The sequence below is a fragment of the Streptomyces sp. NPDC050287 genome (assembly GCF_044459385.1).
Taxonomy (GTDB): Bacteria; Actinomycetota; Actinomycetes; order Streptomycetales; family Streptomycetaceae; genus Streptomyces.
The window spans coordinates 112,532-169,332 of sequence record NZ_JBITIY010000005.1 but is presented as its reverse complement, the minus strand read 5'-3'; the positions used below and the strand labels follow the sequence as shown (position 1 = coordinate 169,332).

The window sequence follows — 56,801 nt, the reverse complement described above, 5'->3', positions numbered from 1 at the left end:
GCCGATCACGAAACCGAGCCCGCCGACCCGGACCCCGACTCGATCGCCGTGCTGCTGATGACGAGCGGGACGACCGCCGCCCCGAAGAGCGCGGTACTGCGGCACCGGCACCTGACGTCCTACATCTTCGGCTCCGTCGAGTTCGCGTCGGCCGAGCAGAGCGACGCGACCATCGTCAGCGTGCCGCCCTACCACATCGCCGCCGTCGCGAACCTGCTCTCCAACCTGTACGCCGGTCGCCGGATCGTGTATCTCGACCACTTCAGCGCCGCCGACTGGCTGCATCGCGTCCGGACCCAGGCCGTCACGCACGCGATGGTGGTGCCGACGATGCTCGTGCGCATCGTCAGCGAACTCGTCCACTCCGGCGTGCGGGGCCCTTCGACGCTGCGGTCGATGTCGTACGGCGGCGCGAAGATCGCCGTACCCGTGCTCGTGGAGGCGCTGCGGCTCTTTCCCGGCACCGGTTTCGTCAACGCCTACGGCCTCACCGAGACCGCCTCCTCCATCGCGGTGCTGGGACCGGACGACCACCGTACGGCCGCCGCGAGCGACGATCCCGCCGTGCGCGCGAGACTGGGGTCGGTGGGCCGTGCGCTGCCCAGCGTGGAGATCGAGGTCCATGCCCCGGACGGGCTGCCGTGCCCTCCCGGCGTGGTGGGAGACATCGTCGTACGCGGCCCGCAGGTCGCCGGTGAATACCTGGAGGCCGGCAGTCGGCTGGACAGCGCCGGCTGGTTCCCCACCCGTGACCGCGGCCATATCGACGAGGACGGCTTCATCTTCGTCGAGGGCCGGTCCGACGACACCATCATCCGCGGCGGCGAGAACATCGCCCCATCGGAGATCGAGAGCGTGCTCACCGAGCACGAATGGGTGGCGGACGTGGCCGTGGCCGGCATCCCGGACGACGAATGGGGGCAGCGCATCGGCGCGTTCGTCGTCGTCCAGCCCGGCGTGCGGCCGGACGCCGACGTCCTGCGCGAGTTCGTCCGCGGCCGACTGCGCAGCTCGAAGACCCCCGACGACATCGTCTTCCTGCCGGAACTCCCGACCACGCCGACGGGCAAGGTACTGCGCCGCAAGCTGGTCGCGGACATCGACAAGGACACCGGGGCCTCCGAGTCCACCAGGACACCCGTGCTCTAGCAGCACCCGAAGACAAGGAGTGCGCGTGGAGTTCAAGACACTCGCGATAGTCGGCCTCGGCACCATGGGGGCCGGTATCGCGCAGACGGCCGTTTCCCTCGGCTTCGACGTGGTCGGCGTCGAGCGGGACGAGCAGGCCGTAGTGGCAGGTCGGGCACGGGTCGCCGCCGGGCTGGCGAAGTTCGTCGAGAAGGGGAAGTTCACCGGGGAACAGGCAGCCCAGGCACTGGCCCGCCTGCGCACCTCCACGGACCGGGCGGACATCGCCGGAGCCGACATCGTGATCGACGCGGCGTTCGAGGACGTCGACCTCAAGCGTGAGCTCTTCCGCGACTTCGAGCGCCACGCCTCTGCCACCGCGGTCCTCGCCTCGAACACCTCGACGATCCCGCTCGTGATCATGGCGGCCGAGACGTCCGCCCCCGAGCGGGTCGTCGGCCTGCACTTCTTCAACCCGGTCCCCCTCATGGACCTGGTGGAGGTCATCCGCACCCCGGCGACGAGCGAGGAGACCGTCCGGGCCGCCGTCGATCTGTCGAAGGCCCTCGGAAAGTCCCCGGTCATCATCAAGGACGTGCCCGGCTTCATCGGCAACCTGCTCGTCGTGCCGTTCCTCCTGGACGCCATCCGCGCCTTCGAGCGCGGCGTGGCCTCGATGGAGGACATCGACTCGGTCCTCAGGCTCGGCTTCAACCACCCGATGGGACCCTTCAGGCTCAGCGACCTGATCGGCCTGGACATCGTCCAGGACATGGCCGAGCGCATGTACGAGGAGTACCGCGATCCCAAATACTGGCCCCCGCCGCTGCTCAAGCAGTACGTACGGATGGGTTGGCTGGGCCGGAAGACCAAGCGCGGTTTCTACACGTACGACTGACGGCTGACGAGGGCCGTCCGGCCGGTCTTCCCCGGCCCGCGGGGTGGCTCGGTGAGCACGGGTTCCTGCCCGGCCGGCCTGGTCAGGCACGGATCGGTGCCGGCAGCACGGGCGGCCCACTCGACGAGCGCGGACGGTGGGGTCTCGTCACGCACGAGGTAGTCGGTGAGAGGGCCTGTGCCCAAGCCGGTGCGTTCGGCCCCGTTGAGCAGCCCGGCAAGGTGGAAGGCCGTCCCCTCCGCCGACGTCACCCCGTGGCGGTGCACCAGGTGCAGCGCGGCCTGCGCCTACAGGCGCCCCATGAAGACCCTGGGTCTTCCGCGAACCATCGCCCGCAGCAGTCCGGCGGGAGCCGCCGCGCAGCCGGGCGGCAACGTGTTCTGCTCGCGGACGGCCGGCTGAACGAATTCTGGCTGTTCGTGCGAAGCACGCCCGCACCGGTGAACCGGGAACCGCGCGCGGAGTTCGTTTCTGCGCTGGGGCCGCGAGCTCTACCACGCCGACTTCAGACCCAGCGTCGCTTGGGAGCTGAACTACACAAGTGCCGACTGGGGCCGGATTCTCGGCAAACGGCAACGGCTCCTCTATGCGGCCGTCCGGCATGCCGTCGACCATCCCGACCTCGATGTCGAAGACCGCCCGCGCCTGCTGCGCCTGCTGCGGCGGTGTGCGGGATTCGACGAGTACACCATCGCCCGACACGCCCGTGTTCGACTCAACGTGACGGCTGCGGACCGTCCGTGACCCGTTCCCATGTTCGGGGGCGTGGTGGGTGTCGCGGCGTTGGCGAAGGCGGCCGGGCTGACGCATGTGAACCTCGACGGAACTGTCATCCGCACCGACCACGCCGCCGCTCCGGGCCCCAACGGCGCAGACCTCTGGGGGTCCGGAAAACGCAGCACCATGGTGGAAACGCACAGGTCATCTCCACCCTGGACGGCCGGCCGAGCTGGACATGCCGACCCTGGTCGACCTCGGCTACGAAAACACCGGCGGCAGTTTCCCTCACCCCGTCAAGAAACCCGCCAGAGCGCGCTGACCGCAGAGCAACAGGCGTACAACACGGTCATCTGCGGCATCCACGGCGTCTGTGAGCGTGCCAACTCCCTGCTCAAGACGACCTTCAAGGCCCTGCGCATGGTCAGCCTCGACCCCAGCCGCATCACACAGATCGCCGCCGCAGCTCTCGTCCTGCTCCAACTCGAGCACAACCTCACCACCTGATCGCACAACGTCATGATCTGTTACTGGGAAAGGCTCAATGAGGTCTTCTCGGCAACGTGACGGTTGCGGTGTGTGACGGGGTGCGGGTGTCCGCTCGCGGCCTAGTTCTGCGGTGCCAGGGTGCGTACGACGTCGAACTAGTTGCCCTCGGGATCGGCCATGACCACCCAGTTTCGGTCTGACCCCTGGCCCACATCCGTCTTGGTGGCGCCGAGGCCGAGCAATCTGGTCACCTCATCCTCGGTGCTGCCGTCGATCGGGCTGACGTCGAGGTGAAGCCGGTTCTTCACGGTCTTGCCCTCAGGTACCTGGATGAACAGCAGGGTGGGCGGCATCTGGCGGGCCCGAACATCCTCGATGGTCGGCATCCAGGAGCCGATCTCGACCTTGCCCTCGCTCCGGTCGATCACCTTGAAGTCCAGGACCTCGCACCAGAAGGCCGCGAGCCTCTCCGGATCGTGGCAGTCAACGGCCAACTCGGTGAACCTACTTGTCATGACTCTCCCCAGGTAGTGCGGATGGGGCTCAGAGTATTGGCCACGCCGCCCGTCCGACAGATCCGCGATCTTCCTGGCTGACCAGGGCCATCAGACGGGCCTGACCCGGCATCAGATACGCGAGAAGCCCCTGGTAGGAACAGGTCTGCGAAGATCACGTTCCGGAACCCAGAGGCTTCACGCGTTGACCAGTATCACCTACACCGCAACACTCGACGTCGGCAGGGAGACCGCCGAGACTCTCGCCCAGCTCTTGCGCAAGCACCGGGAACGGCTCGGCACCCGCAGGGGGACCCGCGCTCTGGGCGTCTAGCAGGGTGTCCTGGTGCTGCGGTGGTTCGTCGATGGGACCCGGCTGGCCCAACTCGCCCGGGACAACGGGGTCTCGGTGCCCACCGCGTACCGCTACGTGCACGAAGGGCTGACCGTGCTCGCCGACCACGCCCCGGATCTGTGCACCGCGCTGGAACGGGCGGCGGCCGCCGGCTACACCCATCTCAACCTGGACGGCACCGTCACCCGTACTGACCGCGTCGCCGCCCCCGGCCCCAAAGGCGCCGACCTCTGGTGGTCCGGGAAGCACAAGCACCACGGCGGCAACGTCCAGGTTGTCTCCGCCCCCGACGGCTGGCCGATCTGGGTCTCCCCGGTCCGCCCCGGCCGCGAGCATGACACCACCTGCGCCCGCACCCACGGCCTGGTCGACGCCCTCAACCGGCTCGCCTCCACCCTGGACATTCCCACCCTGACAGACCTCGGCTACGAGAACGCCGGCGACGGCTTCCGCCACCCGGTCAAGAGGCCCAACGGCAGCGAACTCGACGACGAGCAGCAGGCATTCAACTCGGTCATCCGAGGCGTCCATGCGGTCGCCGAGCGGGCCAACGCCCTGCTCAAGGTCACCTTCAAGGCCCTGCGCCGGGCCAGCCTCGACCCCAGCGGCATCACCCGGATCGCCCGAGCCGCCCTCGTCCTGCTCCAGCTGGAACACGGCCGCACCGCCTGACGAAGATCACGAACCGTCACGAGACGTTACCGAGAAGGGTTCAATGAGCCGACGGGAATCAAAGTGCACCGACAACCCACTGCCGCCGACACCAACACCGTTCCACAACAACACCGTTCCACGTCAACTCATCAGCAAGAAGAGATTCGCGCAGTGAGCGGATGTTGCGTTGAAGGCTCGTCAGCTCTGATCGCCCCGATCCTCGGCCTTCGAGTCTGCTTCGCGGATGAAGAACGCTCTAAGCTTGTGCTCTTGGCGGCGGTGGCGGGCCCGCGAACCGGACGACTTCGCTATCCAGGGTGCATTGGAATCGGTAAGTCGCGCCTGAAGGAATCATGACGCCGCCCCCCGGTCCGAGGTCGGCGACTAGCCTGGACTTTTCGGCGTAGAACTGCACAGAGCCCGCCAGTACCAGCCAGATTGAGTCGCCGGGGTGAGAGTGCAACCCGTTCTCGCCGCCTCCCGCCCGGTAGCGCGCCCGGTACAGACCCACTTCCGGCGTTCGGACAAGGGCCTCGACCCTCCTAGCCTCGGGTGCGCGCCCACCTGTGAACACCTGAAAGTCGAGATCGGTGCTGACGTCGCCGCCCAGAGCGATATCCCAGGCCTTCCGATCGGGAATGTGCCCATAGTGCTTTTCAGTGTCATCGCTCGGTTCCGGAGCAGGGGTATCTCCGGCTGTGGTGTCCATCATTACTCATAGACCCTCTCGTGGTTTGGGGCTCGGGCGGCAGCGGGCGGGGACTTCTGCAGCGGAGGCGACCTGGCCGAGTCCGACACCGGGCCCGACCCGGTCCGCTCGCATGCGATGAGTACCGCCGGGAGCACCGCCGCACTCCTGGCCCGGTTGTCCGGACGTTCATCGGCGCGGGGATCGCAGTGCCGTCCTTCGCCTCCCTGGTCCCGGCCGATCCCGACATCCGCGTCCGGCTGCCCGAGATCGCGATGGGGCTGATCCCCGGCGCGGGCGGCACGGTCCGGCTCGTCGCCGGGCCGGGCGGTGGCGCACCGCGTTCCTGGCCCGTGCTCGACGCGCCCTGGAGTGGGGCCCGGTGGACGAGATCAGGCTCCACACGGGTAGCGCGCTCATCCGGCCGGCAGGGCCCGCCGGTCGATCCACTCCAGCGGCAGGCCGAGCGTGCTCGCGGGATCCGTCCACGCCTGAGGCCCCGCACGCTCGACGACCGTCACGCCCTCGTCCTCCAACTGTCCCAGTGCGGTGTCGAGTTCGTCCACCACGAGGCACACGCCGTGCAGCCGCTCGCCGTGCCGCTCCAGGGCCTCGGCGTACCGACTGCGGCCGCTGAGGGGTGACACGAGGCGTACCGTCACGCCGCCGATGCGTAGATCGACGGAGTCCTCGTGTTGCCCGACCGGGTGTCCCGGAGCCGGTGCCATCTCCATGAGCGAGGCGAGCAGCTCCGCGCTCTTTCGGGCGTCGCGCACGGTCACCGTCAGCCAGGCGACACCCCGTACGTCGACGAGTCCCGGCCGGCCGTCGACCGTCGGCTCGCCGCCGCGTGAGTCGTCGACGAACTCGCTGTCCGTCCACTCGACCAACAGCCCCGATGTGTCCGCCGGATGCATGAAGAAATGCCGCCCCGGCACATCAGCCCCGGTGATCCGTACATTCCTGCGCCGCAGCAGCGTCTCCGCCGCCCACAGGTCGTCGATCGTCCAGGCGACCGAGTGCAGCCCGGGACCGTAGCGCGCTACGTAGCGCCCCAGCGGCCCCGAGGCGGCCGTCGCCGTGAACAGCGCGACGGGGTCCTGGCCGAGCCGCAGGAGCTGGATGTCGACACCCGACTCCTGCCAGTGGTTGCCGTCCTGGGTGTCTATCGGGAGGCCGTGCACCTGACGCGTCCGTACCTGGAGCGGCCGGGCCCCGAGCACGCGGCGCAGCCACGCGTCCATGTGCTGGCGGGGCTCGCATGCGATGCCCAGTCGATGGAAGTGCCCGGGTCGTACCACCGGAGTTCCCACGATCGGTGCAGCGTTCATCGGCCTCTCCTTGAAGCGCTGGGATCGGTTGCTGACATAGGGCGTTGATGTGACGCACGGTGGCTGTCATCACCAATCAAATACCATACCGTATTGCTTACGGTATGTTGTCCTGCAAGGATGCGGACAGTCAGCGCGAGCTCGAATGAAGGGTGGCGACAGGACAGCGATGGAGGCGACGCCACCCAGGCTGCTCTGGGGAAGCTTCATCAGGCTTTCTTGCGGTGCTGTGCTTCTTCTTCGCTCGCGGAATGGACCGACCGCACGGCACGGATCTCGCCGTCGGGATTGTCGGAGGCGTCATGGCCATGGCATCAATCGCCATCCGCCCGTTCGTGCCCCGGCGCACCCTGTTCGTCGACGACCTGCGCGCGTCGGGCACGCAGCGACTCTTCCTGTTTCTACGCGGTGGTCGTCCTCCTGGTGTGCATCGGCGGCAACGTCCCGCACCGTATGGGACCGGCCAGGACCGGATGGACGGCGACGGTGCTGATCTGCCTCGGCGTCACCGGTTCCGCCGCCACTGCGGCGGTCTGGGGCATCTGCGTGAGCCTCGTGCCGCTGGGCATCGGTATCGCGCTCCAGTGCCCGGGGCTGCCGGCCCTGACGCTCAACCGTGTCTCCGACGACGAACGTCCGCGCGCCCCTTCACGTTCACGGCGTTCTTCGACATCGCGACCGGATCCGGCGGGCAGTTCGTCGGAGGCATCGCCGCCACTGTCGGCGGCTACCGGTCCGCTTTCGCGGCGGCTGCCATGTGCTCTCTGGTGACCCTGCTGATCCTGCGGTTCCTCGTGCTCGTCAGTCCGGTGGAGGAGACCCTGCCGGACCCGGAGGTCGTCGTCCTCAGAGAGGGGTTGTCGGAGAAATGAGCCGCACCATGGACCTGTCGGTGACCCTGGACTACACACAGGACGTCCTAGCCCTGCTGCCCGAGATCCGCGCGCTGGAGTCAGCGGGCGTCGACGGCATGTGGATCCAGGAGGGTTACAGTTTCGACGCCGTGTCCGCGATCGGATTCCTCGCCGCGCACACTGCGGGTATCCGGCTCGGTACGGCGATTCTCAACGTGTTCAGCCGCAGCCCCGCCCTGCTCGCGATGACGGCCGCGGGCTGCGACCACCTCAGCGGCGGCCGGTTCTCGCTCGGCCTCGGCTCGTCCGGACCCCAGGTCGTCGAGGGCTTCCACGGGGTCGGCTACGACCGGCCGCTCACCCGGATCCGCGAGACCATCGACGTCTGCCGCATGGTGTGGCGGCGCGAGCCTCTGCGCTATGAGGGCCGCACCGTCACCGTCCCGCTGACCGAGCGCGGCAGACCGCTGAAGCTCGTCAACCAGCCGGTCCGTCCCGCGATCCCGGTGTACTGGGCGGCGCTCGGCGACCGGTCGGTCACCGCGGCCGCCGAGACGGCCGACGGCTGGCTGCCCTTCTTCTTCGTGCCCGAGCGCGCCGACCGGGCCTTCGGCGACGCGCTGAGGGACGGTGCCAAACGCAGGGATCCCGTACTCGGTGCACTAGACGTGGTGGCACACGTCGACGTGGCCGTCGGCGAGGGCCTCGACGCCGACCGGCTCCTGGCCCCCGCCCGCTCCCGGATCGCGCTGTACGTGGGAGGAATGGGCTCACGGCAGTCGAACTACTACAACGCGCTGGCCCGCCGCATGGGCTGGGAGCGCGAGGCCGCCGAGATCCAGGACCACTTCCTGGCCGGGCGACGCGCCGAGGCCGCTGCCGCCGTGCCCGCTGAGTGGCTGTCCCTCGGCAACCTCGTCGGCCCCGAGTCCTGGATCGCCGAGCGGCTGGCGGCCTTCGCCGAGTCGGGAGTCAGCACGCTCGACATCACGGTGATCGGCGGCGCCGGACCGGCCGAAACGGTCGAGATCCTGCGCCGTCTGATGTGAACGGCCGCAGCCGTACTGGAAGTTCCATACAGAAGGTGATGAATCCATGGTGCAGCTGACCGCGGGCGGTACGCCGCCCGCCCTGTTCGGGGTCGCCGCGCGGCTGCCCGCACGTCGGCCGTCGTCGGCGCGGCGCACGTCCGACCTCCAGGTGACCCCACATCCGACCTGGGACCAAGACCTCCTCGTGCGGGCTGCCGCGCGCGACGCCGTCGTGGATGGACACGGCCGCCTCACGGAAACGGCGTCCGCGCGCCTGAGCGCCGTACTCGACAACGGGTCCGTGCTCTCCCGGCTGACGGCGCCGCTTCCGCGATCCGTCGTCGAAGCCGTGACCGGCCACCCCACCGTCAGCGGTTTTCGCGCCGGGCTCCGGGCGCTCGCGGACGCGGGGCTGCCGCCCGACTCGCTCGACGCCGCCCTCCTCGACGACCTGCCGACGGTGCGACTGGTCTCGGGCTACGGCAGGATCGCGGAGCTGGGCGAACCACCCCGGCCGCGGCCCACGCCCCTGGTCGGCGTCTGCACGGGCTGGGCCGCGGACGGCACCGCGCACCGCCTGTCACAGACCGGCGGCCACCTCCTGAGCCGGACGCCCGAGGCCCCCGACTTCCCCGCGATGCTCGACCACCCCGCCGACTTCCATCTCGAACACCCCTCACGGTCCAGCTCCATGCACAGGCGCCGCATCCTCGAAGTCGCCGCGCAAGGACAGGAGTTGGCCATCTACGAGTACTTCAGGGACAGCCACGTGGATCGTGACGGGCGCGAGGGCTCCCTGCACGAGTACGAGCTGCACGCCGTGGCCGACCGGGACTCGCTCGTGCTCTCGGCGATCACCGTGACCCCGCGGGCCCTGCCGTTCCCGGAGTGCCCGCTTGCGTCGGGCAACGTCCATGCCCTGCTGGGCACGTCCCTGCGTGCCGCGGACAGCGAGGTCAAGGCACGCCTGCCCGGCACCCTCGGCTGCACCCACCTGTCGGACGTCCTGCGCTTCCTCAGGTTCGTGGAACCGCTCGGCGCCCGTATCGCGGGAGGAGGAGACTGATGGAGCAACTGCTTCAAGAACTCAGGTCGTTCCTGGACGCGGAGGTGCCGCGGTTCCGCGAGAAGTGGGGCGACGATGCCGGCTCCTGGGAGGCACGCTGCGCCTGGCAGCGCACCACGGCGGGCGGCAAGTGGCCCGCCCCCGCGTGGAGCGAGGAGCACGGCGGCCGCGGCACCTGCGTCGCCACGCTCGCGTCGGACGACGTGCACGGCGCTCGGACGACCGTCTCGGACGACGCCGCCGGAGGGCGGCTGAGCGGGGCGAAGACGCATGTGCTGGACGCGCACATCGCTGATGTCCTGCTCGTGACGGCCGTGCGGGGCGAGCGGGTCCAGCTGTTCGCCGTGGACCCCCGCGCGGAGGGCGCCGAGCTGCGTCCGCTCACCGTGCTGGACCATACGCGCAAGCAGTTCCGGGTCGAACTGACCGATGTGAAAGGTCAGTTGCTGGACGAGGACTTCGGAGCCGGGCTCTCGCTCACGCTGTACGTTGCCGCGGTCCGGTTTCCGGGAGACCTCGGCCACGGTCCTGAGCGAGGCGGAGCTGACCGCCGACGACGTCGACCACTCATGGTCTACGACGCCTACGCGCGCATCCCCCTCTACGGGGTGGAGGACCTCGGATGCGTCGGACGGGGCGAGGCCGTCGTCTTCATCGAGAGCGGGGCCACCCGCCCCGGCGACTCCCTGCCGATGAACACCAACGGCGGCGGACTGCTGTACACGCACGCCGGCTTGTCGGCATGTTCGCCATCCAGGGCAGTGCGTCAGTTGCGCGGGGATGCCGCCGTACCCGTCGAGGGCGTGCGCACCAATCTCGTCCAGGGCATCGGGGGCCTGTTCAGCGCCGCCGGCACCCTCGTCCCGTCCCAGTTCTCAACCATCGCACCCACTACCGGATTGGCGGTACACCATGCTCGACGAATTCTCCGAGGCCGGACTGGAGTTCAAGGTCGCGGACGGCATCGCCTGGATCACGCTGAACCGCCCGCACCTGCGCAATGCCGTGCACAAATCGCTGCGTAACGCGCTGATCGCCGCGATCGCGGAGGTGCGCGACGACCCCTCCATCCGCGCGGCGGTGGTCACCGGCACGGGCCGGGCCTTCTGCTCGGGCGCCGACCTCGGAGAGGCGGACCACATCGAGATCAGGCCCGAGCGGCGGCGTGGCGCACAGGCCAACATCGCCCGCGAGGACGGCCGTCGGTACGGCTGGTGGCGGCTGATCCGCGACGTCTGGGAGAACGAGAAGCCCTTCGTCGCCGCCGTGAACGGCGCGGCCTACGGCTTCGGCTGCAACTTCGCACTCGCCTGCGACCTGGTCATAGCCGCCGAGTCGGCGAGCTTCTGCGAGGTGTTCGTGACGCGCGGGCTGCCCGTCGAAGCCGGTGGCGCGTATCTGCTCGCGCGTTCATTGAGCCCGGTCCGCGCGAAGGAGATCGCGCTGCTCGGCGAGCCGGTGAGCGGGCGGCAGGCGGAGCAGTGGGGCCTCGCCAACCGGTGCGTCCCGGACGACCAACTGCTCAGCGCCGCGGCGGACTTCGCCCACCGACTGGCCGCAGGACCGACGATCGGCCTGGGACACGTCAAGGGCCAGATCAACGACGCCTATGACTCGTCGTTCGACCAGGCCTGCAAGAACGAGGTGACCCTCCTGGGCCTGGGCATCGGGGAGGACGCCCAGGAGGCCCGGCGGGCCTTCGAGGAGCGCAGGGCACCCATGTTCCGGGGCCGATGAAAATACAGAAAACCGTACGGTAATTAGTACTGCATAGAAAGGGCCGGTGCCACGCTCCGCGACTGCGCAACAGAGGAAGCGTCGCGATGGCAGGACTCGCAGTGGGAACGCATCCGCACCGCTGGGGCGGCGCGGTCGAGATCGCGAGGCTCTCAGCAGCCCCGACGTCGAGGTCCGGGCCCGGCCGACCTCCGCCGGACGCCCGTTGCCGTCGGTCAGCGTCGAGATCCGGGACGGGGACGGCTGGCCCTGCCCGCCCTGCACCGTCGGAATGAATCACGTCAGGGGTCCCCGATCGCGGGGGAGTTCCGCGGGAGCGGACCGGTCACCGACGCCGACGACTGGCTCGCCACCCGCAAAGAGGGCATCTCGACACAGACGCCTATCTGTTCGCCCGGGGCCGTGCCGACGACACCATCATCCGGGGTGGCGAGAACATCGCCCCGGCCGAGATCGAAGCCGCGCTCCAGCGTCTCCCGGACGTCCATGACGCTGCCGTCCTCGGCATACCCGACGACGAATGGGGTTAGCGGATCAGCTGCAGCTCGGCGGTGATCACGCGGTGCCCGGCGCCCAGAGCGCCGGCGATCAGTGCCGGGCCGATGACGTCGGTGGCGTACCCGCTGCGTGGCGCGCAGACGGCTGGGAGCAGCACGTGCGTGACCTGGCAGCCGCGGCAGCGTACGCGGGTGGGCCGGACCACCAGCCCCGCACCGTCGGCCTGGTGGATGGTGCGGGGCCGGGCGAAGCCCCACAGGGCGTACGGTCATCCGCACGCACAGGCCAGCCGGCCCGCGGCCACATCCGCGCGGGCCTGTGCCACGTCCGGCACCATGATCACGGCACGGTCCTCGGCTCATCCAGGCGGCATCCCCGGCCACGCCGGCACCGGGCAGGGGGAGTTGGTGTTGCAGTCTGCCGCCTGCACAGACCACCAGGGCCGGAACTCTCAATCCGGGGCAGCGGCGACACCGTGAACACCAAGCGGGCCATCCACGGTGCGGTGGCCGGCGGCGTGGTGTGGGCGTTCACCTGTCGTCGCACACCAGCGACTCCCCCTCGCCGCACCCGATCCCCCTGGCTCCCGCCGGGAATGACGCCAAGACCGGCTCTCAGCTCCATCCAGAATGGCGCTCAACAGTCTGACCCGCCACCAGCACGACCCCGACGTGCGGGATGCCCCCCTACGGTTTGCCGGCGTCCTCCGTGTCCGCGAACAAGGCGTCCGCGGCCACGGCGAGCTCTTCGACATCGGCCGACACGGGGCTCACCAGCACAGGAGGCGAGTGCCTTGTCGGCTTGCGGGATTGACTCACAGTGGTACGGTAGTGCCGTAATGCTTACGGTAATACTTACTGAAAAACTTACTGCAAACGCTCGGGGCGGGTAGCCACACAAGGTCTTGGTCGTGGAGCGGACTGCCGAGCTACCCGCCTCCGCGGGGCGAATCCCGTGGGCAGTCGCACTCGCCGGCACTCGGGGGCTCCCACGTCGCGTCACAAGTCGGTGTTACTGAGAGGAAGAACTAATGGCCACACCCACATCGGGCCGGCTCGATGTTCATCATCACGTGATTCCCCCCGCTTTCGAACGTTTCGCGGGCCCGTCTACGCAGTGGTCGGCCGCGTCCACGCTGTCGTGGATGGACGATCACCGTGTCGCCGCAGCGGTGATGTCAGTGTCGGCGCCAGGTCTCCCGTCCGCTGCCGACGAAGGCGGTCCCCGACTGACCCGGGAAATCAACGAGTTCACCGCAGAACTGGTCAAGAACCGCCCGGACCGGTTCGGACATTTCGCCAGCCTGCCCATGGCTGATCACGATCCCGCCAGCGTGCTCGATGAGGTCGGCTACGCCTTCGACACCCTGCAGGCAGACGGGGTGGTGCTGATGTCCAACGCCGTCGGCATATACCTCGGCGACCGGCTGTGGGAACCGGTTTGGGAAGAACTCGATCGTCGCCAGGCCGTGGTCTTCATCCACCCCACGGCCACCGGACTCCGACCCCTCCACGGCCTTAGCCCAGCGGTGGTCGATTTCCCGTTCGACACTGCTCGTACCGCCGTCGACCTTGTGGTTTCCGGAGTGATGCACCGCCATCGGCACGTCAAGGTCATCCTGTCCCATGCGGGCGGATTCCTGCCCTACGCGGCACAGCGCTTCGCCGGAATCATCCCGGTTCTCAGCTCGCCGAAGTCCACTCCGACGACCCCCGACGCCATCCTGGCCGGCCTCAAACGCTTTTACTTCGACACCGCCTTGTCGACCGGCCACGACGCCCTGAAATTGCTGGCCTCGTTCGCTGAACCCGGCCACGTGCTCTACGGCAGCGACTGGCCCTACGCCGGCACTGCAGGAACCGCATACTTCAATCATCTCCTGGACACCGCCGACCTCACCCAATCCGACCGCGAGGCGATCGAACACCGCAACGCCGAACTCCTCTTCCCTCGATTCGCCACCTGACCGGAGCAGCCCAGCCCGCGGGGCTGCTCCGGTAATGGCCGGGAGCCTGGCACGCGGCGGACAACTGACTCAGGTCGGCCGTGAACGGCGGGACCGGTGTTTGAGCACGGCCGAGACATACGGCGGCATCATGGTGCCCCCAGTTGTCACAGCGCGCTCGGCCCAGTCCTGGCTAACCTTCGCCGTGATTGCGTTCGGAACGGGGCACGAGTGGCCCGTCCCCGGGCGCGAGCCCTCATTCGCGAGGCCCGGGCGAGTGCCTGGCTTCATCGGTGAACCCGAGGATCGCCCGGTCCAGCAGGTCAGCGATAAGGGTCTCCAGATATTCGGGCGACGGGTCGGTGTAATGGAGCACCAATGTGTCGGGAAATTGATCGAAGACACCGCCGACAAAGATTCGGCTGGCGCTCAGGTGCATGGGATGGCCTCGCCGTGATCGGCTGAGTGCCAGAAAGAGCGCTCGCCGAATGGACGTGGCCACATGCGCGCGCATGCCTTCCATGGCAGTGGTTGCCGGCCTCCGCTCCCGCCAGGCGCGAATCACCCCACGATATTCGCTGCTCGCCTTCAGTGTGGTGCGCACCCACTCCTTGAAGTCGTTCGTATAGTCATTCTCGTTGACACGTTCGAGGCGAAGCGCACCAGCGATCAGGTCGCGGGCACACATCTCGGCCAAGGCTTCCAGTAGCTCAACCTTGGTGTCGAAGTACTTGTAGAAGGTCCCTCGCGCGAACCCGGCCGTACGAACGATGTCGTCGATGTTGGTCTTCTGGTATCCAAACTCGGCGAAGCATTCCCCACCTGCGCGCATCAGGATGTTCACCGTTTGGACGGCTCGAGCGGTCAGGCCGGCGACCCGGTCTGAGTATGGGGTGGGCATCGGCCCCAGATCACGGGAGGCAAGTTTGCCGGTGATACGGTGGTTCTTCCATGCCCGTGGCACGGTACGATCCCCGCGTGTCACGTCCACTGGAGTCTCCGGAAAAAGCATGAGCTGCAGTGATACGGAGAAGTAGTAACGCAGCTCCTCACTCGGCAGCCGGGTACCGCTGCCGGATTCCTTGCTCGCATGGTCCGCATAGTTGAGATAAATGATCAGACTCGTCAACATGTTGGCGGCATCACGGGGATCGACTCCCTTGACGCCGCTACTCGAAAGCCAATCCGCTATCCGCGTGTTGTACGTTTCATTGAATTTTGCTACCAGGGGCCGTACCGGCGCTCCCGGAGTGTCGATATTCGACCATTCGCGGAACAAAATCTCGTACCGCTCGTATACCTCAGCCCATCGGTCGAGCCACCATCGAAGGTTGCTGAAGCCTCGCTCCGTGGCGCTGAGCGGTTCTAGGTGGCGAGCAAGGTCCAGCAGTGACGCCCCGCATTCTTCCAGAAGTTCGATGAAGATTCTTTCTTTGCTCTCGAAGTATTGGTAGAGCGTAGCGCGAGACATCCCGGCTTGGTCGGCGATATCCTGGATCGTCGTATTGTGGAATCCCTTTTCACCAAAGAGCGCCAGTGCGGTCTGCAGGACGTTTCCGACCGTGGTTGCACCGCGGTCCCCGATAGTGATGCTGTTCGGACCGTAACTAGGACGCCGTTCCATTGTCTGATTCCTTTCCGCTGAGCGACTGTCGAGCGGACCGAGAGCCTTCGCCCTGAAGTGTATAGGGTGTCAGACCGTGGAAGTGGTAAGCGGCAAGCCAGGGCACCGCTAGGCCGGACAGACTCGACGCCACTCATGCTCGAACAGGAACGGAGTCCATCTACACAAACAGGTGTCGCTTTCATCCGGCTGGCAGTTCCGTCATGGCGTCCTCGTCAGTCGGCTCCCAGGATCATGGTGCCGCTCGAGCAGAACCATCCTCCTGTACCGCTTACGCAGGCCAATCGGGCATCCGCTACCTGGCGAGCACCGGCTTGCCCCCTGAGTTGGCGCACCGCTTCAACCATCAGGAAGAGCCCACGCTGACCCGGATGCATTGCGGAGAGGCCACCTCCATCGGTGTTCGTCGGCAGCGCCCCGCCGACGCGCAGCCGGCCGTCCTGGACGAAGTCCCCGCCCTCGCCCTTCTTGCAGAAGCCCAGGTCTTCGAGATTCACCAGGAGCATGGAGGTGAAGGCGTCGTAGATCTCGCACACATCGATTTCCTGCGGCGTGACGCCGGCTCGTTCGAATGCAAGAGTGCCCGAGATCTTCGCGGGTCCGACCGTCACGTCCTCCCATTGGCTCGTCGACATATGGGAGATGGCCTCCCCCGTCCCGAGTATCCACACCGGCAGACCAGGTAGATCCTGCATGCGGTCCTCAGCCACCAGGACCAACGCGGCGCCTCCGTCGGAACGGATGCAGCACTGCAGTTTTGTGAACGGGTCCGCGATGACTCTGCCGGCGAGCACCTCCTCCACCGTCAAGGGAACGCGGAACGTCGCGTCCGGATTGAGCGAGGCGTTGTAACGGGCCGAGACCGCGATCTCGGCCAGCTGCTCCGCAGTGGTGCCGTACTCGTACATATGTCGTCGCGCGGCCATGGCGTACTTACTGATGACGGTGTGGCCATACGGCGCTTCCCACTGCAACGGGCCTCGCGACCCCCAGTCCAAGGTGGCCGTGCGCAGACCGTTCTTGATGTCCGAACGGGAGGAGGAGCCGTAGGCGAGCAGGACCACGTCGGCCCTGCCCAGGGAAATCGCGTCCGCAGCGTGCGCGGCCATCACCTCCCAGGCCGCACCACCCACCGCGGTCGAGTCGATCCACGTCGGCCGGATACCGAGATGCTCCGCAACATCGACCGGAGGAAGGGCGCCCAGACCCGTCGATGCGAACCCGTCGATCTCGTTCGGAGCCAGTCCGGCCTCCTCGACAGCTCGTCGTGCGGCCTCGCTGATGAGCGCGTACGGGTTGGTCAGCTGGTCGTCTCCCACGCCCGAAAGACCTACTCCCGCGATCGCTACCCGTCGAGTCACGCGTCCTCCATTTCCAGCACTCGGGACAAGTGCAGGTCTCTGCTGCCCAGCTGGAGCGCCAGGACAGTTGCTCGTTTCGCGGCAAGGTGGAGGTCGTGCTCCCAGGTGTAGCCGTTTCCTCCATGCAGCTGGATCGCCATTCGCGCGTTGTCACTCGCCGCCCGTGCAGCTATCACGCGGGCGACGGAGGCCTGATAGGCGACGCCCCCGTGTCCGGCTCGGAACTCGGCGGCGGCATACAGGAGCTGGGACCTGCTCACCTCGCCGTGCATCGCCGTATCGGCGCACGCGTGCTTCGGCCTGGTAGGCACCGGTCGGCAAGACGAAGCACATTGCGCCGTTCCGGACGGTTCAGCATCAGACGACGACCTGACGCCTTGGCCGACGGCGTAGGTCGTGTGCAGCAGGTTCGTTGGCACGCTCATGGTCTGCGGCCCGCCGCGTGAAGACCGGTCGACGGTGCCCAGGCACAGTTGACTCCCCGGCCACTTCCCTTCGATTTGATATACATACTGTCAGATCCGCGTTTGCGTCACAACCATACGGCTGGCGACTCATCTCGCCATCGAGACGCCCAGCTCCCCCACGGCCGCCGCCCTGGGCGCCCATTCGTCGCACGCCACAAGTAGAAGACAAATCTGACAACAGTGTCTACGATATTCCAAGTGGGCGAGCGATGCCCCGTCTGTTCACACCGGGCGGACCGCCTATCTGGTTCGGCGGCAACGGCCGCAGCACGGAGACGTGCGTCGGAACTCGGCGAGGGCTGGATGCCCTTGCCGCAAAGCCCGGAACCGGCCGCAGTCACCAGCTCGCCGACTCTCGACCCCCTCTCGGTCCTCGCGGAGCAAGTGGCAGAGATCAACGTGGTCTGTGCCGCCGCTGGTTAGCGCCCGGCCGAGGTGATGACTCGACTCGCCGAGTACGGCGGCGCAGGGTTCACACGTGGTTGCTGATCGAGCCGGTGAGCCGCTCGGTCGCCGGCTTCGAACGTGACCTGACCACCATCGCCTCCCAAGGAGCCGGACGTCCCGGGAGGCCACCACATCGGTTCCAAGATCTGACATCCTATCTACTGCACTGGAGTTACTTCCCCACGACACTGCCGGATGACATTCGAAAGGCCGACGCAGACATGAGGGCAGGGCGTTCAGCAGGAACTCAGACGCAGGGAACATCCGAAGCTCTGCCGGCGACGGACGGACAATGGTCGCCGACGCTGTGGGAGTCACTCGTCCACCGTGCGGATCTTGATCCAGGCTCAACACTCGTGTCGGATGAGCACGGCAGGACCCTCAGCGCCGGGGCTTTCGCCGACGAGGCCGAACGCGTCGCAGCCTGGCTGTACGCACGAGGTGTTCGCGAGGGCAGCGTCGTCTCGTGGCAACTACCGACCACGATCAACGCACTCCTGGTCTCGGTAGCACTCTCGCGCCTCGGTGCCGTCCAAAACCCGCTGGTCACAACGCTGCGCGAACCGGACGTCGAGTTCATGGTTCGGCAGGCGGGTTCTGCCCTCCTTCTGGTGCCAGAGAGCCAGCCACGGTACGACCATGCGTCGATGGCACGTCGGCTCGAGGGCAGGGTGCCGGGTCTCCAAGCGCTGGTACTCGAATCAGCGCTTCCCCATGGCTCCTCCGCCCCGCTTCCCCGCGCCCGCGGGGCGGCTCCTGACGACGTGCGCTGGCTCTACTACACGTCAGGCACCACGGCGGTCCCGAAGGGAGCCCGCCACCGCGACAGCGACCTCGTCGCCGCCGCGCGAACGTTCTGCGCAGCCGTGTCGCCTGGTCCGAACGACGTCATCTCCTCCATCGCACCGGTCGCCCACATCGGGGGATTGGTGTTCTTCCTCGGCGCGGTACGGTCGGGGGCTCACCTGGTGGTCACCGAGAGCTTCGCGCCCCTCGAGACCGCTCGGCATCTTACGGCCGCCGGTACCACTCTGTGCTGTTCCGGTCTTCCATTCGTCCAGGGCTTCCTGGAGGTCCAGCGGCAGAATTCAGAGACCCGCTTCTTCCCCGACCTGAGGGCTTTCCTGATCGGAGGCGCCCCCCGCGCCAAGGCCCTGCACGAGCAGGTGATGGAGACGTTCGGAGCCAAGATCGTCTCTGGCTATGGCATGACCGAGATGCCCTTGATCAGCATGGCAACCCTCGACGACAGCCTCGCGCACCTTACGGTCGCTGACGGCCGACCCAGTGGCGTCTGTCTCAAGATCACCACGCCAGACGGCGCCCCCGTGCCACCAGGAGAGTCGGGCGAGGTCCGCGTTCGCGGAAACTCGCTGATGGCTGGCTACGTCGACGCGAACCTCGATTCGGAGGCCTTCGACGAGGATGGCTACTTCCGCACCGGCGACCTGGCACGCATCGACGACGAAGGCTTCCTCATCGTCACCGGACGTCTCAAGGACATCATCATCAGGAACATGGAGAACATCTCGGCGCGCGAACTCGAGCTGGCCCTCACCGAGCACCCTGCCGTCCGGGAGGTCGCCGTCATCGGCCTCCCGGACGACAAGACCGGCGAACGCGTCTGCGCGGTCATCGTACCGACCGGCGAGCCGCCCTCCCTCCAGTCGCTGTGCGACTTCCTGGACGGGCGCGGCGTGAACCGGCGGAAGTTCCCGGTCCAGCTCGAGACGGCCGCCGAACTACCGGTGAACTCCCTTGGAAAGCTGATGAAGAAGGAGATCAAAGACGCAGTGCTCCACCGCACCGAGGCAATCCCGCAAGCAGGAACTGTCTGATGCGATACGAGACCATGCTGTTCGAAGTTGCCGCGAGCGTCGCCACGATCACGCCAGGGCGGTTGCAAGTTCCGGGGTCGTGCGGCTGATCGGGTTGTGACCGGTTGGGGCGCATAGCAGAGCAGGCACGGGCTTCGTGATCATTGTGGTGTCTAAGCCCGATGATCATGAGGTGGCCCGTGCCTGCTGCTGCATCCTCTCCCATCCCTGCCGTGCTGGTGAAACTGGGGCCGCTGGACACCGGCCGGATTGCCGACCTGCGCCCGTACTTCGATTCCGTGCCCGACCCGCGCGCCCGCCGGGGCCGGTGGTACTCATTCACAGCGATCCTGCTGGTGTGTGCGTGCGCGGCCGTCTCGGGAGCGAGGAGCATCGATGAACTCGCCGAGTGGGGCCAGCGTGCTTCGAACGCAGTCCTGACAGTGATCGGGATCCGCCGCCACCTGCTCAGATGGCGGCGCGCTCCGGCGTCGGCCACGATCGGCCGTGTGCTGGGGGCTGTTGACGGTGACGCCCTGGACCGGGCGGTCGGCGCCTGCCTGGCCGACCGGCACCGGGCCGCCACCCAACCCGCCCAGGCGGCGTCGCCCTCCGCGTCCGGGCGCTCGCGCGCGATCGCCGTCGACGCAAAGCACTCAAGGGATCAGCCCGTCTCACCGCGACGCGCCGGCATCTGCTCTCCGCGGTCACCCACGGCACCCTCGTGCCCCTCGCCCAGGTGGAGGTCGGCGCGAAGACGAACGAAACCACGCACTTCCGGCCGCTGCTGGCACCGCTGGACCTGACCGGCACCGTCGTCACCTTCGACGCCCTGCACTCGGTCAAGGCGAACATCTCCTGGCTGGTGGAAACCAAGAAGGCCCGCTACATCACCGTGATCAAGACCAACCAGCCCACCGCCTACACCCAACTCGCCGCTCTGCCCTGGCAGTCCATCGCAGTCCAGCACACCGCCTCCGGGACCGGACACGGACGCCGCGAGTCCCGCTCGGTCAAGACCTGCGGTATCGCCGACGAACTCGGCGGAATCGCCTTTCCCCACGCCCGCCTGGCCATCCGCGACCACCGCCGCCGCAAGCCCACCGGCAAGCGCGAGACCCGTGAGAGTGTCTACGCCGTCACCAGCGAACTCCTCGCACCACATCAGGGACGTCACCTTCGCCGAGGAGGCCTCCACCGTCCACGCCGGGACCGCACCACGGGCCCTGGCGACCCTCCGCAACCTCTCCATCGGCGTGCTGAAAACCCTCGGCGCCGACAACATCGCCAAGACCACCCGGGCGATACGCGACGAGCCCCACCAAGCACTCCCCATCCTGGGCATCACCAACGATCCGGACAGCTACGGAGCTTGATCAAGCCCTGCGATCACGCTCAACCGGCTCGAACGGCTTAACCGGCAGATGACCTTGGACATGACCGCTGCCTGGGCGGAGGTCCGAGGAGACAAAGACATCCACGCGGTCGTGCCGGGCGGCTGGCGGCCGAGCGTTCTGCACCGGTCTCGACCCCGATGAAGGACCGAGGTGGTTGGAGGAGCCGATCTTCAACCAGATGGACCCGGGTCAGTGGCTCGGGCCACGCGCCCAACGTCTGGAAGCGTGTTGTTGTCGCCTTTCAGGGCATGGCCGCAGGCGGCCGGATGTACTTCATCAATGAGTCCGACATCGTCATCGCCTCGGAGGGGCGACCTTCTTCGACCCGCATGCCGGCGTCGGCATCGTCTCGGCACCGGAGCCGATCGGCAGGCTGCATCGCGCCCGCCGGGCGACGTGCTGCGCTGCGCCCCCGTCGGCAACGACGAACGGATCAGGGCCAGAACGGCCATGGGTCTGGGACTGGTCAGCGAGGTGGCCGCCCGTGAGGGACCTCTGGTCCATGCCGAGACGCTGGCAGGGACAATCGCCACACGCCGGTCGGACGCGGTGCAGGGAACCATCAAGGCGATCTGGGAAGCGCTCGACGTGCCTGCCGGCGTGGCCAAGCAGCACGGCATGACGTATGTCCAGCTTGGCAATGGGACCGAGCCGCCTGGTACGGCTGCAGGCCGGGCACCGTCACAGACGCTGCGCTTGGGCGAGCGAGGCGGGGGACGCGGCGCCGCCCGGTCCGGATGGCGCCGCGTCCGCCGTAGGTCAGCTTGTGGACGCCGCGGACTCCGGCACGAACAGGTCCGCGGAGCCTTCGAGAGCTGTCTCGCCCGACTGACGACGAAGCCGAAGCTCAACGGTAACGGCGCTACCTCCCTCGACCGCGGCGACCGCGACGACCTCCCCCGAGCATTCCAGGAGATCACCAGGCCAGACCAACTCTCGGAACCGGACCCCGAATCGCCGAATCCAGGCCGGCTCGAACCAATCAGAGAGGAAGGAGCCCAGGAGCGCGGCGGAGTTCATGCCCTGCGAGAACACGGTCGGGTAGCCGGCCTGCTGGGCGAAATCCTTGTCGTAGTGCATCGGATTGAGGTCTCCTGATGCTGCCGAGTAGCGCACGATCGTCTCTGACGTGATGGGGCCGTAGGTACGTGGCTCGGCACGCTGACCGACTTCCGGTGTGGCGACGTTCATGCGTGCTCCCCCTTCGGCGCTGTACCGATGTAGGTCGCGCTCATCTCCGCGACAAGCCTTCCCGACTGGTCGTGGAACTCGGTCGTCACGGTGACGAACTCCATCGTGCCGCCGCGGCGGCCCTGCTTCTGGTAACGCTCGGTGAGCTGCTCCCGGGCGGTGAGGGTGTGGCCGACCCGGGGAGGTTCCCCGTGGAAACGGAACTCCTGCCCGCCGTGCAGGAGCCGGGCCCTCGGGATGCCATGGTCGATCCGGTTCTCCTTCGTGGACCAACGGTGCGACGTCACCAGGAAGGTCGGCGGAACGACCGGGGCAGCTCCCGCGAAAGCGGGGTTTCCCGACTCCATGGCCTGGACGAACGCTCGCACCGCCCCGAGCTCTATAGGGAACTCAAATGACGGTGGCGTCAGATGTGGGGCCTCAGTCACGCGGTTTCTCCCTCATTGGTTGCCTAGTAAGTGACGATGATGCCAGAATAGCTGACATGAACGACGACCAGGCAGTGGACACCCAGGCCGATGTGGTTGACGAAGAGGCAGCGCACGCTTCGATCCGTTCGGAGCTGTCGGATGGGATCCTGACCATCACCCTCGACCGGGCCGCCAAGGGCAACGCGTTGCGACCGTCGGACCGGCAGCAGGTCATCGCGCTACTCCAGAGCGCACACGAGACCGCCGCCGTGCGGTGCGTCGTCCTGCGTGCCGCGGGGCGGCACTTCTGCACCGGTGCGGACGTCACCGGCCTCCGCCGAACAGACGCCGAGACGGTTGTCGGGGAGGTCAGCAGGCGAATCATGGGCGGCGCCCAGCAGCTGATCGCTGCCGTCTTGGACTGCGACAAGCCAGTGATCGCTGTCGTCCAGGGTGCGGCGGCGGGGATGGGAGCTCACCTGGCCCTCGCGGCGGATTTCGTGATCGCCACGGAGGAAGCGGTCTTCATCGAGTCGTTCGTTCTGCGCGGCATCACGGTCGACGCGGCCGGCGCCTACCTGCTCACTCGTCACCTCGGCATGCGCAAGGCCAAGGAACTGGCCCTGCTCGGCGACCGTCTTCCGGCCGAGGACGCGTTGCGGCTCGGACTAGTCAATTGGGTCGTGTCCGGTGACGATTTGGCATCCACGGTCTCCGCACTGGCCACCAGGTTGGCCGCGGCCCCCACCACCGCACTCGCGCTGACCAAACGCCTCTTCAACGTCGCCCTCGATCAGGATCGAGCGTCCTCCTTCGCCTTCGAGGGTCTGATGCAGGAGGCACAGAGCCACTCCATCGACTCCACGGAGGGCGTGGCCGCATTTCTGGAGAATCGCGCGCCCGTTTTCCGTGGCGTGTGAGAAAGGATCTCTCGTGACTCGTGCCGACCGCCGGGACCTGCCCACCGTAGAGCCGGACACACAGCCATACTGGGACGCGATCCGCGATCGTGGCGTCCTACTCATCGCCCACTGCACGGACTGCGACCGGGTGCACCACTACCCGCGTCCCTTCTGCCCGTTTTGCTGGAGCTGCGCCGTCGAGCCCCGTCCTGCCAGTGGCCGCGCCTCGCTTTACACGTTCTCCACGGTCTATGTCAACGACTTGCCGCCGTTCGCCGATCGCGTCCCGTACGTAGCCGCCCTCGTCGAGCTCGAGGAGGGGCCCCGGTTGATGACCACCATCGTGGACTGCGTTCCAGAGGACCTCCACATCGGGATGGCTCTGACCGTCCGGGCCGAGCCGCTCGACGAAACATTGTCGGCTCCGGTCTTCGTACCTGCCTGAGTCCGCGCTGTCCTCACCGCATCACCGGCACGCTGGCGACCACACCGGCCGTGTCACCACAAGGTGACAAGACAAGAAGGAGAATCACCACCTCATGCCTGGACTGTTGGATGGCAAGGTCGCCATCGTCACGGGAGCCGCGCACGGTATCGGCCGGGGTCATGCCCTGGAACTGGCCAAGCAAGGAGCGGCCGTCGTCGTCAACGACCTCGGGACGACGATCTCCGGCGACGGATCCGGCCGCGACGCCGACGTTGTCGTCGACATCATCCGGTCACGCGGTGGACGAGCCATCGCGGACTACGGCGATGTCGGCGACGAGGACCAGGTCGAGGCATTGGTCGATCGGGCTTGGACGGAGTACGGGCGCGTGGACATCCTCGTGAACAACGCCGGCATCGTGCGGGATCGAGCCATCTGGAACATGCCGGTCGCCGATTTCGACCTGGTGATGCGCGTGCACGTCCGCGGAACGTGGCTGGCGTGCCGTTCGGTCGCCCGCCGATGGCGCACGAACGCCAAAGCCTCCACGGGTACGACGTACGGCCGCATCATCAACACGGTCTCCGGTGCCGGGCTCCTGGGTCACTTCGGCCAGTCGAACTACGCGACCGCCAAGTCGGCGATCGCAGGCCTGACGCTGACCCTCAGTCTGGAACTGGCAAGCATCGGAGTGACCGTCAATGCGATCGGGCCCGGTGGCCTTACCCGTCTCTCCGCGTCCGGCAAGGATGACGTCGTCCCCGAGCCGGACGAACGTCCCGAGGACTCCTTCGATCCCCTGGACGCCTCCCTTTGCTCCCCTGTCGTCGCGTGGCTCGCGAGCGAACAGGCCAGCCAGATCTCCGGACAGGTCATCCGAGCAATCGGCGACAAGATCTATCTCATGGGCGGATGGACCGAGGACGCGGTCGCCTGCAGCAACGAGCAGCGCTGGGATGCCACCAGACTCGGTGAGGTATTCGGCACCGAGATCTTCGGGACACGAGCGCGTGGACTCCGGCTGGGCGGCTGACCGCGCGGTGGGAGAAGGTCCGTGACCGGAGGTGGCGCAGCCTGCTGACCACCGGTCGGTAAGACACGGCTCGTTCTCCCCCGACGGAGGTCCGGTCGACGAATTCGCTCAACCGTGGGCTTCCATGGAACAGGGCGGACAAACTGCCTACGCAGCATCAACTTCACCGATTGGAAGGCCGCTTGCTGCGACCTCGCACCCGATCCCGGCTGCGGTCAGGTGCCGGTACAGGTACGAAGCCGGTCGGCCGGTCTCGTAGGCCACCACCACCGCGCCTGGCAGGTCGCTGACCCAGTAACTCAGCTGCGAGAACGCCACGCCGGAGCGGATGTGGTCGCCGCCGGCCGCATGATGCAGGCGTCGCTGGAGCAGGTCGCCAACTGTGCCTGGTGCAGGAGGTCTTCGCTGGCGCAAGCTCGCGATCTGGGTCGCCGCCGCGGAACAGGCCCTGAGCATGGACGACGTGTGGGAAGGGCTGTGCCTGTTCCTGGAAACCATGTGCGAACTCCAGGCCCGCGACCGGGGCCTCAACGACTTCGCCTCGATCCGGCTGCCTGAGAACGTCTGCCTGGCCAGCCAGCAGACCCGGATCCATGACCCGGCGTGCGCATCGTCGAACGCGCGCGAGAGCAGGGCCGCCTACGACCCGACCTGGTACCCGAGGACCTCGCCTTCGTCATCTGGTCCCACAGCCGGATCATCGAGGCGCCCGACGGGATCGCCCGCACGCATGGCGCCGCCACCTGTACCTGATGCTCGACGGCTTCCGCGCCGAGCGCGCCCACCGACGCCGCACCCGAGACGTGGCGTCGGCTCGTCGCCTGCCTCATCCATCGCCTGGTAGGTGAATTGGTCGAAGAGCGCGTCGTAGGCCATCGTGTCGACCACCATTGTGTAGCAGTACTTGAAGCGGGTCCCGGACTTCGACAGCAGGTGCGGGGCCTGGCTCATCGACTGCATGCCGCCGACAGCGACGACATCATGCTCCCGGACACGGATCATCTGGTCGGCGGTGGCGATCGCCTTCACCCTGGCCACGCAACCTTGATGAGTGTCACCGCCGGCATCATCATCGCGTTACCGCCCTTGACGGCGACCGTCGAGCGGTGTTCTGCCCGCATCCGGCCTGGATGACGTGCCGACGACGCCGTAGTCGACCTGGTCCCCGCCTATCCTGGCCTTCTCCCGCCGGTTCGCGATTCCACCCAGATCGGTGGCGGGCTCTAGCCGGACAGACCGCGGAGCAGCCGGCCCGTCGCGTGCGGGCATCCGCGACGATGACCGCTGTGGGTGCTTCGACTCTTACTACTTGCTCCTCCTGTCGATCAGCGGCCCACGCCGGCGGCAGATGCCGGGGCGGTCTCGGTGGTCACGGAGGCCTTCGCCAACTCGCGCAGCGCGCTCCGATTGATCTTGTGCATCGCGTTCGCCGGCAGCTCCTGGATAACATGCAGAACGTCCGGCGCCTTGTAGTCGGCCAGGTTTCGTCGTACGAACTCCCGCAACTCATCCAAGGTGACCGTCTCACCGGGTACCGGCACCACGAAGGCAACACCAATCTCACCGATAGTCGGCGCCGGAGCAGCGACGATGCTGACATCGGCGACTTTCGGGTGGGTGACCAACAGGCTCTCCACCTCGGCGGGATAGACGTTGTAGCCGCCGCGGATGTACATGTCGCTGGAGCGGCCGGTGAGCACGAGGTTGCCGTCGGCATCGAGATAGCCGAGATCGCCCGTCAGCAGCCAGCCCTCGGAGTCGAATGCCTTCGCCGTCCGTGCCGGGTCGTTCCAGTAGCCGCGCATCACGCAGGCCCCACGGATGCGGACCATGCCGACTTCCCCCTCGTCGGCCAGCACGGAAACCTCCATGCCGACTTGGGGGCGGCCCACGGTGCGGAATTGCACCTCCGGCGGGTCCTCAGGTCGGGTGCCGGCGATGCTCGGGCTCTCCGTCATCGCATAGCGGACCACGAGCGGGCAGCCGAGGACCTCCTTGACCCGCTCCACCAACTCGGGTCGTGCGGGAGCGGTCGCGCTGAGCCCCACGCGGACGGAGCCGAGGTCGAGCTCGTCGATGCCGGGAAACTGAACAAGCTTCTCCCACTGGGTCGGTACGGCGCCGATCACCGTGACTCTCTCCTCGACGATCTGCCGCAGCATGGAGTCCACCGACCATGGCATCACGCCAATGATCACGGTCGTCAGGTGGTGGATCTGGTCCCACAGGCGCGCCATGTAGCCGGCGTGCGGGAATGGTGTGGGAACCAGTCTGCGGTCACCGGGTGTGCTCATCGGTCCGGCAGCGTCGGAGACGGCCTTGAGGTTGCGGTGGTCAAGGTAGGGGCCCTTGGGGTTCCCGGTCGTACCACTGGTCCACATGATCACGACCGGGTCGGCGGGGTTGCACTGGCCACGCGGCGGGTCGACCGCCACGCGAGCGTAGATCCCCGCCAGCTCGGAGCGAAGGAGGGACCGCGGCTCGCCGGGCAGCGGCGGGGTGGCCAGCGTGCCATCACGCACCACCAGCCGTGGCAAGCATGTCTGGGCGATCGCCTCCATCTCCTGGGGCCCGAGCCGAGTGTTGAGTGCGGTGGTGACAGCACCGAGCTTCGCGATCGCCGCGAACACGACGGCGAAGTCACACGAGTTGGGCATCACGAGCGCCACGACGTCGCCCCGGCCGACACCGCGTCGGCGGAGCTCCTCCGCCACCAGGTCGGAGCGGAGATGCCACTCTGCAAAGCTCATCCGATCGTCGGGACCGACGTACGCGTCGCGCTCCCCCTGTTGGGCGGCCGCCGCCGCCAACAGATGGTCGACGGTGTCGAACTCGCCGCTCACCACGAGGGTTTCATGCTGCATGAACTTCCTCTCCGAACGAAGTTATCGAGCCGCGCTCCTCCCCTCGGCACTGTAGGACGGGCGCCCGGGCGCGAGAAGCCTCGCCAGCAGTTCGGCATCCCCCCTACATGTACGAAGAATGCCGGTCGGTGCTCAACCCACATACCGAGACCCCGGTTGCTCAGACCACCGGCTCAGCCGGTCGTCTCCGACCTGCAGATCCTTGTACACGCTGTCAGATATGGCCATACTGGCTATGGCGCACGCCACTCACCGTCGAGTTCGCGGAGGCTTCAGTGCACAACGACCGGCGTACCAATCCGCGCCCTGCGCCCCCGCTAGGCCCGACCGTGCCCACTAGATCGTCCGCGCCAAATGGCGGCCACCGCGGAACGGCCCTCGTGGTCGCGGACACAGAGCTCGGCGCCGCGGCCACATCCAGCGCCTTGGCTGCCATCGGCTGGAAGTGCGTGTGCACCACCGACCTGGACCGGGCATCGTGGCTGGTCTTGGTGCGCAACTTCGGACTCCTCTTCGTCGCCGGCACCTCGGATCCGTGGGCGATCGGCACCGTGTCGCTTCTGAGGCCGCTCTCCCGGGCTCCCATGGTCGCGCTGTCGTCGCCTGGCACGCAGTCCGAGCCCACTTTGCTCAACGCCGGAGCAGACCTGGTGTTGGAGCAGGGCTACTCCGGCGATCTGTTGCGAGCCGGCACCGACGCGCTCCTGCGCCGAGCCATCCCGAACCAGGCCGAGCTGCGGTTCCTGGAGAGCCCGGGCCTCCGGGTCGACCTGCTGGCTCGCAGAGTCACGGTTGACGGCCAGCAGGTCAGCCTTACCCCCACCGAGTTCGACCTGCTTCGCGTGCTGATGGGCCAGCCCTTCGTCGCGATCCGGCACCACGAGATCCTCAAGGAGGTCTGGGACTGGAAGCACACAGACGACCGCAACGCCCTGCGCCTGCAGATCAACCGACTGCGCAAGAAGCTGGAGGCCTCCGGTGAGCGTCGCTACATCCGCGCGGCGCGCGGCATCGGGTACAGCTTCGACCAGCCCGTCACGGAACTGGCCGCCCATCAGAAGAAGGGCACCGGTGTGGAGGACAGCAACTACGTGGCGACCTGGGAAGATCGTCTGAGCACGCTCATCCAGTCGCTCTTCGCCACCCACAGCCGGCTTGAGGCATGCCGGGCCCTCGTTGACCTCGCGGCCGACGACAGCCTGTGTGACGGTGCGGCCGTGTTCGCCCGGCGCCCGGGCTCGAACTTGCTGGATCTGGTCGCGCAGGCCGGGATGCCGGAGGAGTGGCAGACCTCGGTAGCGGCAGGCGTGCCGCTAGACGGCGGATACCTCTCGGCCGACACCTTCAACACCCGGGCGATCCGGCGAGTCGTCGACATCACAAAGTTCAAGCGCCGTTATCCGGCGACGGTAAAGCTGACGCGCTTGGCCGAAACCGAAGTACCCTCGATCCTCTCGATTCCCCTGGCCGATGCCCATGGCACCTGGGGCCAGGTCGGCTTCGTCAGACGCTCCGACAGCCCCTTCACGCCTTTGCAGTGCATAGTGCTGGAGGCAGCCGGAGCCGTTCTCAGCGGCCTGTTTCCACGCCACCTGGGCGAGCCGGACGGCACGCTCGCCGCCATCTGACGCTGTCACCGGGATCATTGGACCCAGTGATCCACGGGTCACGCCAGGAAGAAGTCGGCAGTCCCGGTGATCACGACTCGCCGGTGTGCTGCCTCGCTGCAGTTCTACGGTGGCCAGGCCGCCCTCGGCCCCTCCTCGACGGCAACGACGGTTCCCGAGCAGTTGAGGGTGTCGCCGTAGAAGACCTGAGAGCGGAACCGAACGCCGAAGCGGTGCACGGTCGCGGCACCGAGTAGGCCGGTTGCGTAAGTCGCCGGCAAGGCGCCTGGAGCATCCCGTGGGCGATCACCGTCGGATACCCGGCGCTGCGGGCGAAGTCCTTGTGGTGTAGAGATCCAGACCTGAGCGGACGAGGGCGTCCACAGCAGCGCGACGATGCCTTGGACATGATCGACGCCTTCGTCCACTGGGGCGTACTGATCCTCAGGCATGGCCGGTGACCGTCAGCAGCAGGTCGCGGGGGTCGGGCAACTCGTCGCCGCGCCAGGTCACCATGCCGTCGGGGCGCACCAGCACCCACGGTCGATCGTAGGCTGCGGCGACGGCCGGCTCACTGACTCGGACGACCGTGAGCGGAACGCCGAGACCCGCTGCGGCTGCCTCCGCGCGACCGATGTCGGCCGACGCGGGCTCGTCGCCGAGAACGAGCAACGTGAAGGCGTCACGGTCGAGCAGGTCGATGGTGGCGGTGCCATCGGCGAACCGCACGAACGGGGCACGGTGCCCCGGGCGAGCGGTCTGCACGTAGACGCTGGCATCGTCCGGAGTCGGAGGCGTCCCGTCACCGACGACGATCGGCGACTCGTCGTACCGATAGCCCATCGCCACCCCGAAGGAGTGCCACTCGGGCTGCAGGCGGGCGTTCATCTGGTCCCCCAGCGCCCGGCGCTGCTTCTCCCCCTCGGGCGAGTCCTCGAAGAGCCGGTCCCACTTGGCTTCCTCGACCCACGCGCCGTAGTTGCGACTGGAGAAGTTGCCGTTGCGGATCGCCACCGGCCGACGCTCGGCGTTGTAGGCGTCGATCAGCGATCTGCCACCCCAGCCCTCGATGAGCGCCTGGAGCATCCACGCCAGGTCGCTGACGTCGCCGAGACCGGTATTGAGGCCGTGTCCGCCGGTGGGCGAAGTGGTATGGGCGGCGTCACCGGCAAGGAACAGCCGTCCTTGCGCGAAGCGCTCGGCCGTGTAGTGGCTGCGGCGCCACGGCATCACGCGGTGCAGAATCCAGTCGCCCTCGTCGGTGCCAAGGGCACGGCGCATGGCTGCGTCGTAGTCGTTGCTGTCGGGCTGCTGGCGCTCGGTGAAGCCGACGAGCGTCATCCGCCATAGCTTCCGGCCGTCGACCGATGTGATGTTGGCCCAGGTCTTCCCGTCCTCGCCGACAAACATGAAGCGCTCGGCCCGGCCGTGAGGGTGCAGGTCCTCGAGCGCCTCGAACTCGATCATCGCGCTCACCGAGTAGTCGAGATCGTTGCCCTCGAAGGCGATGCCCGCTGCGCGGCGGACGGTGCTGCCGGCGCCGTCGCATCCGACGATGTACTTCGAGCGGACCGTTAGGTGCTCGCCGTCGGGGCCCTCGACGACCGACGTGACGCCCTCGGCGTCCTCGGACATCGAGCGCCAGACAGCGCCGTAGAGGACCTGCGTCATGCCGAGTTCGAGGACCTTGCCGGCCATCAGCGGGTCGAAAACGTACTGCGGGCAGCGCGCGGGGATCTCCCTCGTCTCGGGAAACGGTATGCGATCCTTCGCCGAGGGCAGCGGGTCGCGGCCGAGCACGAAGCCGTTGAGCGAGGTGACGTAGAGCGTGTCCCGAGGGTAGTCGAGCGGGAACCCGGCGTTGATGATGTCGTCGGCGACGCCCATCTTCCGGAAGTACTCGACGGTCCGCTCGTTGAAGGTCCCTGCCTTGGCGAGTAGCTCGAGTCCGGTCCCGGCGTCGGCCTCGACGAGGACGCACGGGACGCCCCGGAGCCCGAGGTCGTAGGCGAGGGTGAGGCCGACGGGCCCCCCGCCGACGATTATCACGGCGGTGTCGATGCGCTTGCTCATGACGGCTCCTCGCTAGATGATCGCGTCGGTCCGCAGCGCCTCGACCTCGTCGTCGCTGAGGCCCAGCAGGTCGCGGTAGACGGCGGTGTTGTGTTCGCCGAGCTCCGGACCGAGGGCCCGGACGCATCGGGAATTCGCCGAGCACTTCGTGTTTGAGCCGGACGATCGACTCACGTGCCTTGAAGTGCGGGTCCTCCAGCATGTCCTTGGCGCGGTAGATGAGTCCGGCGGGGACACCAGCCTCGTGGAGCGCGTCGAGGAGGTGACCGGATTCCTGCGGACTGCTCCAAGCGGAGATGATCCGGTCCAGCTCCTCGGAGTTGGCACCGCGCGCGTCATGGGTGGCGAACCTCGGGTCCGCGGCAAGCTCGGGCTGGCCCATCACCTCGGTAAGCCGCTGAAAGACCGTGTCGCGGTTGCCGGCCAGCACCGACCCTTCGAGCGCCGGGTAGACGTTGCTCGGCGCGACGCCCGGGAGGATCGAGCCAGTCCGCTCGCGCTGGTAGCCGCCGACCTCCCAGTCGGGAACGAGCGCCTCCATCATCGCAAACACGGACTCGTAGAGGGATGCGTCGACGACCTGCCCGCGGCCGGTGTTCTGCCGGTGGTGGAGCGCGACGAGCGTGCCAAGGGCCGCGAAGGTGCCAGCGAGTTCGTCCCCGATCGAGACGCTCACTCGGGCCGGTGGCGTCACCGGGTCGCCGGTCACGTACCGGAATCCGCCCATTGCCTCGCCAACGACGCCGAAGCCGGCGCGGGGTGCGTAGGGGCCCGTTTGGCCGTATCCCGTCACGCGGGTGACGACGAGGCCACGGTTGACCTTCCAGAGCTCCTCGGGGCTCAGGCCCCACCGCTCCAGGGTGCCGGGCCGGAAGTTCTCGACGAGCACATCCGCCTGCGCGACGAGTTTGCGCACGATCTCCTGGCCTTGGGCGCTGCGCAGGTTGAGCGTGATGGACTTCTTGTTGCGCCCGATGATCGGCCAGTGCAGCGACAAGCCCTGAGGCTTGACCCGACCCCAGCCGCGCATCGCGTCGCCCTCGCCAGGTGCCTCGACTTTGATCACCTCGGCACCGAAGTCGCCAAGGAGCGCGGACCTGGGCCGGTACGCCGACTCCGATCGATTCGGCCAGGGAGATCTCCACCGCGCCGCCGTCGTACGCCTCTCCCGCGAGGCGGGCGACCAGCTCGGGGTCGGCCTCGCCCTCGAAAGGGCAGCCGAACGCGGCTGCGATCGCGACGGAAAGCGGAACGGCGCCGTTGGCCTCGGCGACGATCTGGCGCCAGCGCCCGACCATCTGCCCGATGGTGGCGCCCTGGTTGCGCTGGCTGAGGGTCTCGCTCGCGACAAGAACGACGTTCACCTCGTCCATTCCGGTCTCGATGGCGCGCGTGAGTCCACGGGGGTTGAGGACCAGGCCGCTGTAACTAACACCGGGCACCCGCTCAGTTCGCGCCATGGCCTCCTCGGCGGCCGCCATCTGCGGAACTGCCTTGGAGCTGACGAAGCTCACCGACTCGACCCGGCGAAGACCCGCCGCGGTGCTGCGGCGAATCAACTCGGCCTTGTCCTCCGGTGACAGCGGCGCCTTCTCGTTCTGGAGCCCATCGCGAGGTCCGACCTCGACGATCTCGACGCGCATCCCCCGCCCCTCTCGCTGTGTCACCGACGGTTCGCGTGCGGCCATGTCTCGAACCTGTAATCGTCAAGCCGTGACGTCGATGACGACGCGACCCTGGACCTGGCCCTGCAGGATCTGCGGCGCCAGTGACGGAAGCGCCGACATCGGCTCAACCCGGGACAACGATGCGAGCACATCGGGCTTGAGGTCGCGCGCCAAACGGCTCCAAGCAGCCTTACGCTTCGCCTGGGGGGCCATCACGGAGTCGACGCCGAGCAGCGCAACCCCGCGCAAGATGTGGGGCAGCACGGTCGCGCCGACTAGGTCACTGCCACCGGCCAGCCCGCAGGCGGCAGCGGCGCCGCCGTAAACGGTCTGCGACAGCGCGTTGACGAGGGTGACACCGCCGACGGTGTCGACTACCCCGGACCAGCACTCCTTCTGCAGCGGGCGCCCGGGCTCGAGGAGCTTGTTGCGGTCCACGATCGTCCCGGCTCCCAGCTCCGTGAGGAACTCGTGCGCGGAGGGGCGCCCGGTCGAGGCCGCCACGGGCACTCCGACCGCGGTAAGGAGTGCGACCGCGACCGACCCTACGCCTCCGGCCGCGCCGGTGACGAGCACATCGCCACCGGCCAGTGCGCCCCAGGCATCCAGTGCGTCGACGCACAGGGCTGAGGTGTAGCCGGCTGTGCCGATCGCCATCGCATCAAGGGTGCTGAACGGCTCGGGGATCTCGACGAGCCACTCGCTCTTGACCCGCTGATAGCGGGTGTAGCCACCGGACTCGGTCTCCGACATGCCCCAGCCGTTGACGACGACCTTGGCGCCGACCCTCCACTGGGCATTTGTGGTCTCCACGATGGTGCCGGCCAGGTCGGCGCCGGCGATCAGGGGCGTGCGCCGCGCAATCTTCTGGGCGCCGGAGACGTTGAGGCCGTCCTTGAAGTTGAGCGAGGAGTACTCGACCTCGATCAGGGTGTCGTATTCGGGCAGGTCGGCGAGGCTGAGCCGGCGGAAGTCGCACACCCGCTTCCCGTCGGTCTCGTCGACGACCAGTGCGGTGAAGGGTTCGTTCATTGCGGCGCCTTTCAGCGAAGTCGGGTGGGGGAGGGAGGACTGAGGTCGAGCAGGCCGCGCTTGGCGACGAACTCGAGGGTCAGCTCGGTTGTCTGCTTGAGCAGTTCGGGGGTGCCCGCGTAGTAGTGGTCGGCTCCCTTGACGACCTTGTACTCCTTGTCGGTGCTGGCGACCGCCTCGAAGACCTCATGGACATGGGCCGCCGGGGCGCAGTCGTCGGCGCTGTTCTCGATGGTGAGGAACGGCACCGTGACGTCCTCGGCACACACCTCGGCCCTGGCGCGGGTGTCGTCGATGGACCACTGCGACAGCCACGAGCGCAGCGTGCAGAACCGCGCGACGCCGACCGGTCCGGTGTTGACCGTCTCGGGGTCACCGGAGTAACACCACTCCGGCCGACGGTCGTTGGGCTCCAGGGTCGGGTCGAGCCAGCGCGGGTCGGCCTCGGTCCGGTGGACGACGAAGGCACCCTCGATCTCCTTGCCACCGCGGTTCTCGAGCATCTCGAGGCGCTCACGCACGGTCGCCGTGATACGGCGCATCCGGGACAGCTGGGCGGCACGGTACTCCGCGACGAAGTCTGCGCTGTAGGGCCGACTGGCCAGGTTCTCGGGCCGGTAGAGGTCCAGATGCGGGTCGCGGTCCTCGGGGTTGAGCTCATCGCGCACCGAGGCGTCGAGGGACTCCAGCAGCACCCGCGCCCGGGAGGCGTGCGCGGCCTGGAAGACCACAGCATCGGCGGGTATGAGCCCGGCACCGACGACATCGACCGGGTCGCCGTACGGCGTATCCACGATCGTGGGATTCTCGGCCTGCGACTGGTAGAGCATCGACAAGGAGCCACCACCGCTCCACCCGACGAGCACCACCTTCTCGTAGCCGAGCTGTTCCTTGGCGTAGCGGATCCAGGCGCCGAAGTCGAGCAGCGTCTTCTCGAAGATCAGGGCCGCGTCGTTCTTGAAATATCGGGTGCGTCCGCACAGCACGTGCACACCGGACTCGGCCAGGCTCCGCGGCACGGGCAGCGCGTCCATCGGGGTGACCGGATGCATGAAGAAGAAGACGGTCTTCGAGGTGCCGGTGCGCGGCTTGAGCAACACGCCCTCGACATGGACCATGCCCTGGCTGCCGGCGTAGCCGTACACCTCGTTGAAGGAGCGATGCTCGGGGTAGTCGAGAGCGATGTACTGGTACTGCAAGTCCCCTTGGAGAACGTCGAGGATCACTGGTCTTCCTTCATGCTCGTCGGAGTCGGCAGCCAGCTCCCGGTGAACTGGGAGTCGCGGGCCGCCTTGAGTCCGGTCACGCCCTCCGTGGCCAGAATGTCGGCGAAGCGCCGGCCATCAGGAGCTTCGGCGTAGCGGGCGTTCGAGACGGTCACCACGTCGCGGGTACGCCCGGCCGCGCGGCCGTCGGTACGCCCCATGGCATCCGCGGTGGCGTTGACCGCGGCCTTGTTGAGGATCGCCGCTTCCCGGGGCGTCGCCGCGATCCGTGCGGCGAGGTCACCCGCCCGGACCGACAGCGCGTCGGGTGCGACCACGGCCAGGACGAGCCCGATCCGTTCGGCCACGGAGGCGTCGATCAGCTCTCCGGTGAGGATCAGGAACTTCGCCCACGCCGGCCCGATCAGCGGCACCAGCTCAGTGGCGCCCGGGTGGCCGATACGGCCCTCCACGAGACCGAAGCGGGCGTCCTCGGCCGCGACGACGAGGTCGAACTGGGCAAGCAAGCCCAGGCCCGCCCCCAGGCACAGGCCGTGCACGGCCGCGACGATCGGCCTGCGGACGGCTCGGATGCCGGCGTGGAACCGGTCGACCTCCGCAACCATCTCCGTGACGTCGTACGGTCTGTCGGTCGGCGGCGCCCCGGTCAGGTCACCGCCGGCACAGAACGCCCGGCCCTCCGCGCTCACGAGGATCGCCCCGACGGACGCGTCGGCGTCGGCACGCTGCAGGGCGGCAAGGATCTCGGCCCGGCTGCCGTCCGGGCCGAAGCCCAGGACGTTGAGCTTGTCGGGCCGGTTGAGGCGGACGTGCGCGACCCCGTCCTCGACGTGATACGCGACATGGGCGTAGCCGGAGTCGCTCTCAGAGCTGGCCAGGGCGCTCACCGCCCGCCTTCCCTCTTGATCTTCGCGGCGTCGTCCTTGCCATAGCCCAGCTCGACGAGGACGTCCACGGTGTGCTCGCCCAGCTGCGGCGCGTGCCGGCGGAGGCCCGGAGGCGTCTTGGACCAGCCGACCGGACCGCGCACCGTGCGCAGCGGGCCCTCCGTGGGGTGCTCCGTGGTCTGGAAGAAGCCGACCGCGTTCAGGTGCGGGTCGTCGAAAATCGATTCCAGGGTGTGCAGCGGCGTGGCCGGGATATCGGCCTTCTCGAACACCCCCAGCCACTCAGCGGTGGTCCTCGCGGCCAGCTGTTCGCGCACGAAGGCGTACGTGTGATCGGCGTGGGTGGTGCGAACGCCGAAGTCGGCGAAGTACGGGTCATCTAGAAGGTCCGGCCGCCCGACGAGCTCTCCGAAGGACCGCCAGTGGTTGTCGGTGTAGATGATCGCGCATACGTAGCCGTCAGCCGTCTGGTAGGGGCGCCGTTCGGCGGTGAGTGTGCGCGGGTATCCGGGCGGACCCATGGGCGGCTCGAAGGCCATGCCGCCCATGTGGTCGCCGAGCACGAACTGGGCCATCGACTCGAACATCGGCACTTCGATGTGCTGGGCCTCCCCGCTCCGCTCGCGGTGGAACAGGGCGGTCACGATGGCGTGCGCAGCGTACAGACCCGTACCGCGGTCGTTGAACGAAGTGGGCACATAGCCGGGCTCCGGCGAGCCCGTGCGGGCCAGCAGGGAGGGCACGGCGGTGAGGCCCTGGATGAGGTCCTCGTACGCTGGTCGGCCGGCATAGGGGCCGCCCTCGCCGAAACCGACGAGACTGACCGAGATGAGTTTGGGGTTGAGCTCGGCGAGGTCCTCGGGCCCCAGGCCGAGCCGGGCCATCGCCTGCGGGCGCACCGAATACATGAACACGTCGGCGCCGGCGAGGAGGTCGCGCATCGCCTCCATGTGCCGCTCGATCTTGAGGTCGAGCACGACACTGCGCTTGTTCCGGTTGAGCTGCAGGAATGTGCAGCCCATCTCGGGGTTCTGCATCGGCGGAATACTCCGTGTCGTGTCACCAGCCGGTGACTCGACCTTGATGACGTCAGCACCGTGGTCGCCGAGTAGCTGGCTCGCCATCGGCCCCATCACCGTGGCGCTCATGTCGACGACGCGGATACCTGCCAGTGCAGACTCCACCTGCTCCTCCAAATTCATGCCGCTCCCAGGCGGGACGTCCTCAGCCTAGGTGCGAATAGATGTCGATTGGGTGTCCGAGAGAGCGGTCCCGAAGTGGCATCCATTCGACAGGCACATCGGCCTACGGTTCCCCTTATGACAATGGCTCACGGTCACCGGACACTCGGCTCGGTGCTCAAGGAATTCGCCCACCTGCAGCCCAACGCGCCCTTCCTCGCTTACGAGCGAGGTCCCGGGCTGGTCGAGACCACCACGTGGGGGCAGATGGCCGCGCGGGCGCTTTCCTCCGCCGAGCTGCTGTCCTCGCACGGCGTGCGGGCCGGCGACAAGGTAGGCGTCCACCTGACGAATTGTCCCGAATTCTACGACGTGTGGTTCGGCGCCGCGCTCCTTGGCGCAGCCATCGTGCCCACCAATCCACTGCTCACCGCCGACGAACTGCGCTACGTGGTCGACCACGCGGGATGCGAAGTCGTCGTGACCCAGGCCGACTTGGCCGACACAACCCGCGCCGCCGGCGCCCGGACGATCATCGACGTCGAGCACGCGTGGCACGTCAGCGACACCTTCGCCGACTGGGACTCAGTCGACCTCCGTCGCACCGACGGCGGCACGCTCGCGGCCATCATGTACACCTCCGGCACTACCAGCCGCCCAAAGGGTGTCATGGTGACCCACGCGGCGTACCTGAACGCCGGAGACGTCGTCGCCGGTCACTTGCGGCTGCGTCGTTACGACCGCAACCTCATCGTCCTGCCCCTCTTCCACGGCAACGCGCAGTACTACTCGACCATGTCGGCCTTCGTCTCCGGAGCCTCTGTGGCGCTCACCCCCCGGTTCAGTGCCAGCCGATGGTCGGAGCAGGCGCTGGCCACCGGAGCGACGGTCGCCAGCCTTTTCGCCGCTCCGATCCGGATGCTGCTCGCTCAGTCGGTCTCCAATGCCGACCACATGCACCAGCTGCGCGTCGTGATCTTCGCGCAGAACGTCTCCGCGGCCCAGGTCACGGAGTTCCAGAAGCGGTTCGGGGTCGATCTGCTTCAGCTCTACGGCATGACCGAGACGGTCTTCCCGCCCTTGATGAACCCGCTGCTCGGCACGCGGAACTCCCAGGCGATGGGCAGGCCAGTCGCCGGCGCACGCATTCGTCTCGTGGACGACCAGGGCAACGACGTCCCGCTCGGCACTCCCGGGCAGTTGCTCGTCGGCGCCAATCCCGGATTCGACGTGATGACCGGCTACCTCGCCAACCCGGAGGCCACCGCGTCGACGCTCGTCGACGGATGGCTGCACACCGGAGACGTGGCCGCCACGGACTCCGACGGGTTCGTCATCTTCGTGGACCGGGCGAAGGACATGATCAAGCGGGCCGGCGAGAACGTCGCCTGCAGCGAGGTCGAGGCGGTGATCGGTCAGCACCCCGCCGTCTTCGAGTCCGCCGCTGTCGGCGTTCCCGACGAGATGCGCGACGAGGCGCTGGTCGCGTTCGTCGTGCTCTGCAAGGGCGCAGAGGCGACCCCGGACGAGATCCTCGACTTCTGCCGCGAGCGGCTCGCGAAGTTCAAGGTCCCCGACAGCGTCAAACTGGTCCGCGAACTGCCGCGCACGCCCGTCGGCAAGATCCAGAAGCACCGGCTGAAGGGGAGCCTGCCGGCCTGACGGGCCGCACGGCTGAGGCAAGCAGAAGAGGGGCCCGCGGTGGCCCCTCTTCATTGGGCTTCTTCAGCGTTGCCGCTCCAGAGTGAGGATGGCCTTGGCGATTGACGTCATCCGGTTGGGGCTGCATCGGGATCTTCGGAAGATCCGCCAGGACTTCAATCGTGCGATGCCGCGTTCGACCGGTGCCCGTGCTGCGGACAGCGCGCGGTTGAGGGTCTTCTCGGTGAGGGTGAGTTCCTGCAGGGTTTGCGCTTGATGCCTGTGGTCAGCCAGGGCCGGCACCCTGGTAGGCGAGGTCGGCCAGGATGGGGACGCCTTGGCGCTCGCAGATGCGGATGATGCGGTGGGTACGGGCAGCGGTCAGGTCGTGAGCCCGGCCCGGCAACGCGGGCGAGAGCCACAACAATTGGCCGTCCGGATCGGTGACCACCTGCACGTTCACCCCGTGCTGGCGGTGCTTGATGCCCCCTATGTTCGTCAAGCTGCGGCCATCAGAGTCGCTGAAGGATCAGACCGCTGGTGGCGCGTGATCATGTCGGCACGGATCAGTTGTATACCTAGCGGGCTACGTAGCGTTTGAGGCAGCGCATGACCTCACGTTTTCCCTTGCCTTCGGCGGTGCGTCGCTCAAGGTAGAGGCGGGTACGCTCGTCTTGTCTCATGCGCGTGACCACGATGCGGTGCAGTGCGGCGTTGGCCTGCCTGTCTCCGCCGCGATTGAGCCGACGGCGTTGTGCTTTTCCCTGAGGACTTCTCGACGGGACTGACACCGCACAGGGCGGCGAAGGATGCCTCGCTGCCCAGCCGTTCCGGATTGTCGCCTGCAGTGATCAGCAGGGCCGCCGCGCTGTCGGGTCCCATCCCGAGCTGCTCCAACAGGCTGGGCGCGGTAGCCCTGATCGCTATGGTCATCCGCCTTTCGAGCTCGGTGGCTTCGTGTCGAAGCTGCACGACGCACTGTGCCAGCAGCCGCAGCGTGAAGACCGCCGTGTCGGCTGCCGGGTTGCCCTCGCGGGTGTCGGCCAGTTCTGCGCACCGGCGGAGCAGCCGCGAATTCGAGAGCGGCTCCAGCTCCTCGCGCAGGGCGGACAGAGCGTTGACCAGCACGGACTTGAGCTGGTTGAGCGCTTGAGTGCGGGCTTTGACCGCGGAGTTCTTCGCCAGCCGGAGCATCCGCAAGGCTTCCACTTGCCCGTCGCCGCTCTTCGGTAGCGCCCGTGCGATGCCGGACAGCGCGGCCCGGGCGGCAGCCTCGGCATCGACGGCGTCGGTCTTGCCGCGGCGGCGCCGGGTGGATCGGTCGGGCTGGTTCACCTCCACCACCGCAACCTGCTGGGCCGCGAGGTAGCGGGCCAGGCCCGCACCGTGGGAGCCAGTGCACTCCACCCCGGCCCGCAGCACCGTCCCGCACTGGCGTGCCCAGTCGAGGAGCTGGCGGTAGCCGGCCCGGTGGCCGGGAACTCCCCGCTGCTCAGCAGCCTGCGAAGGTGGTCAAGGCCGGCCGCGACGTGTACGTCTTTGTGGGTGTCGACGCCGAGCACCACCACGCGCGGCTCGGCCGCGGCCTCGACAGCATGAACAGCAGGAAAGGCAGCAGACTTGCCGAGGGTGGCCACCGTGCTCCTGTTCGACGACTTACCGAAAGTCAGCGCCGGTCGGTGGAGCGGTCAGAACTGTGACGGTGCCTTCGAGGCCATGGCCCCTATCGGGACACGCTCCGCCCGGCCCGGTGCCGGTGCGTGTCACTCCGGCCGGGCTGACAGATCAAACACAAGGCACAAGCGGCCAGTGAGAGTACGAGTCAAGCCGTGGCCGGAACGACACACCGCCATCCTCACAGTGGGAGTAGTCGGCCCGTCCGTCGCCGGCTCGGTCGCACTCGGCGAGCGTGCCGTCCAGCAGGACGAAGTCCGCATCGGCCTCGCGCATGACCTTCAGCAGACCCGGCGCGCGTTCGGCGAGCAGGTGGACGATCGTGCTGGTGTAGGCGTGGGCGGTGGACTCGCTGATCCCGAACCCGGCAGGGATCTTCGCCAGGGTGGTGTGCGCGCAGGTACACCAGTGCCACCATCGCGCGCTGGGACGGGCGGAGCTTGCAGCGCCGGTCACCCTCACGGGTGACGATGAGCATCGTCACCCACTCCACAAGGGCATGGGGCAGGTCGAGTGCGGCAGGATTGACCAACGAGGCCCCCGAGCAGCGTGGTTGAGACGTCAGACATCTCGATCAACAGCCCGGGGGCCTCGCTCGTTGCGCTTCGTGGACCGTCACCTGATCGGAGGCCAAGCCGAAGAAGCTCATTCGGCGGATCTCAGGCCGGGGTGTTGCCGTGCGATTCGTTCCGGTAGACCTGAATGAACTTCATCACCGCCTCGGCGACGTCCTCGTTCCGCTCCGCCGCCTTGTGCTTGACCTCGATCCAGGCCTTCAGCTCCCGCTGGGCCACGGCAGCGTTGTCGTTCCACTTGGGGTCGAGGGGCGTGGTGATCTCCAGGCGCAGGTCGTTGACCGGGTCACGGAAGTAGACGCTGTAGACGATCCCGTGGTCGATCGGTCCGACCGTGGAGATGCCGTTGGCGTTCAGCCACTCCTTCCAGGCTTCGACGCGCTCCTTGCTGTCGACCTGCAGCGCCAGATGGTCGAAGATGTCGTACGCGGGGTGGCCCTTGGGGTTGGCCTTGGGCAAGCCCGGCGCCTCGAAGAAGGCGATCGTCGAGCCGTCGCCTTGGCGGAAGAAGATGTGGAAGTAGGGGAAGTCATCGCCGGTGCTGGGCACCTTGTCGCCGATCACGCTGTCGACCAACGGCATTCCCATGATCTTCTCGTAGAACTCCACCGTCGCCTCGACGTCGTGGGTCACGTACGCCTGGTGGCTGAGCATGTCGGGCTGGCCCGGGTGTTGAAGGCTAGTGTCGGGCATCACATGGCCCTTTCTCCGGAGAATGTCCTTGCGACTCCACACTCACACCCTGGACGTGTCACAAGGATGTCACTTGCCCGAGGCTTGAGCGATCCGGTTGCCACCTGCAGCAGGTCGTGAGCCAGCTGCCGGTCTGGGGCGGCCTGACCACCAGCAGCGAAAGCGGCGAGAACCAAGGAATCCCGAGTGAGCATCCGGACAGCGAGGTCCGGCGGACCATCGCGCCCTCCACGCCTCACCCGGCGACGACCCGGATCACGCGACCAAGGTGCGTCTGAGAAAAAGCACCAGTTGGGGTTCTCAATACCCAACCACTGGTCGTTCGGGGTGCCGGGGCGTCCGAAGTGCTGGGCGATGCGGGCGCCGGCCATGAACAGGGCGGTGGCTGTGGAGGCGATCTGCGGGCCGTTGTCCGAGACCGCGAGTATCACCGGTACCCGTTCGTCGTTGTCCGACACGACGCCGTGCGCGAGTTCGTCAAGCAGCGCCTCGTCGAGCAGGTGCTCCTTGCCCTCGGCGACGAGGGCGCGGGGTGAACGACCTCGGCCTGTGTGGAGGACTCCTGCGCGGAGACCACGGTCGCGAGCCACTTGCTGGACACCACGCTGATAACTGCGACCGCGCAGCGTTTGCTCGCCCCGAAGTGCATGAAGTCGTAGATCCATATCATGCCGGGAACGAGGTTGGCCCACTCCGGGAACGGCCGCTCCTCGCGGCGCCCCCGCGTGGCCTCGAAGGGTGCCTACGGTGTTCCGCGCGTGCACGCCGAGCTGCGGCGACTGGGCCGGACGGTCAACCGCAAGCGGGTGGAGCGGGTCGTGCGCGAACGCGGCATCGTCGGCGTCACGCGTAGAAGACGCCGTTCGCTGACCCGTCCCGACAAGCAGGCACGGCCGGATCTGATCGGCCGTGACTTCACCGCCGCCCGGCCCGGCACCCTCCTGGGCGGGGACATCACGTACCTGCCCACCCAGGAGGGCTGGCTGGACCTGGCCACCCGCGAGGTCATCGGCTACGCGATAGCCGACCACCACCGCGCCGAGTCGAGGGCCGCCCCGGCGACTTCATCGGCGACCGACCCGTCAGCTCCGTCATCCAACCCGCTGGTCGTCCCACAACACACCTCTCTAATCAGGAGTGTTGCTACGACTGGTTGAACCTGGTGAGTACACCTCGGCTCAATTCCGCATGGAAATACGCGCGTTGGGGCTTCGCCAGAGCACCGGACAAACAGGTTCCTGTTTCGATAACGCCGCAGCGGAGAGCTTCTGGGCCGTACTCAAGGAAGAGATCGCACGCAGATCTGGCCCGACCGAGCGACCGCCCGTGCCGAGGTGTTCGCGTTCATCGAGCCCTTCTACAACCGGCGCCGCCTACGCATACACGCTGTCTTCGGGTACCTCACACCCCACGAGACACGTCAGCGGTTCCGGAACGACCAGACGCTCGCAGCGTAGAAGAAGGGTGTCCAGGGTCGCGGGGAAACTTCACGGCCGCAAGGACTCGGACTGGATCAGCATCGTCTGCGCGAGACGATCGATGTCCCGGGCCGTTCGCCGATCCACCTCGGACGCCGCGTCGATCGCAAGCTTGGCCAGACCGAGCGCCTCGGCCGGCAACGCAGCCAGCTTGCGTGCGAACTCGTCAACATCGCGGTCGAAGGTCTCGGACGGGTACACGGCATGCACCAGTCCGATGTCCGTCGCAGCGGAGGCATCCACCAAGGCGTCCGTCATGACCAGCCACTTGGCCCAGTGGGTTCCGAGCAACCGCGTCAGCCGGCTTATCCCGCCGGAGCCTGGAATCATCGCCAGCTTTGCTACTTCCGGCAGACGGAAACTGGCTGCCTCCGACGCCAGCCGGAAGTCACACGACACCGCCATTTCGACGCCGATGCCCATGCAGGGCCCGTTGGCAGCCAGGATCACCGGCTTCTCGACCATCTCCAGCCGGTCGAACAGGTCGTGCCGAGCGTCTGCCCGGTACCTGCGCCGAAAGTCGTATCCGCTCCGCGAGGCGTCGCCGCCTGGATCCACCGTCGCGCCGACCGTCAAGATGTCGATACCGGCGGTGAAGTACCGGCCGCGGCCGCGGATGACCAGGACTCTGAGGTCTGCGCGCTGTTCGAGCTGAATGACGGCAGCGTCGAGCGCATCGAACATCGCCGGCGTGATGGCGTTCAGCTTGGCGTCACGACAGAACGTCACATTAATGATTCTTTCGGACTCCGAAACCTCGACGTCCGACAATGAGCTGTCATCCACCACTGCCTGTGCTCCTTCGTACGGGTGCCCTGCACCACTGGGGTCTCAGGTACTTCACACGTGCACGGACGGGGAGGATCGAGCTCGATCGTCCCTGGCCGGCGCTGCGACGAGCGCCGGACGCATCGCAGTTTGGCGTCCTCAGGAATCGTCTGCTCCTCCTCCAGGTCTCCCAACGAGTATGCCGTAAGTCTTACGGTACAACTATCGGGAAGGGCTGTCGCCACCCCAGAACTCCCTCGTGGGCGCACAGTTTTCTCCCGGCCTGACCGAACGGGCCCTCGTCATCAGCGAGGCCGCAGCGGCTGAGCACACGCTCGCTGCTGCTCGCATCAGGCGATACACCGAGCGCGCGTCCTTCGCGGGCTCAACGCAGGAGAGTCGACCCACGAGATTTTTCGGGATTGGGCGCGCCCGCATACCGACGCGACGAACTGGTTCGGCACTCGCGCCGTAGCCGTGGCTGACCTTATGGTCGGCGGGCCTCCTGAGCAGCGATCCACGACTGGAGAAGTGTCGGTGCCGATCGGGGGTCGAGTCCCGTCAGGTCCCGCCACCGGCCCAAGCGGTAAGTGAGCGTGTTCGCGTGCATGTTGAGCGCCTTCGCCGTGGCCGCCAAAGAGAGCGAGTTCTCCCAGTGAGCGATGACGGCATCGGCGAGGTGGGGGTGCTCGCGAGCGACCGCGACGAGGTCGGCCACGAGGGGCACGAGGCGGTCGCGGTGCGCCGCGACACACGCGAGAACCCAGTTGTCCGAGAAGTCACTGACCCGCCGCGGCGCGGTGGCAGCGTCCAACGCCAGCCGTGCGTCTTCAAGACTCGCGGCGGCGCCGTCCAGTCCCTGGCGGAGCATCCCGATGCCCCACCGGCCCTCCCGATGACTTTCCGCGTAGGCGCGAACAGCGGTCGACGATGATTCGTCGGCGAGTACGACGAGGTGAGCTCCTCGCGCGGCACAGATGATCTGGGCACCGAGTCCGGTGATGCTGCGTTGCAGCTCGAAGGACACCTCGGCGTTAGATCGTGGCGGCGCCCACACGAGCACCTGCCAGCTCGCGGTGGCCGGCATGCGCAGCGTCTCCGCGATGGCGCGGACTTCGTCGTCGACCACACCATTGGTGAGCCTCTCGACGAGGCGGTGGATCAGGGTGATTCTGTGCCCTTGGAGGCTCTGCGTCACCTCGGAGTGGGCCGCTGTGAGTGCTGACGAGAGCACGTGCAGCGAATCCATCATCCGGCTGGCGAGCCGTGGCAGCTCGGGGGCGCTCGCTTCGTCGGAAGCGCGCACGAGAGCATTCCAGACCTCGCTGTCACCGATGTGATAGGCGTCGATCAGGCTTGAGATCTGTACGTGCTGCCGCGCGCGAGCCCTCGCTAGCCGTGCGGCGGACTCAAGGTCCGCAGTTTCAGGTGGTCGGTCGTACCGCACCGCCTCGAGGCGACGGCGGAGCTGCTCGTGAACAGCCTCCCAGTGCTCGTTTTCCGCGACAACAAGGTATTCGGGCAGCTCGTGTCGGATCCGTCTAACCGCCTTGGAGACCACCGCGTCCAGGTCGTCCCGCACTCGGGAGCACAGCGCCTGCACCTCCGCCCGGGAACCGGAGTCAAAATGGGGAATCTCACCAACCTGCATGCCGAAACAATACGGGCTTCGTGGGTTCTGCCGTAGCTTCCGCCGAGTGGCGTTCTCGACAATATGGGTGAGATCCCGAAGTGCGGCAGGTTTGCCGCTGTCTCCCGCGCTGCTTGTCGGGCAGCGCCGGAGCCTGAGCAGTCAGGAACTGACATGACGGTCGCCATGCACGATCGCGCCGCGCCGGACCCGGCGGCGTACCGACTCGAAGACCGCTACGAGGTCGGGGGCGGACGCTCACTACTGACCGGCGTGCAGGCGATCGCGCGAGCCCTGATCGAGCTCCGCGCGCGCGACGCGGCTCGCGGTCGAGATGTCGCAGTCTTCGTCTCCGGGTACCAGGGCTCCCCGCTAGGCGGCCTCGACAGTCTGCTCGAGTCCATCCCGCGCCTGCGTGAGAACCACCGCATCCACCTCACCCCCGGGGTCAACGAGGAACTGGCGGCGACGTCGGTCTGGGGTACGCAGCTGCCGCTCCCCGACGACAAGAGGACGGTCGATGGGGTCGTGGGTGTCTGGTACGGGAAGGGGCCAGGCCTTGACCGCGCCTCTGACGCCATCCGTCACGCCAATATGTACGGAACTGACCCCGGCGGCGGGGTGGTGGCCTTCGTGGGTGACGACCCGTCGTCGAAGTCTTCCACGCTCCCGTACGCCAGCGACGCGACCCTGGCGGCGTTGAACATGCCGTTCTTCACCCCCCGCAACGCCGAGGAGGTCATCCTGCACACGCTCGCGGCTGTCGAGCTGTCACGGTTCTCAGGATGCTGGGTCGGAGTCAAGGTGTTGAGCGACGTCGCAGATGGCATGTGGACCGTTGCACGGGACTTCCAGTCACTGGAGTTCGAGCGACCGCTTGTCGAATGGGAGGGACGTCCTTGGACTTACGCCCAGCGACCGGTGCGCACCCCATCCGAGAGTCTTCGGGTTGAATCGGACCTCGTCGGGCCACGTTGGGCTGCGGCCGAGTCGTTCCTGGCGGCCAACGACCTGGACACCGTGCGGCCCGCAACCGCCCCCGCAGTCCTCGGCATCATGGGCAGTGGGACGGCAATCGACGCCGCCGTGCAGGCCTTCCGTGACCTTGGTGTCGACCATGAGGCGCTGTCCCGCGGGGGAATCCGCCTGATGGACGTTGCCGCACCGTACCCACTCGCCCGAGAGCGGGTCGCGGCATTCGCCGACGGCCTCGAGAAGATCCTGGTGGTCGAGGAAAAGAGTCCGGTGATCGAGCGGCAGATCAAGGATCTCCTGTACGCGCACCCTGACCGCCCGGCGATTGTCGGGAAGCGGGACGAGTCGGGAGCTGTGCTGGTTCCTGCCGACGGAGAGCTCGTCGCCGAGCGGCTGTACGGACCTGTGCGTCGCTTCGTCGGCGACAGGGTCCAGTTCACCTCGAGGCCGGCGCGTCGTGTCACCCTCGACCTTCTCAGCGTGCAGCGCACTCCCTATTTCTGCTCGGGCTGTCCGCACAACACCTCGACCGTGGTCCCTGACGGCTCCGTGGCAGGAGGCGGAATCGGCTGCCACACCCTCGCGTCGGTGTCCTCACGACAGGACTCGGCAATCACGGGATGGACCCAGATGGGTGGCGAGGGCGCCCAGTGGATCGGTCAAGCGGCATGGAGCTCGCACCGTCACATCTTCCAGAATGTCGGGGACGGTACCTTCTTCCACTCGGGCCAGCTCGCTGTACAGGCGGCCATCGCCGCCGGCGTCAACATCACGTACAAGGTTCTGTACAACTCAGCCGTCGCCATGACCGGCGCCCAGGACCCGCAGGCAGCACTACCAGTGCCGGCGCTCTCCCGGAAACTCCTCGCCGAAGGGGTAACCCGAATTGTCGTGTGTGCCGACGAGCCGGAGCGCTACCGGAGGATCCGCATGCCTCGCGGCTCGGTCGTGTGGCCGCGTGAGCGACTCGACGAGGCGCAGCGCCTCCTCCGGGACGTCGAGGGCGTAACGGTCCTGGTCTACGACCAGCAGTGCGCCGCAAACGCCCGCCGGATGCGAAAGCGAGGCAAACTCGAGCCGCGTCCGACCCGCGTCGTGATCAACCCTGAGGTCTGTGAGGGGTGCGGGGACTGCGGGGTCAAGAGCAACTGTCTCTCCGTGCAGCCCGTCGAGACCGAGCTCGGCCGCAAGACCAGCATTGAACAGACCAGCTGCAACTCCGACTACAGCTGCCTGCGCGGAGACTGTCCGAGCTTCGTCACCGTGACGGATGCGCCGACCCCCACCAAGAGGCGATCGAAGCGGACAGTTCCTACGGCGCCGAAGGTGCCGGACCTGGACGTCGAGTTGACTGACTCGAACGTTTTCATGGCTGGGATCGGTGGGACCGGGATCGTTACCGTCAGCCAGGTGATCGCCACAGCGGCGATGAGCGCGGGCTACGAGGTCAGGGGCTTGGACCAGACCGGCTTGAGCCAGAAGGCCGGACCGGTCGTGTCGCACCTCCGTCTGGTGGTGGACGCCGACGCCCCCGCGAACCGCGTCAGCGAGCAGGCGGCCGACCTCTATCTGGCCTTCGACCTGCTCGTGGCGGCCGACGCGAAGAACGCAGCGCGCACCGGAACCGAGAAGACCATGGTGATCGCCTCCACCAGTGCGACGCCTACAGGTGACATGGTCGCCGACGCGTCCATCACCTACCCAGACACCGATCTGCTGCTCGAACGCCTCCGCGGCGGCTCGAAGCGGGTCGTCGACTTCGACGCGCTGGCCCTGGCCGAGGGGCTCTTCGGTTCGATCCAGACAGCGAACCTGTTGCTGGTCGGGGCCGCGTACCAGGCAGGCAGCCTGCCGATCCCGGCCCAGGCCATCGAGGCCGCCATCACCCTCAATGGCGTGGCTGTGGACACCAACATCGCCGCGTTCCGGTGGGGACGTGCGATCGTCGCTGATCCTGGGTCGCTGCCGACTCGTGCGGAGACCGCGAAGAAAGACCCCTCGTCCCGGACCCAGGAAGCTCTCGAGGCGTCGGGGATCGAGGGCGAGACCCTTCGGATCACCACAGACCGGGCGACCCGGCTCGAGTCCTACCAGGGCACTGCCCTAGCCCGCTCGTACGTCGGCGTCGTCGCGCGGGCGTGGAGCGCCGAACGGGCGGTGGGAGTCGCCACGGCCTTCAGCGAGCAGGTCGCGCGCAACTTCTACAAGCTCGCCGCCTACAAGGACGAGTACGAAGTCGCGCGGCTCCTGACGGCGCCGGACGCGCTGGCCGCCGTTCATGCCGAGGCTGGGCCTGGGAAACTCCGGTTCAACCTGCACCCTCCGACCCTGCGCGCCCTCGGCTTGGGCAAGAAGATCCAGCTCGGTCCCTGGTTCCACCCAGTGATGCGGCTGCTCGCGACACTCAAGTTCGTCCGGGGCCACTGGTTCGACCCTTTCGGTCACACCGCTGTACGACGACTTGAGAGGAGGCTGGTGAGCGAATACGCGGCAGTGGTGCAGGAGTTGACCACGTCGCTCTCGCCGACCACCTACGAGATCTCGACCCGGATCGCGGCCCTGCCGGACACGGTGCGGGGTTATGAGGACGTCAAGGTCAAGAACGCCGAGGCCTACGAGTTCGAGCTCCGCGCACTCCGAGCCGAGCGGCAGGGGCTGGCCTCGTGACCGCGCGAGATCTCACCAGCCACGATGCGAACTCGTCCGTGCTCGAGGCCATGAGCGATGCCGACAGCCCTCACGAGCAGGTCATCTACTGCAACGACCCGGAGTCGGGGCTGAGGGCGATCATCGCCATCCACTCGCTCGCGTTGGGGCCTGCGGTCGGGGGCTGTCGCTTCCTGCCGTACGACGACGAAGCGAGTGCGCTGGCCGACGTCCTCCGGCTATCGCGTGGGATGACCTACAAGGCGGCCGCTGCCGGGCTCGACACGGGCGGGGCCAAGGCCGTCATAATCGGCGACCCCAGTCGCGACAAGACCCCGAAGTTGCTCGAGGCGTTCGGCAGGTTCGTCGACCGCCTCGGAGGCAGCTACTCCACCGCGGGCGACGTCGGCACCGACTCCGACGACATGGACATCATCGGCCGCGCCACCCGCCACGTCGCCTTCCGCAACACCGGCCGCGGTGGATCCGGTGACAGCGGCAGCAACACAGCGCTCGGGGTCTTCCAGGGCATTCTCGCCGCGGCTGAGCACCGGTGGGGTTCGCCCGAGCTCCGTGGCCGACACGTCGGCGTCGAGGGGCTGGGAAAGGTCGGCTTCCAGCTGGCCGTGATGCTGCACGAGGCGGGCGCCAAGGTGACGGCAGCGGACCCGTCCGAGTTGGCCCGCGCCAAGGCGACATCGGCTGTTCCCGATCTGCCGATCGTCGAGTCCGTCCGTGAGCTGCGGACGGACGTGTACGCACCCTGCGGACTGGGCGGCACCCTCGACCACGACCTCGCCAGGCGAATCGAGGCCGAGATCGTCTGCGGAGGCGCGAACAGCCAGTTGGCCTCGTCTGACGTGGCGGAGGTCCTTCTCCGGGCCGGAGTGACCTGGGTCCCTGACTTCGTCGCGAACGTGGGTGGACTGATCCAGGCGGTGGCTGAGCTGCGTGGGGAGATTCCTGCTTCGGCGCGGGAGCGCGTGCTCGGAGTCCGAGCAACGGTGCTCGACATCCTGGAGGACGCCGGCGCAGCCGGGTCCACCACGCTCCATGCCGCCGAGGTCAGGGTTGAGCGACGTCTCGCTGCTGCCCGCTCTCGCCGGAGCGCCGTCTAATGCGCCGGATCGGCGTCGTCGGAGGGGGCCTGATGGGCGCGGGCATCGCCGAGGTGGGCGCTCGCGCCGGACTCGACGTGATTCTCGTCGAGTCCACCACGCAAGCGGCGACGTCCGCGCGGTCTCGCATCGATACCTCGCTTCAACGTGCCGAGGCGAAGGGCAAGCTGGGCCAGGGCGAGACGGCGCACCAGGTGCTGGATCGGATCTGCCGTGGCCACGGATCTCGGCGCCCTGGAGGATCGTGATCTCGTTGTCGAGGCCATCACAGAGGACGAACGGGCCGAGACCGTCCTTTTCGGTAAGCCGGACAGGATCGTCTCGACGCCTGACGCAATCCTCGCGTCGAACACATCGTCGATACCGATCATGAAACTGGGCGTCGCGACTCAGCGGCCTGAGCACGTAGTCGGCATCCACTTCTTCAATCCGGTCCCAGTGCTGCCGCTCGTCGAACTCGTCCCCTCACTGCTCACCGCGCCCGACACCGTGCGGCGATCCCGAGCCTTCGTCGAGGACCAGCTCGGCAAGCAAGCGATCGACTGTCAGGACCGCGCAGGCTTCGTCGTGAACGCGCTGTTGACCCCCTTCATCCTCTCCGCCATCCGGATGTGCGAGTCGGGCTTCGCGCCGCCCCGAGGACATCGACCGAGGACTCGTCCTCGGGGCGGCGCACCCACAGGGCCCGCTGGCGCTCGCGGACCTCATTGGGTTGGACACGACGAAGGCCGTGGCCGACTCGCTCTACGACGAGTTCAAGGAGCCGCTTTACGCGGCGCCGCCGCTGCTTCAGCGGATGGTGGACGCCGGCCTCCTCGGACGTAAGGCGGGACGAGGCTTCTACAGCTACGAAGGGAGTCCGCGATGAAGCGTGTGAACACCGCCTGCGATGTGAGCGACGTACAGTCCGACGCGGCGGGACGCGAACCCACCATTGGGCCGCTGACTCCAGAGGAGTGGCGTGCGGCGATCCTCAGCACGGTTGAGACGGACTGAGCCGTGGACAGTTCACTGACATCGTTCACCTTGTCCGAGGAGCACCCGGCGGCGGCCCCGGACCCGGCGGGGATCGGGTATCCGCCCCAGAACCTCGGCCAGAGAGGTGAACTGCTGCGGACCCGGGCAGGCGGAGTCGATGTCCTCGCAGTGGCGCTGCAGGACACCGATCAGGGAGGATGGCACGCGAACGCGACCCCTGTTCGTGATCAAAGGCTTCGACACCCTTGATCATCAGGGGTCGCGTCTCTCGTTACCGAACCGGGCGAACCGCACGCAGCGGCGCGTACGCAGGCGATCAGCTCATCTCGCCCGCTGAGAACGCATCAGCCCTGGGCCGCGACCAAGACCTCGGACAGCAGGGTGACCTGCGGGACGCCCAGGCGCTCGGCCAGCAGCGCGGGCACCACACCCATCGTGCCGTCGGTGGAAGCCATGCCCGAGACGACCAGGTCGAAGCCGGCCTTCTCGATCGCCTTCGCCAGCACCAGCGAGGTACCGATCGCATCCGTGCCGTGCAGGCCGTCGTCCTCGACGTGGACGGCCCTGTCCGCGCCCATCGACAGCGCCTTGCGCAACGCGTCCTTGGCGTCCTCGGGGCCGACGGTCAGGACGGTGACCTCGGCGTCTGCTGCTTCCTGCCGCCGGCCTTCGGCGATCCGCAGCGCCTGCTCGACCGCGTACTCGTCCAGCTCGGAGAGCAGACCCTCCACGCCGTCCCGGTCGACGGTCAGGTCATCGGCGAAGGGCCGGTCGCCGTGGCGTCGGGCACGTACTTCACCGTGACAACGATCCTCAGACTCACTCGTGTTTCTCCTCACATGGCGGTTCAGGACGCGCTCGGCGCCTGCGGGCGATAGAAGAGCGCGAGCAGGGTCCCCGTCCCGAGGACCGCGGCGCCGAGCGCGACGCCGGTGCCCGGCCAGCCGGTCAGCTCGATGCCGGCGGCCGTGTCCACCGCGTACTCGCCGGGCCCCCAGGCCGCGAGTGCCAGCGACAGCACGGCGAGGACCAGGACGTACTCGTAGCCGTCCTTGAAGACGAAGAAGCCGTTGCGGCGGTGCGCGAGCAGACCCGCGACCAGCATCACCGAGATGACGGCGGCGCCGGCGAGCGAGGTGAACAGCCCGGCGGCCAGCAGGACGCCCGCGCCGATCTCGGTGAGCACGCTCAGGTGCGCCTGCAGGCGTGGTCGGCGCAGCCCGAGTCCGCCGAACCAGCGCGCGGTGCCCTCGATCCCGCCTCCGCCGCGCCAGTGGTTCCAGCCGTGTACGGCCATCACCGCGCCCACAGTGAGCCGTACCAGCAGCAGAGCGGCGTCACCCGCCTCACCCATGTCGTTCCTCCTCGCAGGGCAGGGCCCGCACGATGCGCCGGACCACGTCCGCGGCCGACAGGGTGGTGGCGAGGGAGGGTTCTGCTGTGGTCATGTTCCGTTATGTCCTTCCCGAGGACCTCAGGTGCGTTGTTCGGCCTTCAGCGCCCGTGCCGGACCTGGTTGAAGGGGACGTCGCGGTCGGCGGCGTACTCGCGGGGCATTCCGAGGATCCGTTCGCTGATGATGTTGCGTGCCATCTCGGTGCTGCCGCCGCCGAGCTGCTCGGCCTGGCGGAACAGGAAGGACACGCCCACCTCGCGGGTGTCGGGCCCGTCGGGGGCGGACATCGCGGCGGCCGGGCCGGCGAGTTCGAGTGCGATCTCTGCCTGGCGGGTGGCGCTCTCGCCGTGGAAGAGGCGGATGAGCGAGCCGGCGGCGGGAGGCATCTTCTGCGTGCGCATGCCCGCGGTGACCCGGTCGACGAGATGCCCGTGGATGACGCCGAGGGCGTGCGCCTCGGCGATCAGCTCCCGCGCGTAGGGGTCGTCCGCCCGGCCGGTTCGGCGGACCAGGTCGATGAGCGGATCGGTCTCCGTGCCGCGCCGCCCTTCGGCCCGCGCGCCGCTGAAGTACGGTGAGCCGCCGCCGACGGCGTTGCGCTCGTGGAACAGCTGGCGCGAGGCGACCGCCCAGCCGCCGCCCACCTCGCCGACCACCGCGGAGGCCGGGACGACGACGTCGTCGAAGAACTCCTGGCAGAACTCGTCGCCGCCGTTGACCTGCTTGATGCGTTCGATGTGCACACCAGGCTGATGCACCTTCATCAGGAACATCGTCAGTCCCCGGTGCTTGGGCGCGTCCCAGTCGGTGCGGGCCAAGCACAGCGCGTAGTCGGCGGCGTAGGCGCCCGAGCTCCAGATCTTCGAGCCGTTGAGGACGAACACGTCGCCGTCGCGCTCGGCGCGGGTCGTCCCTCCGGCGAGGTCGGAGCCGCCGCCCGGTTCGGACAGGAACTGCACGAGCACCTCGTCACCGCGGATCGCGGCGGCCAGGTGCTCACGCCTCTGCTCCTCGCTGCCCATGTCGAGGATGGTCGGGCCGCAGATGGTGAACGTCGGCACATTCAGCAGCATCGGCATCTCGTAGTCGGTGACCTCCTCGTTGAAGGCGCGCTGGTGCGCGGGGGTGAGGCCGAGACCGCCGTACTCCTCGGGGTAGCAGATTCCGGCGAAGCCACCCTCGTACAGCGTGCGTTGCAGGACACGGGCCCGCTGCCAGGCGCTCTGGTCGCTCGACACGTTCCTTTGCGCACGTTCGTCGGCGGGCAGGTCGGCCAGGCGCCGCAGGTTCGCCGGGATCCACTCGCGGGCCCGCAGGCGGAAGCTGTCGACGCTCTCCATGCCGGTGGCGTCGGACACGGCCGTCGTCGTCGCGGTCATCTCGAATCTCCTCAGACGTTCAGCAGATCGGCGATACGGCGGCGGTGCGCGGACGGCGTGCCCCACATGAGCCGGTTCACCGTCGCCCGGCGCAGGTAGATGTGGATGTCGTGCTCCCAGGTGACTCCCAGGCCGCCGTGCAACTGGACGCAGTCCTGGATGATGTCGGTGGCCCGCTGGCCGAGGTAGGACTTCGCGACGCTGACCAGCTCACCGGCGTCGGCCCGGCGCTCCTGCACCGCGCGGGCGGCGGCGGCCATCGTCGCCTGGCCGGACTCCGACCACAGCGTCATGTCCGCCATCCGGTGTTTGAGCTCCTGATAGGAGGCGAGCGGCCGGCCGAAGGAGTAGCGGTCGAACATCCACTGCCGGGTGAACTCCAGCACGCGCTCGACGACACCGACGAGTTCGGCGCACTGCAGCACGACGGCGAGCTGGAACTGTCGCTCGACGGCGGCCGCGGCACCGCCGGCCGCTCCCACGAGCGCGGTGGCCGGGACGCGTACGCCGGTGTAGTCGACGCGTGCGAAGCCGCGCACCATGTCGAGGCTCTCCAGCGGGAGGACGGACACGCCGTCCGCGTCGCGCTCGACGACGAACTGGCTCAGGCCCTCGGGGGTACGGGCGAGTACGAGGAACGCGTCCGCGTCGCCGCCGTGCTCGACGCCGTCGTGCGTGCCGTCGAGGACGTACCCGTCCCCGTCGGGCCGTGCCTCGATCGCGCCCGCTTCGGGGTCCCAGCCCCCTCCCGGCGCACAGCAGGCCCAGGCGGCGACCGTCGAGCCGTCGAGCAGCCTGCCGAGGAGTCCGGCGTGCCGGTCCGCTCCGGCCGCTTCGGCGAGGGCGGCGGCGACGACGTTGACCGCGGCGAGCGGTCCGGGCGCGCACCCGCGTCCGAACTGCTCGGCGATGAGCGTCGCGTCGACGACCCCCTCGCCGGATACGCTGCCGCCGCCCGTCTCCTCCGGCACGACGAGCGACGTCCACCCCAGTTCCGCCCCGCGCTGCCAGGTGACCCGGTCGAACGTGCGGCCCTCGTCGTGCAACGCGCGGATCACACCGAGCGGGGCGGACTTCTCCAGGTAGTCCGCTGTCGCCGTCTGCAACAAGCGCTGGTCGGCGGTCAGTTCGAATCTCATGACGGCACCTTGCCCTCCCGACGATGCACTGCGAAGCCGACGGCCATGGCGCCGGGGCTGCCTTGACCGGCATTCTACACGCCATTACGGTAATGCATACAGTAAAAGCAATGTGCGGCCGGGCGCAGGGCTGACGGGTCGGCACGTCACCCAGCACGGGAGCGTCGCAGATGCCCGACTCGCCGCATTTCGACTCCTCCCAGCAGGTCACGGACCGGCTGCGGGGCACCGGTCATGCCCCGAGTCCGCGCATCGCGGGTGTCGTACACCTGGCCGAACGCCTCGGCAAGCCGGTCCTCGTCGAGGGTCCGGCCGGCACGGGCACGACGCAGCCGACCAAGAGCGCCGCCGAGTCCTGCGGGCCGCGGCTGATACCGCTGCAGTGCTACGAGGGCCTCGACGAGGCGAAGGCGCTGCACGAGTGGGACTACCGCAAGCAGCTCCTGCACATCGCGCGGGCCGGGACCGCGGGCGGGGACGCGTGGAGAGCGAGTTGTTCCACGAGCACTTCCTGCTCACCCGTCCGCTGCTGGAAGCGATCCGCTCCGAGGAACCGGTCGTGCTCCTCGTCGACGAGGTCGACCGGCTCGACATCGAGACCGAGGCACTGCTGCTGGAGGTGCTGTCGGAGTATCAGGTGTCCCCCCGAGCTGGGGACACTGCGGGCGCGTACCACTCCCCTGGTCTTCCTCACCTCGAACAACAGCCGTGAGCTCTCCGAGGCGCTCAAGCACCGCTGTCTCTACCTGCACATCGGCTATCCGACCGCGGAGCACGAGCGGGACATCGTGCTGGCGCAGGTCTCCGGCATCGAGGCGGTCCTCGCCGGCAGGGTCGGCCAACTGGTGCGGTCGCTGCGCTCGCTGGAACTGCGGAAGAAGCCGTCCGTGGCGAAGACCCTGGACTGGGCGCGCACCCTCGTCCTGCTCGGCGCCGACGACGTCACGACCGAACTGCTCGCCGACACCCTTCCGGTACTTCTCAAGAACGAGAGCGACATCGCTCTCGCCCTGAAGGAGTTCGGCGAGTGACACCCCGCCCCACGGGGTCAGTCCCCGTCGAGGAAGCGGAGTACGGAGTCGACGCATCCGATGTCACGCGGAATCGCGAAGTGGTCGAAACCCTTCAGGACGACCCGCGAGCAGCGTGGTAGCGCTGCGGCGACCTGCTCGGCCGGGCCGCCGCGGTCGGCGCCACCCTCCACGACCAGGCA

General features: G+C 67.7%; 48 protein-coding genes and 10 pseudogenes (2 of these 58 running past the window's edge). 26 read left to right on the top strand and 32 right to left on the bottom strand.

What is annotated here, in order from left to right; genetic code table 11:
* Together ACIBK3_RS19425 and ACIBK3_RS19420 are read left to right on the top strand one after the other, a co-directional pair.
* Positions 1-1,149 carry the 3' portion of a class I adenylate-forming enzyme family protein gene (locus ACIBK3_RS19425; RefSeq protein WP_266586845.1) on the top strand. Its footprint begins 375 nt before the window's first position, so the window shows 1,149 of its 1,524 coding nt (coding positions 376-1,524); its start codon lies off the left edge, out of view; its stop codon occupies positions 1,147-1,149.
* A 25-nt stretch (positions 1,150-1,174) separates the two neighbouring features.
* The gene (locus tag ACIBK3_RS19420) at positions 1,175-2,026 is read left to right on the top strand and encodes a 3-hydroxyacyl-CoA dehydrogenase family protein (RefSeq protein WP_266586843.1); all 852 of its coding nucleotides are present in this window, start codon (positions 1,175-1,177) and stop codon (positions 2,024-2,026) included.
* Here ACIBK3_RS19420 and ACIBK3_RS19415 read toward each other — a convergent pair.
* A complete protein-coding gene (locus tag ACIBK3_RS19415; protein WP_266586841.1) occupies positions 2,011-2,277 on the bottom strand; it encodes a hypothetical protein in 267 nt (88 codons plus the stop codon). The genes ACIBK3_RS19420 and ACIBK3_RS19415 overlap by 16 nt on opposite strands.
* Positions 2,278-2,791: 514 nt before the next feature.
* Here ACIBK3_RS19415 and ACIBK3_RS19410 point away from each other — a divergent pair.
* Positions 2,792-3,250: a transposase family protein gene (locus tag ACIBK3_RS19410; RefSeq protein ID WP_266586839.1), complete on the top strand. Its 459-nt coding sequence runs from the start codon at positions 2,792-2,794 to the stop codon at positions 3,248-3,250.
* A gap of 137 nt (positions 3,251-3,387) precedes the next feature.
* Here ACIBK3_RS19410 and ACIBK3_RS19405 read toward each other — a convergent pair whose 3' ends face one another.
* On the bottom strand, positions 3,388-3,747 hold the full coding sequence (locus ACIBK3_RS19405) for a VOC family protein (RefSeq protein WP_266586837.1): 360 nt from the start codon (positions 3,745-3,747) through the stop codon (positions 3,388-3,390).
* Between the two features lie 184 nt (positions 3,748-3,931).
* On the opposite strand from ACIBK3_RS19405, the pseudogene ACIBK3_RS19400 reads away from it, so the two are divergent.
* Positions 3,932-4,753, top strand: a pseudogene (locus ACIBK3_RS19400) (transposase family protein).
* Between the two features lie 1,086 nt (positions 4,754-5,839).
* Here the strand turns inward: ACIBK3_RS19400 and ACIBK3_RS19395 are convergent.
* Positions 5,840-6,754: a VOC family protein gene (locus ACIBK3_RS19395; protein ID WP_326670838.1), complete on the bottom strand. Its 915-nt coding sequence runs from the start codon at positions 6,752-6,754 to the stop codon at positions 5,840-5,842.
* Between the two features lie 224 nt (positions 6,755-6,978).
* Between ACIBK3_RS19395 and ACIBK3_RS19390 the strand changes: the two genes are divergently transcribed.
* Genes ACIBK3_RS19390 through ACIBK3_RS19370 form a run of 5 tightly spaced genes read left to right on the top strand, consistent with a single transcriptional unit; the run spans position 6,979 to position 11,442 of the window.
* The gene (locus tag ACIBK3_RS19390; RefSeq protein ID WP_329251292.1) at positions 6,979-7,626 is read left to right on the top strand and encodes a hypothetical protein; all 648 of its coding nucleotides are present in this window, start codon (positions 6,979-6,981) and stop codon (positions 7,624-7,626) included.
* A complete protein-coding gene (locus ACIBK3_RS19385; protein ID WP_323179403.1) occupies positions 7,623-8,657 on the top strand; it encodes an LLM class F420-dependent oxidoreductase in 1,035 nt (344 codons plus the stop codon). Before ACIBK3_RS19390 ends, ACIBK3_RS19385 begins: the two co-directional genes overlap by 4 nt.
* Positions 8,658-8,703: 46 nt before the next feature.
* Positions 8,704-9,705: a DUF2889 domain-containing protein gene (locus ACIBK3_RS19380; RefSeq protein ID WP_266586831.1), complete on the top strand. Its 1,002-nt coding sequence runs from the start codon at positions 8,704-8,706 to the stop codon at positions 9,703-9,705.
* On the top strand, positions 9,705-10,730 hold the full coding sequence (locus ACIBK3_RS19375) for a thiolase C-terminal domain-containing protein (protein ID WP_266586829.1): 1,026 nt from the start codon (positions 9,705-9,707) through the stop codon (positions 10,728-10,730). The genes ACIBK3_RS19380 and ACIBK3_RS19375 overlap by 1 nt, the downstream gene beginning before the upstream one ends.
* Positions 10,618-11,442: an enoyl-CoA hydratase/isomerase family protein gene (locus ACIBK3_RS19370; protein WP_266586827.1), complete on the top strand. Its 825-nt coding sequence runs from the start codon at positions 10,618-10,620 to the stop codon at positions 11,440-11,442. The genes ACIBK3_RS19375 and ACIBK3_RS19370 overlap by 113 nt, the downstream gene beginning before the upstream one ends.
* Before the next feature lie 281 nt (positions 11,443-11,723).
* Here ACIBK3_RS19370 and ACIBK3_RS19365 read toward each other — a convergent pair whose 3' ends face one another.
* Positions 11,724-11,930: a hypothetical protein gene (locus ACIBK3_RS19365; protein ID WP_266586825.1), complete on the bottom strand. Its 207-nt coding sequence runs from the start codon at positions 11,928-11,930 to the stop codon at positions 11,724-11,726.
* On the opposite strand from ACIBK3_RS19365, the gene ACIBK3_RS19360 reads away from it, so the two are divergent.
* The gene (locus tag ACIBK3_RS19360; RefSeq protein WP_323179432.1) at positions 11,895-11,972 is read left to right on the top strand and encodes a hypothetical protein; all 78 of its coding nucleotides are present in this window, start codon (positions 11,895-11,897) and stop codon (positions 11,970-11,972) included. The genes ACIBK3_RS19365 and ACIBK3_RS19360 overlap by 36 nt on opposite strands.
* Here ACIBK3_RS19360 and ACIBK3_RS19355 read toward each other — a convergent pair.
* Entirely contained in the window at positions 11,969-12,172 is a 204-nt protein-coding gene (locus ACIBK3_RS19355) for a hypothetical protein (protein ID WP_266588554.1), read from the bottom strand. The genes ACIBK3_RS19360 and ACIBK3_RS19355 overlap by 4 nt on opposite strands.
* Positions 12,173-12,970: 798 nt before the next feature.
* Between ACIBK3_RS19355 and ACIBK3_RS19350 the strand changes: the two genes are divergently transcribed.
* On the top strand, positions 12,971-13,906 hold the full coding sequence (locus tag ACIBK3_RS19350) for an amidohydrolase family protein (RefSeq protein ID WP_266586821.1): 936 nt from the start codon (positions 12,971-12,973) through the stop codon (positions 13,904-13,906).
* Positions 13,907-14,141: 235 nt separating this feature from the next.
* Here the strand turns inward: ACIBK3_RS19350 and ACIBK3_RS19345 are convergent, their stop codons facing one another.
* The 3 genes from ACIBK3_RS19345 to ACIBK3_RS19335 form a co-directional block, all read right to left on the bottom strand.
* Positions 14,142-15,509: a TetR/AcrR family transcriptional regulator gene (locus tag ACIBK3_RS19345; protein WP_269646739.1), complete on the bottom strand. Its 1,368-nt coding sequence runs from the start codon at positions 15,507-15,509 to the stop codon at positions 14,142-14,144.
* A 215-nt stretch (positions 15,510-15,724) separates the two neighbouring features.
* Positions 15,725-16,870, bottom strand: a complete 1,146-nt coding sequence (locus ACIBK3_RS19340; protein ID WP_266586817.1) for an acetyl-CoA acetyltransferase — start codon at positions 16,868-16,870, stop codon at positions 15,725-15,727.
* The gene (locus ACIBK3_RS19335) at positions 16,867-17,130 is read right to left on the bottom strand and encodes an acyl-CoA dehydrogenase family protein (RefSeq protein ID WP_266586815.1); all 264 of its coding nucleotides are present in this window, start codon (positions 17,128-17,130) and stop codon (positions 16,867-16,869) included. The genes ACIBK3_RS19340 and ACIBK3_RS19335 overlap by 4 nt, the downstream gene beginning before the upstream one ends.
* Before the next feature lie 416 nt (positions 17,131-17,546).
* Between ACIBK3_RS19335 and ACIBK3_RS19330 the strand changes: the two genes are divergently transcribed.
* The 4 genes and pseudogenes from ACIBK3_RS19330 (at position 17,547) to ACIBK3_RS19315 (ending at position 20,977) form a co-directional block, all read left to right on the top strand.
* Positions 17,547-19,622, top strand: coding sequence for an AMP-binding protein (locus ACIBK3_RS19330; protein WP_323179402.1), 2,076 nt, complete (start codon positions 17,547-17,549; stop codon positions 19,620-19,622).
* A gap of 161 nt (positions 19,623-19,783) precedes the next feature.
* Positions 19,784-20,407 carry a transposase family protein gene (locus ACIBK3_RS19325; RefSeq protein WP_323179401.1) on the top strand — a complete coding sequence of 208 codons (624 nt, stop codon included), beginning with the start codon at positions 19,784-19,786 and terminating at the stop codon, positions 20,405-20,407.
* A pseudogene (locus ACIBK3_RS19320) lies at positions 20,326-20,709 on the top strand (ISAs1 family transposase); the annotation flags it as partial. The gene ACIBK3_RS19325 and the pseudogene ACIBK3_RS19320, both read left to right, overlap by 82 nt.
* Before the next feature lie 19 nt (positions 20,710-20,728).
* Entirely contained in the window at positions 20,729-20,977 is a 249-nt protein-coding gene (locus ACIBK3_RS19315) for a hypothetical protein (RefSeq protein WP_266586811.1), read from the top strand.
* A 780-nt stretch (positions 20,978-21,757) separates the two neighbouring features.
* On the opposite strand, the gene ACIBK3_RS19310 is transcribed toward ACIBK3_RS19315, so the two are convergent.
* The gene (locus ACIBK3_RS19310) at positions 21,758-22,189 is read right to left on the bottom strand and encodes a MaoC/PaaZ C-terminal domain-containing protein (RefSeq protein ID WP_266531832.1); all 432 of its coding nucleotides are present in this window, start codon (positions 22,187-22,189) and stop codon (positions 21,758-21,760) included.
* Positions 22,186-22,617 (bottom strand): MaoC family dehydratase N-terminal domain-containing protein, encoded by a 432-nt coding sequence (locus tag ACIBK3_RS19305; protein WP_266531833.1) that lies wholly within the window; start codon positions 22,615-22,617, stop codon positions 22,186-22,188. The genes ACIBK3_RS19310 and ACIBK3_RS19305 overlap by 4 nt, the downstream gene beginning before the upstream one ends.
* Before the next feature lie 56 nt (positions 22,618-22,673).
* Here ACIBK3_RS19305 and ACIBK3_RS19300 point away from each other — a divergent pair, with 56 nt between their 5' ends.
* From ACIBK3_RS19300 to ACIBK3_RS19290, 3 genes are all read left to right on the top strand, one after another.
* Positions 22,674-23,519, top strand: coding sequence for an enoyl-CoA hydratase/isomerase family protein (locus ACIBK3_RS19300; protein ID WP_269646741.1), 846 nt, complete (start codon positions 22,674-22,676; stop codon positions 23,517-23,519).
* Between the two features lie 13 nt (positions 23,520-23,532).
* A complete protein-coding gene (locus ACIBK3_RS19295; protein ID WP_266586805.1) occupies positions 23,533-23,946 on the top strand; it encodes a Zn-ribbon domain-containing OB-fold protein in 414 nt (137 codons plus the stop codon).
* A gap of 94 nt (positions 23,947-24,040) precedes the next feature.
* Entirely contained in the window at positions 24,041-24,961 is a 921-nt protein-coding gene (locus tag ACIBK3_RS19290; RefSeq protein WP_266586803.1) for an SDR family NAD(P)-dependent oxidoreductase, read from the top strand.
* 639 nt (positions 24,962-25,600) lie between these two features.
* On the opposite strand, the gene ACIBK3_RS19285 is transcribed toward ACIBK3_RS19290, so the two are convergent.
* Together ACIBK3_RS19285 and ACIBK3_RS19280 are read right to left on the bottom strand one after the other, a co-directional pair.
* On the bottom strand, positions 25,601-25,999 hold the full coding sequence (locus ACIBK3_RS19285; protein WP_266586801.1) for a hypothetical protein: 399 nt from the start codon (positions 25,997-25,999) through the stop codon (positions 25,601-25,603).
* Positions 26,000-26,286: 287 nt separating this feature from the next.
* Positions 26,287-27,771, bottom strand: coding sequence for a class I adenylate-forming enzyme family protein (locus ACIBK3_RS19280; RefSeq protein WP_266586799.1), 1,485 nt, complete (start codon positions 27,769-27,771; stop codon positions 26,287-26,289).
* A gap of 434 nt (positions 27,772-28,205) precedes the next feature.
* On the opposite strand from ACIBK3_RS19280, the gene ACIBK3_RS19275 reads away from it, so the two are divergent.
* Positions 28,206-29,453, top strand: a complete 1,248-nt coding sequence (locus tag ACIBK3_RS19275; protein WP_266586797.1) for a winged helix-turn-helix domain-containing protein — start codon at positions 28,206-28,208, stop codon at positions 29,451-29,453.
* A 423-nt stretch (positions 29,454-29,876) separates the two neighbouring features.
* On the opposite strand, the gene ACIBK3_RS19270 is transcribed toward ACIBK3_RS19275, so the two are convergent.
* From ACIBK3_RS19270 to ACIBK3_RS19235, 8 genes and pseudogenes are all read right to left on the bottom strand, one after another.
* Positions 29,877-31,505: an FAD-dependent monooxygenase gene (locus ACIBK3_RS19270; RefSeq protein WP_266586795.1), complete on the bottom strand. Its 1,629-nt coding sequence runs from the start codon at positions 31,503-31,505 to the stop codon at positions 29,877-29,879.
* A 12-nt stretch (positions 31,506-31,517) separates the two neighbouring features.
* Positions 31,518-31,679 carry a hypothetical protein gene (locus tag ACIBK3_RS19265; RefSeq protein ID WP_266586793.1) on the bottom strand — a complete coding sequence of 54 codons (162 nt, stop codon included), beginning with the start codon at positions 31,677-31,679 and terminating at the stop codon, positions 31,518-31,520.
* A pseudogene (locus ACIBK3_RS19260) lies at positions 31,630-32,571 on the bottom strand (CaiB/BaiF CoA transferase family protein); the annotation flags it as partial. The pseudogene ACIBK3_RS19260 and the gene ACIBK3_RS19265, both read right to left, overlap by 50 nt.
* Before the next feature lie 85 nt (positions 32,572-32,656).
* Positions 32,657-33,148: pseudogene (locus ACIBK3_RS19255) on the bottom strand (hydroxymethylglutaryl-CoA lyase); the annotation flags it as partial.
* A gap of 63 nt (positions 33,149-33,211) precedes the next feature.
* Complete coding sequence (locus tag ACIBK3_RS19250) at positions 33,212-34,204, bottom strand: MDR family oxidoreductase (RefSeq protein WP_266531846.1); 993 nt, start codon at positions 34,202-34,204, stop codon at positions 33,212-33,214.
* Between the two features lie 11 nt (positions 34,205-34,215).
* Entirely contained in the window at positions 34,216-35,430 is a 1,215-nt protein-coding gene (locus tag ACIBK3_RS19245) for a hypothetical protein (protein ID WP_266531848.1), read from the bottom strand.
* A complete protein-coding gene (locus ACIBK3_RS19240) occupies positions 35,427-36,317 on the bottom strand; it encodes an enoyl-CoA hydratase/isomerase family protein (protein ID WP_266531849.1) in 891 nt (296 codons plus the stop codon). The genes ACIBK3_RS19245 and ACIBK3_RS19240 overlap by 4 nt, the downstream gene beginning before the upstream one ends.
* Positions 36,314-37,501, bottom strand: coding sequence for a CaiB/BaiF CoA-transferase family protein (locus ACIBK3_RS19235; RefSeq protein ID WP_266531850.1), 1,188 nt, complete (start codon positions 37,499-37,501; stop codon positions 36,314-36,316). The genes ACIBK3_RS19240 and ACIBK3_RS19235 overlap by 4 nt, the downstream gene beginning before the upstream one ends.
* A 135-nt stretch (positions 37,502-37,636) precedes the next feature.
* Between ACIBK3_RS19235 and ACIBK3_RS19230 the strand changes: the two genes are divergently transcribed.
* Complete coding sequence (locus ACIBK3_RS19230) at positions 37,637-39,160, top strand: AMP-binding protein (RefSeq protein WP_269646746.1); 1,524 nt, start codon at positions 37,637-37,639, stop codon at positions 39,158-39,160.
* Positions 39,161-39,223: 63 nt separating this feature from the next.
* Here the strand turns inward: ACIBK3_RS19230 and ACIBK3_RS19225 are convergent.
* The 5 genes and pseudogenes from ACIBK3_RS19225 to ACIBK3_RS19205 all read right to left on the bottom strand — a co-directional run.
* A pseudogene (locus ACIBK3_RS19225) lies at positions 39,224-39,620 on the bottom strand (transposase family protein); the annotation flags it as partial.
* A 167-nt stretch (positions 39,621-39,787) separates the two neighbouring features.
* Positions 39,788-40,021 (bottom strand): transposase, encoded by a 234-nt coding sequence (locus ACIBK3_RS19220; RefSeq protein ID WP_323179431.1) that lies wholly within the window; start codon positions 40,019-40,021, stop codon positions 39,788-39,790.
* Between the two features lie 297 nt (positions 40,022-40,318).
* Positions 40,319-40,567, bottom strand: a pseudogene (locus ACIBK3_RS19215) (transposase); the annotation flags it as partial.
* Between the two features lie 432 nt (positions 40,568-40,999).
* A pseudogene (locus tag ACIBK3_RS19210) lies at positions 41,000-41,291 on the bottom strand (transposase family protein); the annotation flags it as partial.
* 181 nt (positions 41,292-41,472) lie between these two features.
* Positions 41,473-42,081 carry a VOC family protein gene (locus ACIBK3_RS19205; protein WP_266586785.1) on the bottom strand — a complete coding sequence of 203 codons (609 nt, stop codon included), beginning with the start codon at positions 42,079-42,081 and terminating at the stop codon, positions 41,473-41,475.
* 344 nt (positions 42,082-42,425) lie between these two features.
* Here ACIBK3_RS19205 and ACIBK3_RS19200 point away from each other — a divergent pair, with 344 nt between their 5' ends.
* Both ACIBK3_RS19200 and ACIBK3_RS19195 read left to right on the top strand, forming a co-directional pair.
* Positions 42,426-42,617, top strand: coding sequence for a hypothetical protein (locus ACIBK3_RS19200; protein WP_266586779.1), 192 nt, complete (start codon positions 42,426-42,428; stop codon positions 42,615-42,617).
* A 132-nt stretch (positions 42,618-42,749) separates the two neighbouring features.
* A complete protein-coding gene (locus ACIBK3_RS19195; RefSeq protein WP_269646747.1) occupies positions 42,750-43,238 on the top strand; it encodes an IS3 family transposase in 489 nt (162 codons plus the stop codon).
* A 330-nt stretch (positions 43,239-43,568) separates the two neighbouring features.
* On the opposite strand, the gene ACIBK3_RS19190 is transcribed toward ACIBK3_RS19195, so the two are convergent.
* Together ACIBK3_RS19190 and ACIBK3_RS19185 are read right to left on the bottom strand one after the other, a co-directional pair.
* Entirely contained in the window at positions 43,569-44,348 is a 780-nt protein-coding gene (locus ACIBK3_RS19190; protein WP_266586769.1) for an enoyl-CoA hydratase/isomerase family protein, read from the bottom strand.
* A gap of 466 nt (positions 44,349-44,814) precedes the next feature.
* The gene (locus ACIBK3_RS19185; protein ID WP_266531586.1) at positions 44,815-45,978 is read right to left on the bottom strand and encodes a CdaR family transcriptional regulator; all 1,164 of its coding nucleotides are present in this window, start codon (positions 45,976-45,978) and stop codon (positions 44,815-44,817) included.
* Positions 45,979-46,041: 63 nt separating this feature from the next.
* On the opposite strand from ACIBK3_RS19185, the gene ACIBK3_RS19180 reads away from it, so the two are divergent.
* From ACIBK3_RS19180 to ACIBK3_RS19170, 3 genes and pseudogenes are all read left to right on the top strand, one after another.
* The gene (locus ACIBK3_RS19180; protein WP_399366910.1) at positions 46,042-49,599 is read left to right on the top strand and encodes an indolepyruvate ferredoxin oxidoreductase family protein; all 3,558 of its coding nucleotides are present in this window, start codon (positions 46,042-46,044) and stop codon (positions 49,597-49,599) included.
* A gap of 50 nt (positions 49,600-49,649) precedes the next feature.
* Positions 49,650-50,696, top strand: coding sequence for a Glu/Leu/Phe/Val dehydrogenase dimerization domain-containing protein (locus ACIBK3_RS19175; RefSeq protein WP_266586766.1), 1,047 nt, complete (start codon positions 49,650-49,652; stop codon positions 50,694-50,696).
* Positions 50,696-51,564, top strand: a pseudogene (locus ACIBK3_RS19170) (3-hydroxybutyryl-CoA dehydrogenase). The gene ACIBK3_RS19175 and the pseudogene ACIBK3_RS19170 overlap by 1 nt, the downstream one beginning before the upstream one ends.
* Before the next feature lie 469 nt (positions 51,565-52,033).
* On the opposite strand, the pseudogene ACIBK3_RS19165 reads toward ACIBK3_RS19170, so the two are convergent.
* From ACIBK3_RS19165 to ACIBK3_RS19150, 4 genes and pseudogenes are all read right to left on the bottom strand, one after another.
* Positions 52,034-52,497, bottom strand: a pseudogene (locus ACIBK3_RS19165) (electron transfer flavoprotein subunit beta/FixA family protein); the annotation flags it as partial.
* A gap of 24 nt (positions 52,498-52,521) precedes the next feature.
* A complete protein-coding gene (locus tag ACIBK3_RS19160) occupies positions 52,522-53,028 on the bottom strand; it encodes a DoxX family protein (RefSeq protein ID WP_266586762.1) in 507 nt (168 codons plus the stop codon).
* 140 nt (positions 53,029-53,168) lie between these two features.
* Positions 53,169-54,449, bottom strand: a complete 1,281-nt coding sequence (locus tag ACIBK3_RS19155) for an acyl-CoA dehydrogenase family protein (RefSeq protein WP_266586760.1) — start codon at positions 54,447-54,449, stop codon at positions 53,169-53,171.
* 11 nt (positions 54,450-54,460) lie between these two features.
* Complete coding sequence (locus tag ACIBK3_RS19150) at positions 54,461-55,588, bottom strand: acyl-CoA dehydrogenase family protein (protein WP_266586758.1); 1,128 nt, start codon at positions 55,586-55,588, stop codon at positions 54,461-54,463.
* Positions 55,589-55,758: 170 nt separating this feature from the next.
* Between ACIBK3_RS19150 and ACIBK3_RS19145 the strand changes: the two are divergent.
* Positions 55,759-56,619, top strand: a pseudogene (locus tag ACIBK3_RS19145) (AAA family ATPase).
* A gap of 17 nt (positions 56,620-56,636) precedes the next feature.
* On the opposite strand, the gene ACIBK3_RS19140 reads toward ACIBK3_RS19145, so the two are convergent.
* Positions 56,637-56,801, bottom strand: the 3' portion of a protein-coding gene (locus ACIBK3_RS19140; protein ID WP_266586756.1) for an alpha/beta fold hydrolase. It continues 123 nt past the right edge of the window; the window shows 165 of its 288 coding nt (coding positions 124-288); its start codon lies beyond the right edge, outside the window; its stop codon occupies positions 56,637-56,639.

Excerpts from the sequence above, each read along its gene's own strand:
- ACIBK3_RS19405 (WP_266586837.1), bottom strand. The coding sequence starts at position 3,747 with ATGACAAGTAGGTTCACCGAGTTGGCCGTTGACTGCCACGATCCGGAG.
- ACIBK3_RS19395 (WP_326670838.1), bottom strand. The coding sequence starts at position 6,754 with ATGAACGCTGCACCGATCGTGGGAACTCCGGTGGTACGACCCGGGCAC.
- ACIBK3_RS19385 (WP_323179403.1), top strand. The coding sequence starts at position 7,623 with ATGAGCCGCACCATGGACCTGTCGGTGACCCTGGACTACACACAGGAC.
- ACIBK3_RS19380 (WP_266586831.1), top strand. The coding sequence starts at position 8,704 with ATGGTGCAGCTGACCGCGGGCGGTACGCCGCCCGCCCTGTTCGGGGTC.
- ACIBK3_RS19375 (WP_266586829.1), top strand. The coding sequence starts at position 9,705 with ATGGAGCAACTGCTTCAAGAACTCAGGTCGTTCCTGGACGCGGAGGTG.
- ACIBK3_RS19370 (WP_266586827.1), top strand. The coding sequence starts at position 10,618 with ATGCTCGACGAATTCTCCGAGGCCGGACTGGAGTTCAAGGTCGCGGAC.
- ACIBK3_RS19365 (WP_266586825.1), bottom strand. The coding sequence starts at position 11,930 with ATGGACGTCCGGGAGACGCTGGAGCGCGGCTTCGATCTCGGCCGGGGC.
- ACIBK3_RS19350 (WP_266586821.1), top strand. The coding sequence starts at position 12,971 with ATGGCCACACCCACATCGGGCCGGCTCGATGTTCATCATCACGTGATT.
- ACIBK3_RS19345 (WP_269646739.1), bottom strand. The coding sequence starts at position 15,509 with ATGGAACGGCGTCCTAGTTACGGTCCGAACAGCATCACTATCGGGGAC.
- ACIBK3_RS19330 (WP_323179402.1), top strand. The coding sequence starts at position 17,547 with ATGCCCCGTCTGTTCACACCGGGCGGACCGCCTATCTGGTTCGGCGGC.
- ACIBK3_RS19325 (WP_323179401.1), top strand. The coding sequence starts at position 19,784 with ATGATCATGAGGTGGCCCGTGCCTGCTGCTGCATCCTCTCCCATCCCT.
- ACIBK3_RS19310 (WP_266531832.1), bottom strand. The coding sequence starts at position 22,189 with ATGAACGTCGCCACACCGGAAGTCGGTCAGCGTGCCGAGCCACGTACC.
- ACIBK3_RS19300 (WP_269646741.1), top strand. The coding sequence starts at position 22,674 with ATGAACGACGACCAGGCAGTGGACACCCAGGCCGATGTGGTTGACGAA.
- ACIBK3_RS19290 (WP_266586803.1), top strand. The coding sequence starts at position 24,041 with ATGCCTGGACTGTTGGATGGCAAGGTCGCCATCGTCACGGGAGCCGCG.
- ACIBK3_RS19270 (WP_266586795.1), bottom strand. The coding sequence starts at position 31,505 with ATGAGCAAGCGCATCGACACCGCCGTGATAATCGTCGGCGGGGGGCCC.
- ACIBK3_RS19250 (WP_266531846.1), bottom strand. The coding sequence starts at position 34,204 with ATGAACGAACCCTTCACCGCACTGGTCGTCGACGAGACCGACGGGAAG.
- ACIBK3_RS19230 (WP_269646746.1), top strand. The coding sequence starts at position 37,637 with ATGACAATGGCTCACGGTCACCGGACACTCGGCTCGGTGCTCAAGGAA.
- ACIBK3_RS19220 (WP_323179431.1), bottom strand. The coding sequence starts at position 40,021 with ATGGGACCCGACAGCGCGGCGGCCCTGCTGATCACTGCAGGCGACAAT.
- ACIBK3_RS19205 (WP_266586785.1), bottom strand. The coding sequence starts at position 42,081 with ATGCCCGACACTAGCCTTCAACACCCGGGCCAGCCCGACATGCTCAGC.
- ACIBK3_RS19195 (WP_269646747.1), top strand. The coding sequence starts at position 42,750 with ATGCCGGGAACGAGGTTGGCCCACTCCGGGAACGGCCGCTCCTCGCGG.
- ACIBK3_RS19185 (WP_266531586.1), bottom strand. The coding sequence starts at position 45,978 with ATGCAGGTTGGTGAGATTCCCCATTTTGACTCCGGTTCCCGGGCGGAG.
- ACIBK3_RS19180 (WP_399366910.1), top strand. The coding sequence starts at position 46,042 with ATGGGTGAGATCCCGAAGTGCGGCAGGTTTGCCGCTGTCTCCCGCGCT.
- ACIBK3_RS19175 (WP_266586766.1), top strand. The coding sequence starts at position 49,650 with ATGAGCGATGCCGACAGCCCTCACGAGCAGGTCATCTACTGCAACGAC.
- ACIBK3_RS19160 (WP_266586762.1), bottom strand. The coding sequence starts at position 53,028 with ATGGGTGAGGCGGGTGACGCCGCTCTGCTGCTGGTACGGCTCACTGTG.
- ACIBK3_RS19155 (WP_266586760.1), bottom strand. The coding sequence starts at position 54,449 with ATGACCGCGACGACGACGGCCGTGTCCGACGCCACCGGCATGGAGAGC.
- ACIBK3_RS19150 (WP_266586758.1), bottom strand. The coding sequence starts at position 55,588 with ATGAGATTCGAACTGACCGCCGACCAGCGCTTGTTGCAGACGGCGACA.